This is a genomic window from Streptomyces sp. NPDC102406 (assembly GCF_044765725.1).
Taxonomy (GTDB): domain Bacteria; phylum Actinomycetota; class Actinomycetes; order Streptomycetales; family Streptomycetaceae; genus Streptomyces.
Map to the genome: position 1 here is coordinate 55,308 of NZ_JBIWKP010000015.1, position 55,318 is coordinate 110,625.

The 55,318-nt window shown below is 72.5% G+C and carries 52 protein-coding genes, 2 pseudogenes and 1 riboswitch; of the genes and pseudogenes, 21 read left to right on the forward strand and 33 right to left on the reverse strand.

Annotated elements, in window-relative coordinates; translation table 11 throughout:
• The first annotated feature begins 36 nt into the window (after positions 1–36).
• On the forward strand, positions 37–1,200 hold the full coding sequence (locus ACIRF8_RS34640) for an exonuclease SbcCD subunit D (RefSeq protein WP_404221662.1): 1,164 nt from the start codon (positions 37–39) through the stop codon (positions 1,198–1,200).
• The gene (locus ACIRF8_RS34645; protein WP_404221664.1) at positions 1,197–4,247 is read left to right on the forward strand and encodes an AAA family ATPase; all 3,051 of its coding nucleotides are present in this window, start codon (positions 1,197–1,199) and stop codon (positions 4,245–4,247) included. Before ACIRF8_RS34640 ends, ACIRF8_RS34645 begins: the two co-directional genes overlap by 4 nt.
• A 19-nt stretch (positions 4,248–4,266) precedes the next feature.
• Here ACIRF8_RS34645 and ACIRF8_RS34650 read toward each other — a convergent pair whose 3' ends face one another.
• Positions 4,267–4,734: an Lrp/AsnC family transcriptional regulator gene (locus ACIRF8_RS34650; protein WP_404221666.1), complete on the reverse strand. Its 468-nt coding sequence runs from the start codon at positions 4,732–4,734 to the stop codon at positions 4,267–4,269.
• A gap of 156 nt (positions 4,735–4,890) precedes the next feature.
• Between ACIRF8_RS34650 and ACIRF8_RS34655 the strand changes: the two are divergent.
• Positions 4,891–5,371, forward strand: a pseudogene (locus tag ACIRF8_RS34655) (rhodanese-like domain-containing protein).
• 27 nt (positions 5,372–5,398) lie between these two features.
• Here ACIRF8_RS34655 and ACIRF8_RS34660 read toward each other — a convergent pair.
• Positions 5,399–7,099, reverse strand: a complete 1,701-nt coding sequence (locus tag ACIRF8_RS34660; RefSeq protein WP_404221668.1) for a DUF885 domain-containing protein — start codon at positions 7,097–7,099, stop codon at positions 5,399–5,401.
• 20 nt (positions 7,100–7,119) lie between these two features.
• The gene (locus ACIRF8_RS34665; RefSeq protein ID WP_404221670.1) at positions 7,120–7,608 is read right to left on the reverse strand and encodes an Lrp/AsnC family transcriptional regulator; all 489 of its coding nucleotides are present in this window, start codon (positions 7,606–7,608) and stop codon (positions 7,120–7,122) included.
• A 59-nt stretch (positions 7,609–7,667) separates the two neighbouring features.
• On the opposite strand from ACIRF8_RS34665, the gene ACIRF8_RS34670 reads away from it, so the two are divergent.
• Positions 7,668–8,891, forward strand: coding sequence for a trans-sulfuration enzyme family protein (locus ACIRF8_RS34670; protein WP_404221672.1), 1,224 nt, complete (start codon positions 7,668–7,670; stop codon positions 8,889–8,891).
• Here ACIRF8_RS34670 and ACIRF8_RS34675 read toward each other — a convergent pair.
• The 3 genes from ACIRF8_RS34675 to ACIRF8_RS34685 all read right to left on the reverse strand — a co-directional run bounded on the left by ACIRF8_RS34675 (position 8,824) and on the right by ACIRF8_RS34685 (position 13,326).
• Positions 8,824–10,065 carry a GNAT family N-acetyltransferase gene (locus ACIRF8_RS34675; protein ID WP_404221674.1) on the reverse strand — a complete coding sequence of 414 codons (1,242 nt, stop codon included), beginning with the start codon at positions 10,063–10,065 and terminating at the stop codon, positions 8,824–8,826. The two genes, ACIRF8_RS34670 and ACIRF8_RS34675, sit on opposite strands and share 68 nt — an antisense overlap.
• 83 nt (positions 10,066–10,148) lie before the next feature.
• A complete protein-coding gene (locus ACIRF8_RS34680) occupies positions 10,149–11,732 on the reverse strand; it encodes an alkaline phosphatase D family protein (RefSeq protein ID WP_404221676.1) in 1,584 nt (527 codons plus the stop codon).
• 163 nt (positions 11,733–11,895) lie between these two features.
• The gene (locus ACIRF8_RS34685; RefSeq protein ID WP_404221678.1) at positions 11,896–13,326 is read right to left on the reverse strand and encodes a PLP-dependent aminotransferase family protein; all 1,431 of its coding nucleotides are present in this window, start codon (positions 13,324–13,326) and stop codon (positions 11,896–11,898) included.
• 136 nt (positions 13,327–13,462) lie between these two features.
• Here ACIRF8_RS34685 and ACIRF8_RS34690 point away from each other — a divergent pair.
• Positions 13,463–14,254 (forward strand): annotated as a pseudogene (locus tag ACIRF8_RS34690) (DMT family transporter); the annotation flags it as partial.
• Positions 14,255–14,338: 84 nt separating this feature from the next.
• Here ACIRF8_RS34690 and ACIRF8_RS34695 read toward each other — a convergent pair.
• Positions 14,339–15,169: an alpha/beta fold hydrolase gene (locus tag ACIRF8_RS34695; protein ID WP_404221680.1), complete on the reverse strand. Its 831-nt coding sequence runs from the start codon at positions 15,167–15,169 to the stop codon at positions 14,339–14,341.
• A gap of 188 nt (positions 15,170–15,357) precedes the next feature.
• Between ACIRF8_RS34695 and sigJ the strand changes: the two genes are divergently transcribed.
• Positions 15,358–16,239 (forward strand): RNA polymerase sigma factor SigJ, encoded by an 882-nt coding sequence (sigJ, locus tag ACIRF8_RS34700; RefSeq protein WP_404221682.1) that lies wholly within the window; start codon positions 15,358–15,360, stop codon positions 16,237–16,239.
• A gap of 279 nt (positions 16,240–16,518) precedes the next feature.
• The gene (locus ACIRF8_RS34705) at positions 16,519–17,280 is read left to right on the forward strand and encodes a GntR family transcriptional regulator (protein ID WP_404221684.1); all 762 of its coding nucleotides are present in this window, start codon (positions 16,519–16,521) and stop codon (positions 17,278–17,280) included.
• Positions 17,281–17,885: 605 nt separating this feature from the next.
• Here the strand turns inward: ACIRF8_RS34705 and ACIRF8_RS34710 are convergent.
• Positions 17,886–19,043, reverse strand: a complete 1,158-nt coding sequence (locus ACIRF8_RS34710) for an ROK family transcriptional regulator (protein WP_404221686.1) — start codon at positions 19,041–19,043, stop codon at positions 17,886–17,888.
• 345 nt (positions 19,044–19,388) lie between these two features.
• On the opposite strand from ACIRF8_RS34710, the gene ACIRF8_RS34715 reads away from it, so the two are divergent.
• Positions 19,389–19,808: a hypothetical protein gene (locus ACIRF8_RS34715; RefSeq protein ID WP_404221688.1), complete on the forward strand. Its 420-nt coding sequence runs from the start codon at positions 19,389–19,391 to the stop codon at positions 19,806–19,808.
• Positions 19,809–19,928: 120 nt separating this feature from the next.
• Positions 19,929–20,735 carry an SAM-dependent methyltransferase gene (locus tag ACIRF8_RS34720; protein WP_404221690.1) on the forward strand — a complete coding sequence of 269 codons (807 nt, stop codon included), beginning with the start codon at positions 19,929–19,931 and terminating at the stop codon, positions 20,733–20,735.
• Here ACIRF8_RS34720 and mug read toward each other — a convergent pair whose 3' ends face one another.
• From mug to ACIRF8_RS34735, 3 genes are all read right to left on the reverse strand, one after another.
• Positions 20,736–21,287: a G/U mismatch-specific DNA glycosylase gene (gene mug, locus ACIRF8_RS34725; RefSeq protein ID WP_404221778.1), complete on the reverse strand. Its 552-nt coding sequence runs from the start codon at positions 21,285–21,287 to the stop codon at positions 20,736–20,738.
• 5 nt (positions 21,288–21,292) lie between these two features.
• Positions 21,293–22,741: an adenylosuccinate lyase gene (purB, locus tag ACIRF8_RS34730; protein ID WP_404221692.1), complete on the reverse strand. Its 1,449-nt coding sequence runs from the start codon at positions 22,739–22,741 to the stop codon at positions 21,293–21,295.
• Between the two features lie 113 nt (positions 22,742–22,854).
• Entirely contained in the window at positions 22,855–23,628 is a 774-nt protein-coding gene (locus ACIRF8_RS34735) for an SGNH/GDSL hydrolase family protein (protein WP_404221694.1), read from the reverse strand.
• Between the two features lie 120 nt (positions 23,629–23,748).
• Here ACIRF8_RS34735 and ACIRF8_RS34740 point away from each other — a divergent pair, with 120 nt between their 5' ends.
• Positions 23,749–24,012, forward strand: a complete 264-nt coding sequence (locus ACIRF8_RS34740; protein ID WP_404221696.1) for a holin — start codon at positions 23,749–23,751, stop codon at positions 24,010–24,012.
• 20 nt (positions 24,013–24,032) lie between these two features.
• Here ACIRF8_RS34740 and ACIRF8_RS34745 read toward each other — a convergent pair whose 3' ends face one another.
• The 9 genes from ACIRF8_RS34745 to bioB all read right to left on the reverse strand — a co-directional run bounded on the left by ACIRF8_RS34745 (position 24,033) and on the right by bioB (position 34,796).
• On the reverse strand, positions 24,033–25,046 hold the full coding sequence (locus ACIRF8_RS34745) for a hemolysin family protein (protein ID WP_404221698.1): 1,014 nt from the start codon (positions 25,044–25,046) through the stop codon (positions 24,033–24,035).
• Positions 25,043–26,377: a hemolysin family protein gene (locus ACIRF8_RS34750; protein ID WP_404221700.1), complete on the reverse strand. Its 1,335-nt coding sequence runs from the start codon at positions 26,375–26,377 to the stop codon at positions 25,043–25,045. Before ACIRF8_RS34750 ends, ACIRF8_RS34745 begins: the two co-directional genes overlap by 4 nt.
• A 197-nt stretch (positions 26,378–26,574) precedes the next feature.
• Positions 26,575–27,003, reverse strand: a complete 429-nt coding sequence (locus ACIRF8_RS34755; RefSeq protein WP_404221702.1) for a GNAT family N-acetyltransferase — start codon at positions 27,001–27,003, stop codon at positions 26,575–26,577.
• Between the two features lie 92 nt (positions 27,004–27,095).
• The gene (locus ACIRF8_RS34760) at positions 27,096–29,660 is read right to left on the reverse strand and encodes an ABC transporter permease (RefSeq protein ID WP_404221704.1); all 2,565 of its coding nucleotides are present in this window, start codon (positions 29,658–29,660) and stop codon (positions 27,096–27,098) included.
• 2 nt (positions 29,661–29,662) lie between these two features.
• Positions 29,663–30,451: an ABC transporter ATP-binding protein gene (locus tag ACIRF8_RS34765; RefSeq protein ID WP_404221707.1), complete on the reverse strand. Its 789-nt coding sequence runs from the start codon at positions 30,449–30,451 to the stop codon at positions 29,663–29,665.
• Between the two features lie 133 nt (positions 30,452–30,584).
• Positions 30,585–31,283, reverse strand: a complete 699-nt coding sequence (locus ACIRF8_RS34770) for a class I SAM-dependent methyltransferase (RefSeq protein WP_404221710.1) — start codon at positions 31,281–31,283, stop codon at positions 30,585–30,587.
• Between the two features lie 362 nt (positions 31,284–31,645).
• On the reverse strand, positions 31,646–32,380 hold the full coding sequence (gene bioD, locus ACIRF8_RS34775) for a dethiobiotin synthase (RefSeq protein WP_404221712.1): 735 nt from the start codon (positions 32,378–32,380) through the stop codon (positions 31,646–31,648).
• Positions 32,381–32,386: 6 nt separating this feature from the next.
• Complete coding sequence (locus ACIRF8_RS34780; protein WP_404221714.1) at positions 32,387–33,664, reverse strand: adenosylmethionine--8-amino-7-oxononanoate transaminase; 1,278 nt, start codon at positions 33,662–33,664, stop codon at positions 32,387–32,389.
• Positions 33,657–34,796, reverse strand: a complete 1,140-nt coding sequence (bioB, locus tag ACIRF8_RS34785) for a biotin synthase BioB (protein ID WP_404221716.1) — start codon at positions 34,794–34,796, stop codon at positions 33,657–33,659. The genes ACIRF8_RS34780 and bioB overlap by 8 nt, the downstream gene beginning before the upstream one ends.
• A 143-nt stretch (positions 34,797–34,939) precedes the next feature.
• On the opposite strand from bioB, the gene ACIRF8_RS34790 reads away from it, so the two are divergent.
• Positions 34,940–36,112: an 8-amino-7-oxononanoate synthase gene (locus ACIRF8_RS34790; RefSeq protein WP_404221718.1), complete on the forward strand. Its 1,173-nt coding sequence runs from the start codon at positions 34,940–34,942 to the stop codon at positions 36,110–36,112.
• Here the strand turns inward: ACIRF8_RS34790 and ACIRF8_RS34795 are convergent.
• Together ACIRF8_RS34795 and ACIRF8_RS34800 are read right to left on the reverse strand one after the other, a co-directional pair.
• Positions 36,093–36,326 (reverse strand): DUF397 domain-containing protein, encoded by a 234-nt coding sequence (locus tag ACIRF8_RS34795; RefSeq protein ID WP_404221720.1) that lies wholly within the window; start codon positions 36,324–36,326, stop codon positions 36,093–36,095. The genes ACIRF8_RS34790 and ACIRF8_RS34795 overlap by 20 nt on opposite strands.
• A gap of 59 nt (positions 36,327–36,385) precedes the next feature.
• Positions 36,386–37,237, reverse strand: coding sequence for a helix-turn-helix domain-containing protein (locus tag ACIRF8_RS34800; RefSeq protein ID WP_404221722.1), 852 nt, complete (start codon positions 37,235–37,237; stop codon positions 36,386–36,388).
• Positions 37,238–37,522: 285 nt separating this feature from the next.
• Between ACIRF8_RS34800 and ACIRF8_RS34805 the strand changes: the two genes are divergently transcribed.
• Positions 37,523–37,981, forward strand: coding sequence for an ATP-binding protein (locus ACIRF8_RS34805; protein ID WP_404221724.1), 459 nt, complete (start codon positions 37,523–37,525; stop codon positions 37,979–37,981).
• Between the two features lie 80 nt (positions 37,982–38,061).
• Here the strand turns inward: ACIRF8_RS34805 and ACIRF8_RS34810 are convergent, their stop codons facing one another.
• The 3 genes from ACIRF8_RS34810 to ACIRF8_RS34820 form a co-directional block, all read right to left on the reverse strand.
• A complete protein-coding gene (locus tag ACIRF8_RS34810; RefSeq protein ID WP_404221726.1) occupies positions 38,062–38,535 on the reverse strand; it encodes a C40 family peptidase in 474 nt (157 codons plus the stop codon).
• Positions 38,536–38,538: 3 nt separating this feature from the next.
• Positions 38,539–38,727: riboswitch (cyclic di-AMP (ydaO/yuaA leader) on the reverse strand.
• Positions 38,728–39,065: 338 nt separating this feature from the next.
• Positions 39,066–39,374, reverse strand: coding sequence for a hypothetical protein (locus tag ACIRF8_RS34815; RefSeq protein ID WP_404221728.1), 309 nt, complete (start codon positions 39,372–39,374; stop codon positions 39,066–39,068).
• Between the two features lie 7 nt (positions 39,375–39,381).
• On the reverse strand, positions 39,382–40,017 hold the full coding sequence (locus ACIRF8_RS34820; protein ID WP_404221730.1) for an ATP-dependent Clp protease proteolytic subunit: 636 nt from the start codon (positions 40,015–40,017) through the stop codon (positions 39,382–39,384).
• Between the two features lie 61 nt (positions 40,018–40,078).
• Between ACIRF8_RS34820 and ACIRF8_RS34825 the strand changes: the two genes are divergently transcribed.
• A complete protein-coding gene (locus ACIRF8_RS34825) occupies positions 40,079–40,369 on the forward strand; it encodes a type II toxin-antitoxin system Phd/YefM family antitoxin (RefSeq protein WP_404221732.1) in 291 nt (96 codons plus the stop codon).
• A 30-nt stretch (positions 40,370–40,399) separates the two neighbouring features.
• Here the strand turns inward: ACIRF8_RS34825 and ACIRF8_RS34830 are convergent, their stop codons facing one another.
• Positions 40,400–41,374: an ABC transporter permease gene (locus tag ACIRF8_RS34830; protein ID WP_404221734.1), complete on the reverse strand. Its 975-nt coding sequence runs from the start codon at positions 41,372–41,374 to the stop codon at positions 40,400–40,402.
• A gap of 244 nt (positions 41,375–41,618) precedes the next feature.
• Here ACIRF8_RS34830 and ACIRF8_RS34835 point away from each other — a divergent pair, with 244 nt between their 5' ends.
• From ACIRF8_RS34835 to ACIRF8_RS34870, 8 genes are all read left to right on the forward strand, one after another.
• Entirely contained in the window at positions 41,619–42,239 is a 621-nt protein-coding gene (locus tag ACIRF8_RS34835) for a TetR/AcrR family transcriptional regulator (RefSeq protein WP_404221736.1), read from the forward strand.
• Between the two features lie 198 nt (positions 42,240–42,437).
• Positions 42,438–42,740, forward strand: a complete 303-nt coding sequence (locus ACIRF8_RS34840; protein ID WP_404221780.1) for an urease subunit gamma — start codon at positions 42,438–42,440, stop codon at positions 42,738–42,740.
• A 13-nt stretch (positions 42,741–42,753) separates the two neighbouring features.
• Positions 42,754–43,065: an urease subunit beta gene (locus ACIRF8_RS34845; RefSeq protein WP_404221739.1), complete on the forward strand. Its 312-nt coding sequence runs from the start codon at positions 42,754–42,756 to the stop codon at positions 43,063–43,065.
• A complete protein-coding gene (locus ACIRF8_RS34850) occupies positions 43,058–44,779 on the forward strand; it encodes an urease subunit alpha (RefSeq protein ID WP_404221741.1) in 1,722 nt (573 codons plus the stop codon). The genes ACIRF8_RS34845 and ACIRF8_RS34850 overlap by 8 nt, the downstream gene beginning before the upstream one ends.
• A gap of 11 nt (positions 44,780–44,790) precedes the next feature.
• Positions 44,791–45,465, forward strand: coding sequence for an urease accessory protein UreF (locus ACIRF8_RS34855; RefSeq protein WP_404221743.1), 675 nt, complete (start codon positions 44,791–44,793; stop codon positions 45,463–45,465).
• Positions 45,466–45,525: 60 nt separating this feature from the next.
• Positions 45,526–46,215, forward strand: coding sequence for an urease accessory protein UreG (ureG, locus tag ACIRF8_RS34860; protein WP_404221745.1), 690 nt, complete (start codon positions 45,526–45,528; stop codon positions 46,213–46,215).
• A complete protein-coding gene (locus tag ACIRF8_RS34865; RefSeq protein ID WP_404221747.1) occupies positions 46,203–46,991 on the forward strand; it encodes an urease accessory protein UreD in 789 nt (262 codons plus the stop codon). The genes ureG and ACIRF8_RS34865 overlap by 13 nt, the downstream gene beginning before the upstream one ends.
• Before the next feature lie 148 nt (positions 46,992–47,139).
• Entirely contained in the window at positions 47,140–48,756 is a 1,617-nt protein-coding gene (locus ACIRF8_RS34870; RefSeq protein WP_404221749.1) for an alpha/beta hydrolase, read from the forward strand.
• Positions 48,757–48,831: 75 nt separating this feature from the next.
• Here ACIRF8_RS34870 and ACIRF8_RS34875 read toward each other — a convergent pair whose 3' ends face one another.
• From ACIRF8_RS34875 to ACIRF8_RS34905, 7 genes are all read right to left on the reverse strand, one after another.
• Complete coding sequence (locus ACIRF8_RS34875) at positions 48,832–49,866, reverse strand: NAD-dependent epimerase/dehydratase family protein (protein WP_404221752.1); 1,035 nt, start codon at positions 49,864–49,866, stop codon at positions 48,832–48,834.
• Positions 49,867–49,926: 60 nt separating this feature from the next.
• Positions 49,927–50,643 carry a lysophospholipid acyltransferase family protein gene (locus ACIRF8_RS34880; RefSeq protein ID WP_404221754.1) on the reverse strand — a complete coding sequence of 239 codons (717 nt, stop codon included), beginning with the start codon at positions 50,641–50,643 and terminating at the stop codon, positions 49,927–49,929.
• Between the two features lie 122 nt (positions 50,644–50,765).
• Positions 50,766–50,924: a hypothetical protein gene (locus ACIRF8_RS34885; RefSeq protein WP_404221756.1), complete on the reverse strand. Its 159-nt coding sequence runs from the start codon at positions 50,922–50,924 to the stop codon at positions 50,766–50,768.
• A 97-nt stretch (positions 50,925–51,021) separates the two neighbouring features.
• On the reverse strand, positions 51,022–51,975 hold the full coding sequence (locus tag ACIRF8_RS34890; protein ID WP_404221758.1) for a cytochrome c oxidase assembly protein: 954 nt from the start codon (positions 51,973–51,975) through the stop codon (positions 51,022–51,024).
• 117 nt (positions 51,976–52,092) lie between these two features.
• The gene (locus ACIRF8_RS34895) at positions 52,093–53,118 is read right to left on the reverse strand and encodes a 6-phosphofructokinase (protein WP_404221760.1); all 1,026 of its coding nucleotides are present in this window, start codon (positions 53,116–53,118) and stop codon (positions 52,093–52,095) included.
• Between the two features lie 161 nt (positions 53,119–53,279).
• Positions 53,280–54,011 (reverse strand): type 1 glutamine amidotransferase, encoded by a 732-nt coding sequence (locus ACIRF8_RS34900; RefSeq protein WP_399065632.1) that lies wholly within the window; start codon positions 54,009–54,011, stop codon positions 53,280–53,282.
• A 36-nt stretch (positions 54,012–54,047) separates the two neighbouring features.
• Complete coding sequence (locus tag ACIRF8_RS34905) at positions 54,048–55,286, reverse strand: MurT ligase domain-containing protein (RefSeq protein WP_404221762.1); 1,239 nt, start codon at positions 55,284–55,286, stop codon at positions 54,048–54,050.
• Between the last annotated feature and the right edge of the window lie 32 nt (positions 55,287–55,318).

The window sequence follows — 55,318 nt, forward strand, 5'->3', positions numbered from 1 at the left end:
TGGAGCAGAGGGAAACATGCGGGTCGGAGCGGCATCTTGAGAATTCTGCACACGTCCGACTGGCATCTGGGCCGCGCGTTCCACCGCGTGAGCATGCTCGACGCCCAGGCCGCGTTCATCGGCCACCTCGTCGCCACGGTGCGCGAGCGTGGCGTGGACGCCGTGGTCGTGTCGGGTGACGTGTACGACAGGGCGGTGCCGCCGCTCGCCGCCGTCGAGCTGTACGACGACGCGCTGCACCGCCTCGCCGCGCTCGACGTGCCGACCGTGATGATCTCCGGGAACCACGACTCGGCCCGCCGCCTCGGGGTCGGCGCGGGACTGATCGGGCGCGCCGGCATCCATCTGCGGACGGAGCCGGGCCGCTGCGGCGACCCCGTCGTCCTGCCCGACGCGCACGGTGACGTCGCCTTCTACGGGCTGCCGTACCTCGAACCCGCCCTGGTGAAGGACGAGTTCGGGGTGGTGAAGGCCGGGCACGAACAGGTGCTGGCCGCCGCGATGGAGCGGGTCCGTGCCGACCTCGCCCAGCGCCCCGCGGGCACCCGGTCCGTGGTCCTCGCACACGCCTTCGTCACCGGGGGCGCGCCCAGCGACAGCGAGCGCGACATCACGGTGGGCGGGGTCGCCGCCGTCCCGGCCGGTGTCTTCGACGGCGTCGACTACGTGGCGCTCGGGCATCTGCACGGCAGCCAGGTCCTCTCCGAGCGCGTCCGCTACTCCGGTTCGCCTCTCCCCTACTCCTTCTCCGAGGCCGACCACCGCAAGAGCATGTGGCTCATCGACCTCGACGCGGAGGGTGCCGTCACCGCGGAGCGCGTCGACTGCCCCGTGCCCCGGCCGCTCGCCCGGGTCCGGGGCGACCTCGCCGACCTCCTCGCCGACCCGGACCTCACCGCCCACGAGAACTCCTGGGTGGAGGCCACCCTCACCGACGAGGTGCGGCCCGACGACCCCATGGCCAGGCTCACCGAGCGCTTCCCGCACACCCTCAGCCTGCTCTTCGAGCCGCGCCGCACCGACGCCCGGCCCGAGGCCACCTACGCGGAGCGCCTCAAGGGGCGCGACGACCACGAGATCGCGGAGGACTTCGTGACCCATGTCCGGGGCGCGGGACCCGACGAGGACGAGCGGGCGCTGCTGCGGGCCGTGATCGACACCGTCCGCACCGACGACGTGGTGCGCGAGGTCGCCCGGTGAGACTGCACACCCTGCGCGTCACCGCGTTCGGCCCCTTCGGCGGGGCACAGGAGATCGACTTCGACGCGCTGTCGTCCGCGGGCCTCTTCCTGCTGCACGGGCCGACCGGCGCCGGCAAGACCTCCGTCCTCGACGCGGTCTGCTTCGCCCTGTACGGGTCCGTGCCCGGCGCCCGCCAGAGCGGCGGCCAAGGCCAGAACCTGCGCAGCGACCACGCGGAGCCCGGCGTACGCACCGAGGTCGCCCTCGACCTGACCGTCGCGGGGCGCCGGCTGGAACTCACCCGGCAGCCGCCGCACCTGCGCCCCAAGAAGCGCGGCACCGGTTTCACGACGGAGAAGGCACAGAGCCGGCTGCGCGAGTACGACGCGGTCGCGGGCGCATGGAAGGACCTCAGCCGCTCCCACCAGGAGATCGGCGAGGAGATCACCCAACTGCTCGGCATGAGCAAGGACCAGTTCTGCCAGGTGGTGCTCCTGCCGCAGGGCGACTTCGCCCGGTTCCTGCGGGCCGACGCCGAGGCCCGCGGCAAGCTCCTCGGCCGCCTCTTCGACACCCACCGGTTCGCCGCCGTCGAGCAGCGGCTCGCCGACGACCGGCGCGGCGCCGAGAAGCAGGTGACCGCCGGGGACAGTGAGTTGCTGGCCGACGCGCACCGGATGCAGCAGGCCGCGGGCGGCATCGTGGAGCTGCCCCCGGTCGACGCGGCGCCCGGCGACCCCGGACTCGCGGACACCGTCCTCGCCTGGGCCGCGACCGCTCGCTCCACCGCGCGCGAACACTTCACACACGCCCATCTCGCCCTCGCCGCGGCCGAGTCGGCGCGCACGGCGGCGCAGCACGCACTGTCCGACGTCATCGAGACGGAGCGTCTCCAGCGCCGCTTCGCGGAGGCCCAGGCGCGGGCCGCCGCGCTGGCGGACCGCGCCGAGGAGCACCGCGCCGTCGAGGAGCGGATGGAGCGGGCCCGCAAAGCGGAGACGGTCGCGCCCGCCCTCGCCCTGCGCGAGGCGGCGGAGGAGGAGCACCGGGCGGCGCTGCGCGAGGAGGAGCGGGCGCGGGCCGCGCTGCGGGCGGCCGGTACACGGACCGGGTCCGAAGCCGTCCGCGCCGACGATCCGCCGGCCGACGCGGGACCCGCCGCACTCGCCGAGGCCGCACGGCGTGGCGCCCAGGAGCTCGGAGGGCTCGACTCGGCGCGCCGGGCCGAGCGCCGACTCGCCGAGCTCGCGCGGGAGCGCGCCGGACTCGACCGCGAGGAGCGCGCCGACGCCGACCTCCTCGACGAGGCCGGGGCCTGGCTCGCCGCGTGGGACACCCGCCGCGCCGCCCTCCAGGCCGCTGTCGACGACGCCCAGGAGGCGGCGACCCGCGCCGAACACCTCGCAGGGCAGCTCGACCCCGGGCGCCGGCAGGCCCGCGCCGCCGTCGAACGGGACCGGCTCGCCGCCCACGCGGAAGAGGTACGGGCCGCCGCCGTGCGGGCCCGTGAGGACGCGGTCGCCGCCCACGAGCACTGGCTCGGCCTCAAGGAGCGGCGACTGCGCGATGTCGCCGCCGAACTCGCCGAGCAGCTTGTCGACGGCGCACCCTGCACCGTCTGCGGGGCGACCGAACACCCGGCGCCCATCGCCAGGTCCGAGGGGCACGTCGACCGCGCCGCGGAGGAGAACGCCCTCGCCGCCTACCGCACCGCCGAAGCGCGCCGCACCGACACCGAGGCTGCTCTGAGCGGCGTACGCGAGGAGTTGGCCGCCGCGAAGGCAGCCGCCGGGGACGAGACGGCAAAGCGACTGGCGGACACCGTACGGGACCTGGAGGCGCGGCACGCCGAGGCCCGGGCCGCGGCGTCCGGGCTGCACGCGGCCCGCGAGAGCCTTCTCCGCGCCGAGAGCGAGTACGAGCGACGCCTCGCCGCCCGCCAGGAGGCGGCGACCCGCACCGCCGCCCGGGCCTCCCTGCGCGAGGCGCTGGAGCGTGAACAGGCTGGTCTGGAGGGCGAGTTGGCGCAGGCGCGCGGCGGCGCGGAGAGCGTCGAGGTGCGCGCGGCCCAGCTTGAGCGCCATGTACGCCTGCTCACCGATGCCGCCGACGCCGCCCGCGCCGTCGAGGACACCGCGACCCGCCTCAAGGACGCGGACGCGCGACTCGCCGACGCCGCCTTCCGGGCCGGGTTCGACACACCGCGGGCCGCGGCCGCCGCCCTCGTCGACGACGCCGGGCACCGGGAACTGCAACACCGCCTGGACGCCTGGCAGTCGGAGCGGGCCACGGTGCGTTCCATGCTCGCGGAGGAGGACGCCGCCGAGGCCGCGAGCAGGCCGGCCGCCGATGTCGCCGCCGTCCGCGCCGCGGCCGACGCCGCCGACGCGCGCGTCAGGGCGGCGGGCTCCGCGCGGGACGCGGCGGCCCGCCGCTGCGACGAACTCGACCGGCTCTCCCGGCGCGCCGCCGCCGAGGCGCGCCGCCTCGGGCCGCTGCGCGCCGCGTACAACCGCATCGCCCGGCTCGCCTCCCTCGCCGCCGGTACCTCCGCCGACAACGAGCGCAAGATGCGCCTGGAGTCCTACGTCCTCGCCGCCCGCCTCGAACAGGTGGCGGCGGCGGCGACCGCGCGGCTGCGCCGGATGTCGTCCGGCCGGTACACCCTCGTGCACTCCGACTCCCTCGCGGGGCGCGGCCGTTCGGGGCTCGGGCTGCACGTCGTGGACGCCTGGACGGGCCGGGAGCGCGACACGGCGACCCTGTCGGGCGGCGAGACGTTCTTCGCGTCGCTGGCCCTCGCGCTCGGCCTCGCCGACGTCGTCACGGACGAGGCGGGCGGCGTCCGCCTCGACACCCTCTTCATCGACGAGGGCTTCGGCAGCCTGGACGACCAGACCCTCGACGAGGTCCTCGACGTCCTCGACTCGCTGCGCGAACGGGACCGCAGCGTCGGCATCGTCAGCCACGTCGGCGACCTGCGCCGCCGGGTCCACGCGCAACTGGAGATCGTGAAGGGGCGGGCGGGATCGGTGGTGCGCCAGCGCGGCGTCGACAGCGCGTAGCGCCGGGTCCGCGTGCGGCTCAGTTCCCGATCGCCCGGCGCGGCAACGGCGAGGAGTACACGACGCTCGTCGTCACGGAGCCGAGCGCGCCGATCCTGCCGGAGACCTCCTCCAGGTGGGCCATGGAGCGCGCCGCGACCTTGATGACGAAGCAGTCGTCGCCCGTGACGTGGTGCGCCTCCAGGATCTCCGGTGTCACCTCGACCAGGTCGTGGAACGGCTTGTAGTTGCCGTTCGGGTACCGCAACCGGACGTAGGCCATGATCGACAGGCCCAGCCGTTCCGGTACCACCACCGCCGTGTACCCGGCGATCACTCCCGCCTCCTCCAGTCTGCGGACCCGCTCGGTGACGGCGCTCGCGGACATGGACACGGCGCGGGCCAGCTCGGCGTAGCTCGCCCGGCCGTCGCGCTGGAGGACCTGGAGGATGCGCCAGTCGGTGGCGTCGGGCACGTGGACGGAGGCGGCTGCGGAATCGACGGTCATCGTCGAGAGATACCAGGGAGATCCCCGGCGGAACAAGGGGAAGGCCGGGGATCGTCCCTTCAGGGCGAGGAGCGTCGGCCGTAGATTTCTGGCCGGGGGACAGAACGCAGAGCCGGAAGCCCCCACCGGCACCCGCCCACGGAGGACGCCGCCACCATGACCCACACCACCAGCAACCCGGTCCTGCGCGTGGCTCCCGCCTCGCCGGCCGCCGCTGCCGCCCACTTCGGCGCGAGCCTCGCCTTCCACGCCGACGTGTCCGACGTCGCCGCCGCCCTCACCGCACAGGACGCCGGGCAGGCCGGGTTCGTCGTGCTCGACTGCCGCTCCACCGCCTCCTGGGACCAGGGGCACGTCCCCGGCGCCGTGCACCTGCCCACCGCGCTCATCGCCGAGCAGGCCGAGCGGCTTCTCGACAGGTCCGTGCCCGTCGTCACGTACTGCTGGGGCCCGGCCTGCAACGGCGCCACCCGCGGCCCTCGCCCTCGCCGAACTCGGCTTCCAGGTCAAGGAGATGCTCGGCGGCTTCGAGTACTGGGTCCGCGAAGGCTTCCCGTACGAGACGTGGGAAGGCCTCGCCCGCCGGGACGCGGACCCGCTGACCGCGCCCGCGGACACCGGCGACTGCGGCTGCTGACCACGGCTTCGCGGGCCCCGCCCGGACCTACAACCGCGACAACTCCTCCACCAGGTCGTCCAGGCCGAGCGACCCTTGCGAGAGCGCCGCCATGTGCCACGCCTTCGCGTCGAAGGAGTCCCCGTGCGCCGCCCGCGCGTTGGCCCGGCCCAGCAGCCACGCCCGTTCGCCCAGCTTGTACCCGATGGCCTGGCCGGGGATCGACAGGTACCGGGTCAGCTCGCTCTCCACGTACTCCGCCGGACGGCTGCTGTGCGCCCCGAAGAACTCCTGGGCCAGGTCGGGGGTCCATCGCTCGCCCGGGTGGAACGGCGAGTGGGCCGGGATCTCCAGCTCCAGGTGCATGCCGATGTCGACGATGACGCGGGCGGCGCGCATCATCTGCGCGTCGAGGTACCCGAGCCGCGTCTCGGCGTCGGTGAGGAAGCCCAGCTCGTCCATGAGGCGCTCGGCGTACAGCGCCCAGCCCTCGGCGTTGGCGGAGACCCCGCCGAGCGTGGCCTGGTAGCGGGAGAGGTCGTCCGCGACGTGCGCCCACTGCGCCAGTTGCAGATGGTGGCCGGGGACACCCTCGTGGTACCAGGTGGAGAGCAGGTCGTAGACGGGGAACCGGGTGGCGCCCATCGTGGGCAGCCACGTACGGCCGGGCCGCGAGAAGTCCACCGACGGCGGCGTGTAGTAGGGCGCCGCCGCGCTGCCGGGCGGCGCGATGCAGGACTCCACCTGCTTGACCCGCTCCGCGAGTTCGAAGTGTGTGCCGTCCAGCGCCTGGACGGCCTCGTCCATGACGCCTTGCAGCCACCGCCGCACCTCGTCGACGCCCTCGATGTGGCGCCCGTGCTCGTCGAGGTGGGCGAGCGCCGCCCACGGCGTCTCGGCACCCGGCAGGATCTTCTCCGCCTCGACGCGCATCTCGCCGAGCAGCCGGTGGAACTCGCTCCAGCCGTACGCGTACGCCTCGTCCAGGTCGAGATCCGTACCGTTGTAGTAGCGCGACCAGCGCGCGTACCGTTCGCGGCCCACCACGTCGGGGGAGCCCGCGACCGCGGGCGCGTACACGTCCCGCATCCAGTCGCGCAGTTCGACGGTGGCGGCGTCCGCCGCCCGCGCCGCCTCCGTCAGCTCCTCGCGCAACGCCTCGGGCCCCCCGGCGGCGAAGTCCCCGAACCAGCCGCGCCCCTGCCCCGCCCACTCGGTGAGCTGCTCGACGAAGGTCGCCGTGGGGCGGGGCGAGGCGTGCAGATCGCGTCGCAGGCCGAGCTCCAGCGTCTCGCGGTACCCGGCGAACGCGGCCGGTACCGCCCGCAGCCGCGCGGCGATCGCCGCCCAGTCGTCGTCGGTGTCGGCCGGGGTGACGGTGAAGACCTCGCGCACATGGTGGACCGGCGACCCCAGGTTGGAGACGGCCCGCAGCGGCTCCTGGGCGTCGTGCACGGCGAGTTCGGCGGTCAGCCGCTCGCGCAGCAGCCGCGCGCAACGCCGCTCGACCTCGCTCTCGGCCCCCGGCGCGCGCTCCGCCTCGTCGAGCCGGGCCAGGGTCCCCCGGGCCAGCTCGGCCACGGCCTCGATGCCGGCGGGGGAGAGGTCGGGCAGCCGGCTGTGGGACGCCGGGTCGCCGAGGTACGTACCGTTGACGGGGTCCAGGACGACGAAGGCGTCGACGTAGGAGTCGGCGACCTGCCGGGGCAGCAGGTTCTGGGGGAGCTGATCGCTCGGGGTGGCTGGCATGGCGGACATCCTCGTACGAGTCAGGGGGCCGCGTCACCCTCGGGCGGCAGCAGCGGGCCGCACTCCCACTGCTGGAAGATCAGCCGGGTCTCGACGCGGGCCACCTCGTGCCGTGCGGTGAAGGCGTCGAGGACGAGCCGCTGGAGATCCGCCATGTCGCGCACGGCCACATGCACCAGGTAGTCGTCGGGCCCGGTCAGGTGGAACACCGTGCGCGCCTCCGGCAGGGCGCGGATCCGCTCCACGAACGGGCCGACCAACTCCCTGCGGTGCGGGCGCACCTGCACCGAGAGGAGGGCCTGCAGGCCCCGGCCGAGCCGTGCCGGGTCGAGCCGCAGCGCGTGCCCGAGGATCACCCCGGAGCGGCGCAGTCTGCTCACCCGGTCCAGGCAGGTCGAGGGCGCGACACCGACCTGCGCGGCCAGATCCCGGTACGTGGTGCGGGCATCGTTCTGGAGGAGCCGCAATATCTCCAGGTCGACCGGATCGAGTACGACGGAATCGGCCATCTGCCGAACGTAGCACGGCAGTTGCCCCATGGGCCTCGCCCGTTGTTCAGCCTGGGCGCATGGACGACCACTCCCGCCCCCGGGCCCTGGCCACCGAAGCCGTGCACGCGGGCCGCGACGACCTCGCGGCCCTGGGCCTGCACGCGCCGCCCATCGACCTGTCCACCACCTACCCGTCCGCCGACAGCCGCGCCGAGGCCGCCCGCGTGGACGCGTTCGCCGCGCACGGCGTCCTCGACGACGGCCCACCCGTCTACGGCCGCCTCGGCAACCCGACCGTCGCCCGCTTCGAGACGGCCCTCGCCCGCCTGGAGGGGACGGACGCCGCCGTGGCGTTCGCGAGCGGCATGGCGGCGCTGACCGCGGTCCTCCTCGTACGGCTCTCCGCGGGCCTGCGCCACGTCGTCGCCGTCCGCCCGCTCTACGGGTGCAGCGACCATCTGCTGACGGCGGGCGCGCTCGGCTCGGAGGTCACCTGGGTCGACCCGGCCGGTGTCGCGGACGCCATCCGGCCCGACACCGGCCTGGTGATGGTGGAGTCGCCCGCCAACCCGACCCTCGCCGAGATCGACCTGCGGGCCGTCGCGCACGCCTGCGGCTCCGTGCCGCTCCTCGTCGACAACACCTTCGCGACGCCCGTCCTGCAACGGCCCCTGGACAGCGAGGCACGGCTCGTGCTGCACAGCGCGACCAAGTACCTGGGCGGGCACGGTGACGTGCTGGGCGGGGTGGTGGCCTGCGACGAGCTGTTCGCGCGCGAGCTGCGCAAGGTGCGGTTCGCGACGGGCGGCGTCCTGCATCCCCTCGCCGGATATCTGCTGCTGCGCGGCCTGTCGACCTTGCCGGTACGGGTGCGCGCCGCCTCGGCGAGCGCGGCGGAACTGGCCCGCCGCCTCGCCGCCGACCCGCGCGTCACCCGCGTCCACTACCCGCGGATCGGCGGCGCCATGGTCGCCTTCGAGGTCGCGGGCGACCCGCACGCGGTGATCGCCGGGGTCGGGCTCGTCACCCCCGCCGTCAGCCTCGGCAGCGTCGACTCGCTGATCCAGCACCCGGCCTCGATCAGCCATCGCGTCGTGGCCGCCGACGACCGCAGGGCGGCGGGCGTCAGCGACCGGCTGCTGCGCCTGTCCGTCGGCCTGGAGGACGTCGAGGACCTGTGGGCCGACCTCGACCGGGCGCTCGGCGCCGGGGACCACGGGCGGCGCGATGCCGTCAGTACCGTTCGACCTGCTCGTACGGTGCGGGGGACGCCGCAGGGGACGCGTCGAGCCGCGCGGTGATCACCAGCGTGCCCTCCTCGATCTGGTAGTCCAGCGGCAGATCGAGGCCGCGCATCGCCGCGACCATGCCCGTGTTGGACGCCTGGGTCACCGCGTACACGCTCGCGCAGTCCGCCTCGGCCGCCAGCGCGACCAGGCGGCGCAGCAGTTCGGCGCCGATGCCGCGGCGCTGCCAGTCGTCCTCCACGAGCAGCGCGATCTCCGTCTCGTCACCGTCCCACAGCAGGTGGCCGAGGGCGACGATGCGCCCGGAGGCGGTCCGCGCGGCGAGGGTGCGGCCGAAGCGGGGGCTGAGCAGGTGGTTGAGGTAGCGGTCCGCGTCGCCGACGGGGCCGTGGTAGCGCATGCTCAGCGTCTGCTGCGAGCACCGCTCGTGCATGGCCTTCGCCGCCGCCAGGTCCGTGGCCTGCGCGCGCCGCACCGTGATCTCGTTGCCCTCGGGCAGCGTGAGGACGTCCTGGCTGCGCGGTACCCGCGGGCCGAGGCGCGCGTCCAGCTCCACGAGGGCGCGGGCGCGCGCGAACTCGGTCGGGGTGAACGGCAGGTACGGCCGCTCCACGGTGATGACCCCGCCGTCCGGGGTCCGCAGCCGCATGGCGGTCGCGTCGAAGCCGCCCTCGTCCGGGGCCGTGTCCCGCGCCGCCGACGACGCGGGCAGCGACCGGATGGTGCACCGGCCCAGCAACTGGCGCAGCGCCAGCGGCAGTTCGGCCGCGTCCAGGGCGGTGCGCGTGGCCAGACCCAGAATGCGGGTGGGCGCGTCCACCAGGTCGTGGGCGTCGGCGCGCTCGATCCAGGTGCCGGTGCCGCCGGCCTCCGCGGCGGCCCGGTCAAGATCGGCGGCGGGCAGCTCCTGCGGCGCGCGCAGCAGGAACTCGTCCACGGTGCCGACGGCCAGCGGGTGCGTCTGGAGGCTCAAAATGTCCACCCGGCGCCGGGCCAGCGCCGTGCACAGCGAGGCGAGGGCCCCCGGCTCGTCCCGTACGGTCGTCCGCATCCGCCACAGCACGCTCCCCGTGGGATCCAGGGGGGCGCCGGTGTCCGGTTCGGGTGCCGGAGGCGCGTGGCCGTGGCGGCGTGCCCACCATTGGGTGGCGCGCTCCACCAGGGCCACGCGGTGGCGGGCGGGGCGGTCGTCCTGCACAGGGGTCACATCGGACATGTCTCGACTCATGCGACTACTGTGAAGGAACGGTGTTGCGTGATCACGAACGCTCTGTGACCGATGGGTAAAGAGTGACTATGCCCGTTTTGCTTTCACTGCCCGACGCGCCCCGGTTGCAGCGTCGTGGAGAACAGCACGTCGCCGCCCTCCTGCCGCAGCCGTACGGTCAACTCGCCGCTGTCACCGTCGATGGCGACCTCGCCGAAGTACGGCGGGGTCTCCGCGGGTGAGGTGTTCGCCCGCGCCGGGGCCTTGACGAACACCTGCCGCGGGCCGAACGTCCCGTCCAGCTTCACCGCGGGGAACCCGCCCGCCGTGAGGGGGCCCGAGACGAACTCCCAGAACGGTTCGAAGTCCTGGAACGCGGCGCGCGACGGCTCGTAGTGCTGCGCCGAGGTGTAGTGCACGTCGGCCGTGAGCCACAGCGTGCCCGTGATCCGCCGGTGCTTGATGTGCCGCAGCAGCTCGGCGATCTGGAGCTCCCGGCCGAGCGGCGCGCCCGGGTCGCCCTGCGCCACCGCCTCGAAGTGCGTCGCACCGTCCGGCACCACGAGCCCCAGCGGCATGTCGGACGCGATCACCTTCCACACCGCACGGGAACGCGACAACTCCCGTTTGAGCCACCGCAGTTGCTCGGCGCCGAGAATGCCGGTGGCGTTGTCGGCCTGCCGGTTCGGTGAGTTCGCGTCGCGGTACGTGCGCATGTCCAGGACGAACACGTCGAGCAGCGGACCGTGCCGCAGCACCCGGTACACCCGCCCGTCCGCGTCGCCGGGCGGGAGCGTCGACACGGGGAAGTACTCGCCGAACGCGCGCAGCGACCGGGCCGCCAGGACGTCCGTGCGCTTCTCGGTGTAGCGGGCGTCGTCCAGGATCTGGCCCGGGTACCAGTTGTTGTGCACCTCGTGGTCGTCCCACTGCGTGACGGTGGGGACCTGGGCGTTGAAGCGGCGCGTGTGGTCGTCGAGCAGGTTGTAGCGGAACGCGCCGCGGAACTCCGCCAGCGTCTCGGCGACCTTCGACTTCTCCTCGGTCATCACATTGCGCCACACCCGCCCGTCGGGCAGCGTCACGCTGGGCAGGATCGGCCCGTCCGCGTAGATGGTGTCGCCGCTGCACAGGAAGAAGTCCGGGTCCAGGGCGCGCATGTCCGCATAGACGCGGTTGCCGCCCCGGTCGGGGTTGATGCCCCAGCCCTGGCCCGCGATGTCCCCGGACCACAGGAACCGCACGTCTGCCCGGCGCCCCTCGGGGGCGGTGCGGAACGTGCCGGTGACCGGCTCGCCCGTACGCCGCGGATCGTCCGGGTCGGCGAGCAGCACCCGGTAGTGGATCTGCTCGCCCGGCGGCAGACCGCGCAGCCGGGTCGTGCCCGTGAAGTCGGTGCCCGGGCCGAGGAGCGGGCCGGGCCGGCGGGTCACCCGCCGGAACGACTCGGTGGCCGAGGTCTCCACGATCATCCGCGCGGGCCGGTCGGCACGTACCCACACCAGGCCCGAGTGGGCGGTGACATCACCGGCCTGCACGCCCCAGCCCGCCCGGGGGCGGCCCGACAGGGCGAACGCGGGCGCGACCGCGCCACCGGCCGAGGGCAGCGCCAGCGCCGCCGACGCGGCGAGCGAACCCCGCAGCACTGCGCGGCGGCCGGGCAGACGACTCGGCGGACGGTGTGACATGGGCGCCTCCAGTGACGGTTCCGACGACGGTGCGGTGCCTGCATCCCGCGCGACACCGCCGAGCCACACCCAACTGTCGCGGCACGGCGGGCACACGAACCCCAAGTGAACAACCGCCCCCGGCGCCGGGGGAACCGGGCGCGCCCCGATCGGCGCCTTGTCGTCAGGCTCCCCGCTGCCCGGCGGCGACCGCCAGAAGCCGTACGCCCTCGGTGATGCGGGTCGGCGTCAGATGCCCGTACCCGAGCACCAGCGAGACCCCGTCGCCGTCCGCGACGCCCCGGTAGTGGCTGAGCGCGCGGACCGCCACCCCGGCCGCCGCGAGCCGCGCCAGGAGGACGTCCTCGGGGCCGTGGTCCCCGGGCAGCGTGGCGATGGCGTGCAGGCCCGCGGCGATCCCCGAGACCTCGGTGCCGGGCAGAAACGCGTCCAGGGCGGCCACCAGGGCGTCCCGGCGCTCCTTGTACGCGCGTTGGCAGCGCCGCAGGTGCCGGTCGTGGTCGCCGCGCTCGATGAAACGGGCCAGCACCGCCTGGTCGAGCGCCGGGTTGCCGAGATCCATGTACCGCTTGCGCGCCACGATCTCCTCGGCCAGCGCGTCGGGCACGATCAGCCAGCCGAGCCGGAGCCCCGGGGCCAGCGACTTGCTCACCGAACCCGTGTAGGCGACGTGGTCCGGATCGAGGCCCTGCAAAGCACCCACGGGCGCACGGTCGTAGCGGAAGTCGCCGTCGTAGTCGTCCTCCACGACGAGCCCGCCCGCCTGTCGCGCCCAGTCCAGGAGCTGGGCCCTGCGCGCTGCCGAGTACGCGATCCCCGTGGGGAAGTGGTGCGACGGTGTCGTCACGACGGTACGCACACCGGACGCGCGCAGCGGCCCCAGGGCCAGGCCCTCGTCGTCCAGCGGCAGCCACACCGCCCGCGATCCCGCCGCCGCGAACAGGTCGTCGTACTGCGGGCTGCCGGGACCCTCCACGCCGAAGGCATGCTGCCCGCGCGCGTGGAGCACGGCCGCGAGAAGCGTCACCGCCTGCGTCACCCCGGAGCAGACGATGATCCGTTCCGGGTCCGTCACCACACCGCGACGCCGTGCGAGCAGTTCCGCGAGGGCCGTACGCAGCCGGGGCAGACCGCGCGGATCCGGATAGCCAAGACTCCGGTGCGGCAGCTCGGCGAGGACCCCGCGCTGCGCCGCCGCCCACGCGGACCGGGGGAACAGCGACAGATCAGGGCTGCCCGCCACGAAGTCGGCCCGGACGTCGGGGAAGGGGCGCGGGGCGAGGTCCCGCACCCCCGGGGCGGCGGCCCGTACCGCCTCGCCCACCCACGTCCCGGCGCCCCGGCCGCTGCGCAGGTAGCCCTCCGCCGTCAACTGCTCGTACGCCTCGGTGATCAGCCCGCGCGACACCCCGAGGTCGCCCGCCAGGTCCCGGCTCGACGGCAGCCGCGTCCCCGGCGCGAGCCGCCCCGACCGCACCGCCTCCCGCAGAGCCGACTGCAACGAGCGCCCACGCGCGCGTGACGGAGCGGAGGCGGCCGGCAGCAGCAGTTCCCAGGCGGCGGAGGCGGGGTGCGGCGCGGGTGTCGACATCATGGGCAGGGACCCTAATGCGGTCGCCCCGTTTCCCGCGCGCTGTCTCGCGTGGCCGGGTGCCGCGGGGAATTGGTCCCCGATGACGCCCTCCCGGTGGACCTCGAACGGGGCCACCGCTCCTCCTAGCGTCGGTGCCATGAACACCACGACCCTCAGGGGCTCCCTGCTCGCCGCACTCGCCTGCGTCCTGGTGGGCGGCTCCTTCACCGCCAACAGCGTCCTCGGCGACTACCCGTACGCGGGCGGCCAGTTCCTGCGCTACGCGATCGCCTGCCTGCTCCTCCTGCCGCTGGTCGGCCGCGGTGGCGCGGCCCCTCTGCGGCGCCTGGAGCCACGCCACTGGATGCGGCTCGCACTCCTCGCGGCCGTCGGCATGGTCGGCTTCAACCTCGCCGTCCTGGCCGCCGAACGCACCGCCGAACCCGCCGTACCCGGGGTCCTCGTCGGATGTGCCCCCGTCGTCGTCGCGGTGGCCATGCCCTTGCTGTCCGGGCGGCGCAGGCCACAGGGCGTGGTCCTCCACGGTGCGCTGCTCGTGGCCGCCGGGGCCTTCACCGTCCAGGGGTGGGGACGTACCGACGCCGTCGGCCTCGCCTTCTCCGTCTGCGCACTCGCCGGTGAGGTCGGCTTCGCCGTGCTCGCCGTGCCGGTGCTGCGCCCGCTCGGCCCCCGGCTCCTGTCGTGCGTCGTCTGCGGGCTCGCCGCGCTGGAGGCGGCCGTCGTCGGCCTCCTGGTGGACGGTACGGCCTGGCTCCGGATGCCCGACGGCACGGAGGCGGCGGCTCTGGTGTGGCAGGCCGTGATCGTCACCGTGATCGGCTTCGTCTGCTGGTACATGGGCATGCAGCGGATCGGTGCGGAGCGCGCCACGCTGTTCTCCGGGCTCATCCCGGTCGCCGCCGCCTGCACGGCGCCCCTGGTCGGCTCGGGGGCGTACGGCCTCGCCCAGGGCGTCGGCAGCGCCCTGGTGGGTGCCGGGGTCGCCCTGGGCTCGGGGGTGTTCAGCCGCCGGTCACCGGCTCGTGTCCAGGATGACGCGGGCGACCAGGGCGGGGTCGTCGTTCATCGGCACATGGCCGCAGCCGGGCAGCCTGACCAGGCGCGCCGCGGGAAGGACCCGCTTGGCGCGCACACCCTGCCGGCGTACGAGGATGCGGTCCCGCGTACCCCAGGCGACGGTGACCGGGATCTCGGGAACATCGTCACGGAAGAGCACGTCGCGGCCGGCCTCCAAGGTCTCCCGGAACCCCGTCGCATGGCGCAGCGCGAGCGTCTCGGCGACCACGGCCTCCGGTGAACGGCGCCCGGGCCGCGCGTAGATGGTGCCGGTGAGCGCGGCCCGCCCGGCGGCCGACCGGGCCAGCCGCTCGACCAGCGGCAGCGGCATCGCCTGCGCACCCTTGCGCATCGCGAGGAGCGTCCCGAAGGCGTAGCGGCGCTCGGCCTGACTCCAGAACCCGGCCGGGGACAGCGCCGTCACCGACCGTACGAGCTTCTCGCGGCCCATCGCCAGGGCGAGCAGCCCACCGAGGGAGTTGCCCGCCACATGGGGGCGGTCGACGCCCAGCTCGCGGCAGAACGCGTCCAGGACGGGCACCACGCTCGCCAGGCCGTGGGCGAGACCACCGGGCAGCGCGGGCGACGTGCCGAACCCGGGCAGGTCCACGGCGATCACGTCGCGCTCGGTCGCCAGGATCTGGAGCACCGGCTGCCAGGCCTGCCAGTGATGGCCGATCCCGTGCAGGAGGAGCAGCGGTTCCCCGGCGCCCACGCGCTCGTACGCGAGGGTCGCCGTGTGCGGCCCGCCCGGACCGTCGATGCTGAAGGACGCCTGTGCCGCCATGTCGCTCGCTCCCTGTCCCCGCCCAGCCGCGACGGTTCCTTAGACACCTTGTCAGCAACAATTACCGTCGAGTAGCGTCCAGTTCAAGAGCGAAAGCGAAACCCGGGCCTTCCCGTGCCGATGACCTTGACGTCCGTCCCCCCGAACTCCGCCTGGACAGCGCGTGCTTCGTCGGCTGGGATGGAGGCGTGGCCACCGATGCAGAGATCGACGTCTTCCAAGAACACCGCCCCGTCCTGATGGGCGTGGCCTACCGCATGCTGGGCCGCGTCGCCGACGCCGAGGACGTCGTCCAGGACGCGTGGCTGCGCTGGTCCCAATGCGACCGGGACGACATCCGCGAACCACGCGCCTACCTGGTGCGCGTCACCACCCGCCTCGCCGTCGACCGACTGCGCCAGGCCCGGACCCGCCGCGAGTCCTACGTCGGACCGTGGCTGCCCGAGCCGCTCGTCACCGACTTCGGCCCCACCGTCCCCGACACCGCGGAGCAGGCGGTGCTCGCCGACTCCGTGTCGCTCGCCGTCCTCGTCGTCCTGGAGTCGCTCTCGCCGCTGGAGCGCGCCGTGTTCGTGCTGCGCGAGGCGTTCGGACTGCCCTTCGCGGAGATCGCCACCACGCTGGAGCGCGGCGAGGCCGCGGTGCGCCAACTCGCCGCACGCGCGCGCAAGCACGTCGAGGAACGACGGCCCCGCTTCGACGTCGACCCGGCCCAGCAACGCGACCTCACCGAGCGGTTCCTCGCCGCCGCGACCGAAGGCGACCTCGGCGGCCTCATGTCGCTGCTCGCCCCGGACGTGCGCCTGGTCGGCGACAGCGGCGGCAAGGCGAAGGCCCCGGTACGCGTCATCGAGACGGCCGACAAGGTGGGCCGGTTCCTCGCGGGCGCCGCGGGACAAGGCAACGCCGAGGGGTTCGAGTTCCGCACGGTGGAGATCAACGGCGGCCTCGGGCTGCTCGCCCTCTCCGAAGGGAAGATCGACGCCGTCTTCCAGCTCGGTGTCGCCAACGGCAAGATCCAGTACATCTACATCGTGCGCAACCCGGACAAACTCCAGTCGCTGCTGTAGGTCTCCGGTACTTCAGGGCCCGCCGTCCGCGACCGCGCGGAGGGCGGGCCCTCGCGCGTGCCCGCGTCGTGCTCCGCCCGCCTCCCGCGAACGCCGCGTGAACGGAGTGCGGCCCTCCATGAACGCTTCGCGGCCCGGCCCCCGCGCGGGCGGCAACCGATCGAGGATTGGTCTTGACCAAGTTGGGGGGCGGGCCTACGCTCGCAGAGATAGTGCAGGAACCTTTAATAAACAAGGGCGCTAAAAAGCCGCCGGGGCACGGCTGTTGCGGAGGACAGGGTGGGGACCACGCAGTTGGAAGCGGCACCGGAGCCGAAGTACTGGCACCTGAAGACCGTGCTCAGCGAGGCACTCGACTCCGAGTTCGCCGTGGGGGAGATCCTGCCGAACGAGCGTGACCTCGCGGCCCGCTTCGGCGTCGCCCGCGCCACGCTCCGCCAAGCACTCGAACAGCTCGAACTCGAAGGGCGGCTCCAGCGCCGCCGCGGCGTCGGCACCACGGTCGCGCCGCCCCGGGTGGGCGTCGCCGTCGCCTCCAACGACCACGACTGGCCGGGCGCCAGCGGGGACGCCTGGCAGGCCGTCGACTGCACCCCGGACGTGCCGCCGACCGCGGTCGCCGCCATGCTGGGCACGGCCCCGGGCGAGACCGTGCACGTGCTGCGCCGTACGCGCGTCTCCCACGGCCAGCCGGTCGCCGCCGAACTGCTCTACGTCCCCTCGGCCTCGGTACCGGACCTGACCGCCATAGACGCCCCCTCCGGCGCCGCACGCGCGCGTGCCGTCCTGCGCGAGCTCCAGCGCTTCGGCCTCGACGGCCAGGACCGCGCGGTCGAACTGGGCTCGGCCCGCGCCGACGACGCCAAGGAACTCGACCGGCTCCCCGGCGCACCCGTCCTCGTCGTCACGACCCGCTACTTCAGCGACGGCGTCACGGCGGCGGTCTCCATGGCCACGTACCGGGCCGACACCTGCCGTCTCACCTTCGGCGACACCCCGGACGTGGAGATCCACCACACCCCCGAGTCCCGAGCGTCCTGACCCGCGAGGGGTCGCGGCGCGCGGGTTCATGGGGTGCATGGTCGGTCCCGTCAGGGGCGCGGGGGACGGCGTGTTCGGCCACGGATGGCGGCGGGCCGCAGTGAGTCGGTGCGCCCGCCGCTCCGGGTGCGGCGCGCGGGTTCATGGGGTGCATGGTCGGTCCCGTCAGGGGCGCGGGGAGCGGCGTGTTCGGCCACGGATGGCGGCGGGCCGCAGTGAGTCGGTGCGCCCGCCGTTCCGGGCGTGGCGCGCGGGTTCATGGGGTGCATGGTCGGTCCCGCTAGGGGCGCGGGGAGCGGCGTGTTCGGCCATGGAGGGCGGCGGGCCGCAAGGAGTCGGTGCGCCCGTCGTTCCGGGCGTGGCGCGCGGGTTCATGGGGCTCATGGTCGGTTCCGCCAGGGGCGGGGGAGCGGCGTGCTCGGCCACGGGGGGCGGCGGGCCGCGATGAGTCGGTGCGCCCGTCGTTCCGGGCGTGGCGCGCGGGTTCATGGGGTGCATGGTCGGTCCCGCCAGGGGCGCGGGGAGCGGCGCGCTCAGCCACGCACGACGGTCAGCCGCACAACACGACCACCCGCTCCCCCTGCGAAGGCGCCCCGGGGCACGCCTCATCGCCGCCCCGACACCGTCCCCTCCGTGGCGAACAACTGCGCCTCCACATGATCCAACGCAAGCCGCAGCGCCCCGGTGGCCACAGCCGCCTCCCCGAGCAGCGACAGGGTCACCCGCGGCGGTCGCAGGCAGTACCGTTCCAGTTCGCGCCGCAGCGGATCGAGCACCCCGTCCAGCCCGGCGGCCCACCCGCCGACCACGACGAGCTCCGGATCGAGCGCCAGGACCAGCGCCGCGACATCGTGCACGAGGCGCTGGATGAACCGCTCCATCGCGGCCCCGGCCCGCTCGTCACCCTCCCGCGCCAGCGCGAACACCTTCGCCACGGCCGGCTCGTCCAACGGGTGCAGCGGCTCGTCCGTCGTCGACAGCAGCGCCTCGGGCCGCACCTCACGGCCCAGCAGGTGCAGCGCCCCGATCTCCCCGGCGGCGCCCCCGTACCCCCGGTGCAGCCGTCCGCCGATGAGTGAACCGGCCCCGGGGCTGAGCCCCGCCAGCACGAACACCATGTCGTCCGAATCGACCCCGGCGCCCTTCCAGTGCTCGGCGACGGCCGCCGTGTTGGCGTCGTTCTCCACGATCACCGGGCACTTGAAGGAGCGCCGCAGCCGCTCGCCGAGAGGCAGCCCCGTCCACCCCGGCAGGGCGGTACCGAGCCGCACCGTGCCGTCGGCCTCCACGATGCCAGGACTGCCCACCCCGACCGCCCGCAGCGAACTACGGGCCACCCCGGCGCGCCGCAGCAGATCCGCGACGGTCCCGCGCAGCCGCTCGATGCGCTCCTCCGCGGGCGCGGCCTCGTCGACGTCCTTGGAGGCCGAGCCGAGAATCCTGCCGTCGAGCGCGGAGAGCACCGCGGCGACCCGGTGCGGCCCGATCTCCAGACCGAGCAGATGCCCCGCCTCGGCGCGGAAGCGGAACTTCCGCGCGGGCCGTCCCTGGCGCCGGGCACCCGGTTCCTCGACGGCGGTCTCCACGACGAGCCCGGCCTCGATCAGCCCCTCGACGACGCCTTCCACGGTGGGCCGCGACAACCCGGTCACCTGCGTGATCTCCGTGAGCGTCGCGACATCCGTGGAGCGCAGCGCATGGAGCACGACGGCCGAGTTGATCCGCCTGAGCAGAGAGGGATCCCCGCCGGTGAGCTGCCCCAACGTCCGTCCTCCCAGCAGTTGCGCGTGTTCGCCGGATGGTACTCGGCGAGGCCGACACCGGCGAGAGCCGGGTGCACTTCTGGGGCACCGAGTGCTCACCCGCGCGGCGCTCGAAACGGACGAAACGCCGTTCCGTGCGATGCGCGGCTCCAGCGCGCGGCTGCCCGCCACCGGCGAAGGCCACTGCACCGCGGCGGGCACCATCGCCGCAGCCCGGAATCCCGTCCCCCCGAACTCGCCGGGGGACACGACCCTTTCCGGGCCGCCCCGGTCGACAAGCCGTGCGCGGCCCCGCCCCTGACGGGCAGTCGGCCCGTTGTCAGTGGTGGCCGCTTTACTGGACCCATGAACATCGCGGAGCAACTCGCGACGATCGACCTGCTGTGGACCGGCCCTTTCCCGGACGAGCACGGCAGGTCCGTCGCGGGCTGGGGCGGCCCCGGGTTCCTCACCGCCGAGCTGACCGAGCACCAGGGAGCGCGCGACCTCGCCGAGGCCCAGGCGGACGCCGACCGCGACGGCCTGTCCGCGCTGCTCACGGCCCGCTGGGGGGAGCCGTACCGGCTGAGCCTGTGGAGCGTGCACGTCCGGGCCATGGAGCACGGCGAGGAGATACCCGAGCCCTGGGGCTGGCTCAGCGCCTGCGCCCAGGACCTGCACCTGTGGAGCGTCGGCGAGCGATGGGTGGCCCTCGCCGTGTCCCGGCAGGGCGACGAGCAGCCGTACCAGCTCCTCGCCGTGGTCACGGATGTCGCCCCGCCGTGACCGCCCGCGGCGCGCGACCGGGGAACTCCCGTGCCACTATGGGATCTTGAGCCTGGCTCGACCTTCGACTCGACCCCGACAGGCTCCTCCCCACCTCGGACACGGCATGAAGGAGAGCACATGAGCGACGACAGCGCGCAGCAGCCGGGGGAGCGGATCGCCAGCCACATCGCGCACAACGCCCGTGTGTGGAACTACTGGCTGGGCGGCAAGGACCACTACGAGGTGGACGAGAAGGTGGGGGACATGGTGACGTCCATGTACCCGAGCATCGGCGAAGTCGCCCGCGCCGACCGCGCCTTCCTCGGCCGCGCCGTGCGCTTCCTCGCGCAAGAGGCGGGCATCCGCCAGTTCCTCGACATCGGCACGGGCCTGCCGACCGTGGACAACACGCACGAGGTCGCCCAGCGCATCGCGCCCGACGCCCGCATCGTCTACGTCGACAACGACCCGATCGTCCTCACCCATGCCCGCGCCCTGCTGACCAGCTCCGAGCAGGGTGCCACGCACTACGTGGACGCCGACGCCCACGACCCGTGCGCCATCGTCGAGGCCGCGTCACAGACCCTCGACTTCGAGCGGCCCGTCGCGGTGATGCTCCTCGGCATCCTGAACTTCGTCCTCGACACCGACGAGGCGACCGCGATCGTGCGCCGCCTCGTCGACGCGATCCCCTCGGGCAGCTACGTCGTCCTGACCCACCCGACCCTGGAGCTGGGCGGGGAGGGCAACGAGGCGGCGATGACGTTCTGGAACGAGAACGCGACGCCCCCCATCACCGCCCGCACCGGCGCCGAGGTCATGGCGTTCCTCGACGGCCTGGAGCTCGTCGAGCCCGGGCTCGTCTCCTGCGCCCGCTGGCGCACCGAAGGCACCGAGGAGGGCCCGCTGGTCGCCCAGTACGGGGTGGTGGCCCGCAAGCCGTAGCTACGCGGGCAGGTCGGGGGAGGACGCGGCGGCGCGCAGCCGGGCGAACTCCTCCGCCATCGTCGCCGTCGTCCAATGCGCGTTCAGGCCGCTGGGGTTGGGCAACGCCCACACCCGGGCTCCGCCGATCGTCCGCTCCTGCGGCCCGATACGCGCCTTGGGCTCCCGGAACGCCGAGCGGTACGCGGTCACGCCCACCACCGCGAGCCACCGGGGCCGCAGCCGCGCGACCTTCTCCTCCAGGATCCGGCCGCCCTCCACGTACTCCTCGGCGCTCAACTCGTCGGCCCGCGCCGTGGCCCGCGCGACCACGTTCGTGATGCCGAGCCCGTACGACAGCAACTCCTGCTGCTCCGCGGGCAGAAGCCGCCGGGGTGTGAACCCGGACAGATGCAGCACGGGCCAGAAACGGTTGCCGGGCCGCGCGAAGTGCTGCCCGGTCGCCGCCGACGTCAGCCCCGGATTGATCCCGCAGAACAGCACGGAGAGGCCGCTCGCGACGACGTCCGGCACAAGACGGTCGCGAGCGGCCTCCAGGTCCGCGGGGGTCAGGCGGGTCAGAGGATCGCCCCGGGCGTGTAACCCGCGGCCTGCGGGTGCTGCTTCACGATCTCCTCGACACGGCTCACGACCTGCTCCACCTGACCGGCGGCGGCGCCCGTGAACGACAGCTTGTCCGCCATCAGGTCGTCGAGCTGCGCCCGGTCCAGCGGGATACGGGTGTCGGCGGCCAGCTTGTCGAGCAGTTCATTGCGCTCGGCGCCCTGCTCACGCATGGCGAGGGCGGCGGCGACCGCGTTCTCCTTGATGGCCTCGTGGGCCTCCTCGCGGCCCACGCCCGCGCGCACCGACGCCATCAGCACCTTCGTCGTGGCGAGGAACGGCAGGTAGCGGTCCAACTCACGGGCGACGACGGCGGGGAACGCGCCGAACTCGTCGAGCACCGTCAGGAACGTCTCCAGCAGACCGTCGAGCGCGAAGAACGCGTCGGGCAGCGCCACCCGGCGCACCACCGAGCAGGACACGTCGCCCTCGTTCCACTGGTCGCCCGCCAGCTCCCCGGTCATCGACGCGTAACCGCGCAGAATCACCATCAGGCCGTTGACGCGCTCGCAGGAGCGGGTGTTCATCTTGTGGGGCATCGCCGACGAGCCGACCTGGCCCGGCTTGAAGCCCTCGGTGACCAGCTCGTGCCCGGCCATCAGCCGGATCGTCTTGGCCGTCGAGGAGGGCGCCGCCGCGAGCTGCACGAGAGCGGTGACGACCTCGTAGTCGAGCGAGCGCGGGTAGACCTGGCCGACCGACGTGAAGGCCTGGGAGAAGCCGAGGTGGGCGGCGATCCGCTGCTCCAGGTCCGCGAGCTTGTCCGTGCCTTCCGCGGAACCGCCGAGCAGGTCGAGCATGTCCTGCGCGGTGCCGACGGGGCCCTTGATGCCGCGCAGCGGGTAGCGGGCCAGCAGCTCCTCGACCCGGCCGTACGCGACGAGCAGCTCGTCGGTGGCGGTCGCGAAGCGCTTGCCGAGCGTGGTGGCCTGCGCCGCGACGTTGTGCGAGCGGCCCGCCATGACCAGCTCGCTGTACTCACCGGCCAGCTTGGCCAGACGCGCGAGGACGGCCACGCCGCGGTCGCGCACCAGCTCGAGGGAGAGCCGGATCTGCAACTGCTCCACGTTCTCCGTCAGGTCGCGGGAGGTCATGCCCTTGTGGACCTGCTCGTGCCCGGCGAGCGCGTTGAACTCCTCGATCCGCGCCTTCACGTCGTGCCGGGTGACCTTCTCGCGCTCGGCGATCGAGGCCAGGTCGACCTGGTCGAGCACCCGCTCGTAGTCGGCGATCGCCGCGTCCGGCACCTCGATCCCGAGGTCCTTCTGGGCCTTCAGCACGGCGAGCCAGAGCCGGCGCTCCAGCTTCACCTTCTCCTCGGGCGACCAGAGGGTGGCGAGCTCGGCGGAGGCATAGCGTCCGGCGAGAACGTTCGGGATACGGGGCTTGGCAGGCGCAGTCACGTGTACGGAGTTTACCGGGCGTCCCTACAGGCTCCGCACCACCCGTCTGCTGGAGGAACCTACAGGTCAACGGGGTCGGGCCCGCGGGTTTCGCGCGGGCCCGACCCCGTCGCTCAGTCTTGTGTCCAGGGCAGCAGTTCGGGCCGCTTGGGCGGGCGGCCGTCGCCCGATGAGCGGCCCGTCAGCCTGCGGCCGATCCACGGCACCAGATGCTGCCGGGCGAAGCGGGCGTCGGCCACGCGGCGGGACAGCCAGCCCGCGGGCAGCGCGGCCTCCAGCGGGGTGCGCCAGTCCTCCTCCGCCTCGTGGCCGAGGGCCTGCCACACCGCCTCGGCGATCCGCCGATGGCCCTCCGCCGTCGGATGCAGCCGGTCCACGTCCCACATCCGCTGGTCCCCGAGCACGGGCACCCCGTACAGATCGACGACGACGGCGCCGTGCCGGGCGGCGAGGTCGTCGACGCAGGCGTACAGCTCCTCCATCCGCGGGCGGAAACGCTCCATCACCGGGCCGTTGCGCCCGGGGCTGCGCATCAGGACGAGCTGCCGGCACGAGGGGGCGAGCTTCTCGACCGCCTCCGTGAGCAGATCCCGCACCCGCACCATGTCGCACTTGGGGCGCAAGGTGTCATTGAGACCGCCGACGAGCGTCACCACGTCGGCGTTCATGGCGGCGGCCACGTCGACCTGCTCGTCGACGATCTGCTGGATGAGCTTGCCGCGCACGGCGAGGTTCGCGTACCGGAAACCGGGGGTGCGCGCCGCCATGCGGGCGGCCAGCAGGTCGGCCCAACCGCGGTAGGAACCATCGGGGAGCAGGTCCGACATGCCCTCGGTGAAGGAGTCGCCGACCGCGACGAGACTGGTGTATTCGGCATTCATCTGCATGGCGGCAGAAATCGTATCCCGGCCGCCGAGGGGCGCGTACGCGGCAGGTATGGGCAGCGGCCCCGGACGGCGGTATGCCGGGAACACACACCGCAGCACCACGTCACGGGGGAGTGCACCATGTGGGACCGATCCTTCTGGAAAGCCACCGCGGAACGCGCCGTACGGACCTTCGCCCAGGCCCTGGCCGCCGTCCTCGTCGCCGGGGCGACCAACCTGTTCGACGTCGACTGGGCCGGGGCGCTCGGCACCGCCGCCCTCGCCACCGTCCTCGCCGTCCTCACCGCCGTCGGCGCCGCGGGCGTCGGCGCGCGGGGACCGGGCGTCCTGGAGACCCCCACCGAGGGTGGAACGCACTCCCACGGCGGACCCGCTCCCCGCTGATCGCCAAGCCCCCTACCGCCTCACACGGGCTGCCCGAACAGCTCGCGCAGCACATCCTCCATGGTCACCATGCCGGCGAGCCGGCCGTCCGCGCCGAGGACCGCCGCCACATGCGTACGGCTGCCGCGCATGGCCGTGAGCACGTCGTCCAGCGGCGTGCTCTCCCGCACGCGCGCGATGGACCGCATGTCCGGCACCCGGAACGGCAGATCGCGGGGCATGGCGTCCAGCGCGTCCTTCACATGCAGATAGCCGACGATGCGCCGCCCCTCGTCCACCACGGGGAACCGCGAGAAACCGGACCGCGCCGACAGCTCCTCCAACTGCTCGGGCGTGACGCCCACGCGCGCGTAGACCACCTTCTCCAGCGGAAGGACGACGTCCTTGATGGGGCGGCGGCCCAGTTCGAGGGCGTCGTGCAGGCGCTCCTGCGCCCGGTCGTCGATCAGGCCGGCCTCGGAGGAGTCCTTGACCATGCGGGCCAGCTCGGCGTCCGAGAACGTCGCCGTGACCTCGTCCTTGACCTCCACGCGCAACAGCTTCAGGAGCCCGTTCGCGAACGCGTTCACCGTGAAGATGACCGGGCGCAGCGTCCGCGCCAGGGTCACGAGCGGCGGGCCGAGCAGCAGCGCCGAGCGCACCGGCTCGGCGAGCGCGATGTTCTTCGGCACCATCTCGCCGAGCAGCATGTGCAGATACGTGGCCACGGTCAGCGCGATCACGAACGAGATCGGGTGGACCAGGCCGTGCGGCACGCCGACGGCGTCGAACAGCGGCTCCAGGAGGTGCGCTATGGCCGGTTCGGCGACGATGCCGAGCACCAGCGTGCACAGGGTGATGCCGAGCTGTGCCGCGGCGAGCAGCGCCGACACGTGCTGGAGCCCCCACAGGACGCTGCGCGCCCGCCGGTCGCCGTCCTCGGCGTACGGCTCGATCTGGCTGCGCCGCACGGAGATCAGGGCGAACTCCGCGCCGACGAAGAAGGCGTTGACGACGAGCGTCGCCAGACCGATCAGCAACTGGATCGCGGTCATCGCGCCTCCTCCTGCGGTGTGGTGTCGGTGAGCGGGGCGTGCAGCAGGACGCGGGCGGCGCGGTGGCCGCGCGCGTCCACGACGTCGAGCCGCCAGCCGGTGACCTCGACGCTGTCGCCGACGTCGGGGATGCGGCCCAGCTCGGCGGCGACGAGGCCGGCCAGCGTCTCGTACGGCCCGTCCGGCACCCGCAGCCCCACGCGCGCGAGCTGGTCGGTGCGGGCGGCGCCGTCGGCCGAGTACAGCGTGCGGCCCTCCTCGTCGGTGCCCGCGGCGGCGATGTCGGGGGTCTCGTGCGGGTCGTGCTCGTCGCGGACCTCGCCGACGACCTCCTCGACGATGTCCTCCAGGGTGGCGACACCGGCGGTGCCGCCGTACTCGTCGATGACGACGGCCATGGTCCGCTTGCCGGACAGCCGGTCGAGCAGCCGGTCCACGGTCAGCGACTCGGGGACGAGCAGCGGCTCGCGCAGCAGCTCGGACACGCGCTTGCGGGGCCGCTGCTCGGCGGGGACCGCCAGCACGTCCTTGATGTGCGCGACGCCCACGACGGAGTCGAGGTTGCCGCGGTAGACGGGGAAGCGGGACAACCCCGTCGCCCGCGTCGCGTTCGCCACGTCCTCACAGGTGGCCTGGAGATCGAGGGCCATGACCTGGACACGGGGCGTCATCACGTTCTCGGCGGTCAGGTCGGCCAGGTTGAGCGTGCGGACGAACAGCTCCGCGGTGTCCGCCTCCAGCGCGCCCTCCTTCGCGGAGTGCCGGGCGAGCGCCATCAGCTCCTGCGGTCCGCGCGCGGAGGCCAGCTCCTCGGTGGGCTCGATGCCGAAGCGGCGCACCATGCGGTTCGCGGTGTTGTTGAGATGCGTGATGAACGGGCGGAACGCCGCGCTGAACCAGCGCTGCGGCGTCGCCACCCGCTTGGCGACGGCCAGCGGCGAGGAGATCGCCCAGTTCTTCGGCACCAGCTCGCCCACGACCATGAGGAACACGGTCGACAGGGCGGTACCGAGTACCAGGGCGACCGAGGTCGACGCCGAGCCCGGGACGCCGATCGCCTCGAGCGGACCGGCGATGAGCTTGGCGATGGACGGCTCGGCGAGCATGCCGACGACCAGATTGGTGACGGTGATGCCGAGCTGTGCGCCGGAGAGCTGGAAGGTCAGGTTCCGGGCGGCCTTGAGGGCGCCGGACGCGCCGCGCTCACCGCGCTCGACGGCGCGTTCCAGGTCGCCGCGCTGGACGGTGGTGAGCGAGAACTCCGCCGCGACGAAGGCGCCGCAGGCCAGTGACAGCAGCACGGCGACGGCGAGCAGGAGGACTTCGGTCATCGGGTCACCTCCGTCCCATAATCGGCCAGGGGCGGACGTGATGCGCGCTCGCGTGGACCGCGCAGGGGGATGGACCGGGTACTGGGGGGCTCGCCCATGGGCGGACGCTCACACCTTTCGCTGAAGTTCGGATGACCCCTCCATGGTAAAGGATCGGCAAAGCGGGGTCGGTGTCAGGTACGAGGAGCCCGCCGGGGTCACTGCGCGGCCAACGGCTTGACCCAGCGGGACCACTGCGGCTCGGGCGCGTACCCGGCGGCCCGCCACGCGGAGTGCGCCCGCTCGTTGCGGTCCAGGACCATCGCGTCGCCGCGCCGCCCGCCGAGCGCCACGAACCGTTCCTCCGCCGCGGCCAGCAGCGCCGACCCGATGCCCTGCCGACGGGCGTCCGGGCGCACCGCGAGCCGGTACAGGTGGCACCGCCAGCCGTCGAACCCGGCGATCACCGTGCCCACGAGATCCCCGCCGCGCTCCGCGAGCAGCAGGGCTTGCGGGTCCCGGGCGACCAGGCGCTCCACGCCCGCTCGGTCGTCGCTGATGCTGGTGCCCTCGGCGGCCGTCCTCCAGAACGCCAGCACGGCATCGAGATCGGTGGGGGACGCGGACCGGATACGAAGATCGTTCATGGTCCGATCCCAGCACCGGCCGGCCCCGGCGCGCCGCCCTTTCCACATGGCGGACGCCCCGTCGGCCCCGCGCGGCACGCGTGTCCCTCCGGTCACTCGTGCGCGATCGCCGCCAGTACGTTCATCCGGGACGCCCGCAACGCGGGCAGCAGCGCCGCCGCGAGCCCCACGAGCACCGAACCGACCACCACGGCGGCGATCGTCCCCCAGGGGATCGCCAGCGCCTCCATGCCCTCCAGCGCGAGAACCTGGTGGGCGGCCACGCCCCACACCAGGCCGAGCGCCAGCCCGAGGACCGCGCCGAACACCGCGATCACCACCGACTCAAGGCGGATCATGCGCCGCAACTGCCGCCGCGCGAGACCGATCGCCCGCAGCAGCCCGATCTCCCGGGTGCGCTCCACCACCGACAGGGCCAGCGTGTTGACCACGCCGAGCACCGCGATGACGATGGCGAGGCCGAGCAGCGCGTACACGAGGTACAGCAGCACCGCGATCTGGTCGTGGACGAGCTTCTTGTAGTCGGCCAGGTCTCGCACCTGTACCTGCGGATACGGGTCGAGTGTCTTCTCCAGGCGTGCGCGCAGCGTGTCGGGCGAGGTGCCGGGCGCCGCGTTGACGTACACCGCCGAGTCCTGGCCGCCCGGCACGTACCGCTCCAGCGTGGCGAGCCCCATGAAGAAGCCGCCCTGCATGCCGAAGCCGCCGCCCTCCTGGTCGGTGAGGGCGCCCACCGTGAAGTCGGCGCGCCGCCCGCCGGGCAGCTCCACGGGCAGCACACTGCCCACCCGCGCCCCGTGGTCGTCCGCGAACTCCTTCTGCAACGCGAGATGCCGGGGGGCCAGCGCCACCGCCGTACCCCCGCGCGCATACGGCACGTGCGCGACGTCGTCGAGCCGCCGCTCGTACCCCGCCGCGGTCGTCTCGACGCGCTTGCCGTCCGGCATACGGACCGCGAGCGGTGTGAAGCGCTGCCGTACGACGACGCCGACACCGTCGGTGGACTCGATCTTCCGGGTCACTTCCCGCGGGAACGGCAGGAAATTGGCGTTCTGCACGGTGAAGTCGGAGCCGAGCGTCTTGTCGATCTGCTCGTCGAACGACTTGCTCATCGAGGCGCTCGCCACCGACATGCCCGCCACCAGCGCGAGCCCCACCATCAACGCACCCGCCGTGGCGCCCGTGCGCCGCGGATTGCGCAGGGCGTTGCGCTGGCTCATCCGCCCGACCGAACCGAACACGGCGGGGAACGCGGCGCCGAGCACCCGGATCACGGGACGCACGAGCAGCGGCCCCGCGATCACCGTCGCGAGCAGCGTCAGCACGATCCCGAGCGCCAGCAGCGAACCGGCCGTGCCGGTCCTCGTCGCGGTCGCGCACCCGACGAGCGCGGCCACGCCCGCCGCGCCGACCGCCAGACCCACGATCGTACGTACCCGCAACGGCCGGCCCGTCCCGGCGATCTCGGCGTCGGCGAGCGCCGCCATGGGGGAGACGCGGGCCGCCCGCCGTGAGGGCAGGTACGCGGCCACGAAGGTGACGCCGACCCCGACCACGAACGCGGCGACCGGCGTACCCCAACCCACCACCATCTCAGTGGACTTGAGGTTCATCCCGAAGACGCCCATGAGTTTGATGAGACCCGCGGCGAGCGCGACCCCGACCCCGAGCCCGACGGCGGAGCCGACGAGGCCGAGCAGTACCGCCTCCGTCAGCACCGACCGCCGCACCTGCCGCCGGTCGGCGCCGAGCGCCCGCAACAGCCCCAACTCCCGTGTCCGCTGGGCGATCAGCATCGAGAACGTATTGACGATCAGGAACACACCGACCAGGACGGCGATCCCCGCGAAACCCAGCATGACGTACTTGATGATGTCGAGGAACCCGCCCAGATCCTCCACCGCCGACTTCGCGTCCTCATCGGCTGTCTTCAACTCGTAGGAGGTGCCGAGCCGTTGGGCGATGTTCTGCTTGAGGCGCGCGTCGCTCACGCCGTCCGCCGCGTCGACCGAGATGCTCGTCGCCCGACCGGTCCCGCCGAGCAGACGGCGCTGCGCGGTGCGCGTGTCGAGGAACACCAGGGCCGCGCCCGGGTTGGTGGTGCGGTACGTCGCGATCCCGACGACCCGGACCTCGAACGAGCCCGGCCGCGCCATGACGGTGAGCGTGTCCCCGATGTCCACGTGCTTCTTGTCGGCGGTGTCCGCGTCGAGCAGCGCCTCACCGTCACGGCGCGGCGCGTGGCCCGACGTCAGCCGGACCGGGCTGCGCTCGGTCGGCTCCCAGTTGGTGGCGATGGTCGGGGCGCCACTGGTCGACCCGACCGACTTGTGGCGCCGGTCCACTACCGTGATGTTCTCGACCCCGGCGTCCACATGGGTCGCGGCGACCCCCTCGACCGTCCTGATCCGGGCGGCGAGCGACGCGGGCACGGTACGCACCTCGCCGGACGGCACCGCCTCGCTGAGGTCGTCCTCCTTCGGGCTCACCCGCACGTCCGCCGAGGTCGAGGCGAACAGCCGGTCGAAGGTACGGGCCACCGTGTCCGAGAAGATCAGACTGCCCGCGACGAACGCCACGGACAGCACCACCGCGAGCGCCGACAGCACCAGGCGCCCCTTGTGCGCGAGGAAGCTGCGCAACGTCGCCCGCAGCACGACTAACGCTCCGGGTCGTGCCGGTCGTGCCGGTCGTCCCGCGCGCCCCGGGCGGCGGCGACGTCGAACCGCTTCATCCGCTCCAGGACCGCCTCCGGCGTCGGTGCGCGCATCTCGTCCACCAGCCGCCCGTCACCGAGGAAGAGCACCAGGTCGGCGTGGGCCGCCGCACCCGGGTCGTGCGTCACCATCACCACGCTCTGCCCGAGCCCGTCGACCGCCTCGCGCAGGAACCCGAGCACCTCGAGACCCGCCCGCGAGTCCAGGTTCCCCGTCGGCTCGTCCGCGAAGATCAGCTCGGGCCGGGCCGCGAGGGCCCGCGCGCACGCCACCCGCTGCTGCTGCCCGCCGGACAACTGCGCCGGCCGGTGCTTCAGCCGGTCCCGGAGCCCCAGCGTGTCGATGACCTGGTCCAGCCACTTCGCGTCCGGTGACTTGCCCGCGATGTCCATGGGCAGCGTGATGTTCTCCGCCGCGTTCAGCGTGGGGATGAGGTTGAAGGACTGGAACATGAACCCGATGCGGTCGCGCCGCAACCGGGTCAGCTCACGGTCCTTGAGCCCCGTGATCTCCGTGTCGCCCAGCCACACCTGTCCCGCGGAGACGGTGTCCAGGCCCGCCAGGCAGTGCATCAGCGTGGACTTGCCGGAGCCCGAAGGGCCCATCACCGCCGTGAAGCGGCCCCGCGCGATGTCCACGTCCACCGCGTCCAGCGCGAGCACCTGGGTCTCACCGGAGCCGTACGCCTTGGTCAGACCCCTGGCCCGCGCCGCGACCACATCCGTGACCACACCCGCATCCCCCACCCCAACTCCCTTACATCGTAAGTCAGTTGTGCTGCGTGTCGGGTACGAGGATAGCCCGCGGCGACGCGTCCCGAGGGTTCTGGGCGGCACGTGTCGGATCGCCCGACCGCGTCCCTCGCTACACCTCGCTCAGCTCCGGCCGGCGCGCCACCCCGAGCACGCAGTACGACGTGGGCAGCCGGGGCCCCCGCTCCGGCATCGTCAGCGCCCGGTACGAGCCCACGTCGAACCCGGCGTCCCGCAACGCGCCCACCGTGTCCCGCCCCACATGACAGCCCCCGAAAAGCCGTGGCCACACCGTGCGGTCCAGCACCGCCTGCACGCCCCGCATGCCGCGCCCCGGCGCCCGTACGTGCTCGAAGAACCGCACCTCACCGCCCGGCCGCACCACCCTGCGCACCTCGGCCAGCGTCCGGGCCACGTCGCGCACGCTGCACAGCACGATCGACAGCACGACCGCGTCGTACCCCTCGCTCTTCACCGGCAGCGCCTCCGCCGCCCCCGGCACGACGTCCACCGGAACCTCCGCGCGCTGCGCCGCCTCGACCGCCAACTGCCGCAGCACCCGCTCCGGTTCGATGGCGACGACCTCGGAGACGGCGCGCGGGTAGTACGCGAAGTTCAACCCGTTGCCCGCACCGACCTCGATGACCCGCCCCGAAAGACCGCGCAGCAACTCGCCGCGCACCGGGGCCATCGACGGCTCGGCCCGTTCGCTGAACCGGGCGTAGTACCGGGCGAACAGGGGATGACTCACCACGTCGTACGACGCGCGCCGCGCCGATTTCTTCCCCCGGGACGGATGCCGGTCCACCATGGGACCCTCCTAGGCCGTTTCGAAGATCCTGCCTGCCCTTCGGGCGGTCGACGGACCTTCGAGGCCCGCCCCGGACCGCTCCGACCGGTCACGCCGATTCTTCCCCCGTGCGACCGCCCTGAACGGAACGCGCGGGCCGGACCCGCACGCCCAGGGGTGTTGCGAACGTCCTGTCGTCCGCCCGAAGGGCGTGCCTCGCGGCGTCCGGTGCGTGCGATCGCAAGGCGCCGGGGCGTCCTCATGGCGGAGCTGCGCGGGCGATCCGGCAACGCCGCTGGGGGTCCCCCTGCTCGAAGAGCTTGGGGGAGTGCGTGCCAGGCGCCGCGCGGCGGGCAGGACTTGCGCAACACGCCCCAGCCCCGTCACCCGGCCCGCCGCGCGAACTCCTCCCCGTCCCAGGACCCGCCCAGCTCGGCGCCGAGCCACTGGGCGGCCCGCGCCCGGAACGCGGCGGCAGGCAGCGCCCCGGCCCCTGCCGGAACCGCCCCGACCAGCGGCGCCCCCGCCACCCGGGGCAGATCCCCGACGTTGCAGCGCTCCGCGAGCCCCGGCTCCCGAGGCCAACTGCCGATGACGACACCCGCCTGCGCAAGGCCCCGGGCCCGCAGCGCCTCGGCCGTCAGTTGGACGGAGTTCAACGTGCCGAGGCCCGCCTGCGCGACCACCAGGACGGGCGCCCCGAGCAGCCGCGCCGCGTCGGCCAGCGACGCCCCCTCCGCGTCGAAGTGGACCAGAAGACCGCCCGCGCCCTCGACCAGCACCAGATCGTGCGAGGCCGCCAACTCGAGCGCCGCCTCGGCGACCTCGGCGGGCCGCACCGGCGCGAGTCCGGCCCGTGCCGCGGCCGTCCCCGGCGCCAGTGGCTCCGGGTAACGGGCCAGCTCGACCGGTGTCACCGCCCCGCCCGCGAGCCGCGCCACCTCGTCGGCGTCCCCCGGCTCACCCGGCGCCAGACCGGTCTGCGCGGGCTTGAGCACCGCCACCGACCGCCCGGCCCGCACCGCGACCGCGGCGACCGCGGCCGTCGTCACCGTCTTGCCGATCTCGGTCCCGGTCCCCGTCACCACCAGCACCTTCGCGTCCGGCACACCCGGCATACCCACTCATCCCTCCCGCGCGGCGGCACACACCGCGCGCCCGATCCGTGCCAGGTCCTCGTCCCCGGTGACGTACGGCGGCATCGTGTAGACGAGGTCCCGGAACGGCCGCAGCCAGACCCCTTCGGCGACCGCCGCCCGTGTCGCCGCCGCCATGTCCACCTCATGGTCCAACTGGACCACCCCGATGGCACCGAAGACCCGTACCTCGCGAACCCCCGGCAGCTCCGCGGCCTCTGCCAGGGCGTCATGCAGCCCGTTCTCGATCCGCTTGACCTCCGCCCGCCAGTCCTGGCCGAGCAACAGGTCGATCGACGCGCAGGCCACCGCCGCTGCCAGCGGATTGCCCATGAACGTCGGCCCGTGCGCGAGCACCGGCACCTCGCCCCGCGAGATCCCCTCGGCCACCCGCGTCGTGCAGAGCGTCGCCGCCAGCGTCAGATAACCGCCGGTCAGCGCCTTGCCCACGCACATCACATCCGGCGTCACCGCGGCGTGCCCGGCCGCGAACAGCGCGCCCGTCCGCCCGAACCCAGTGGCGATCTCGTCGAACACGAGCAGCACGTCGTGCGCGTCGCACGCCTCGCGCAGCACCCGCAGATACGCGGGGGAGTGGAACCGCATCCCGCCCGCCCCCTGCACCACCGGCTCCACGACGACCGCCGCCAGCTCGTGAGCGTGCCGCCCGATCAGCTCCCGCAGATGCTCCGCGTACGACTCCTCGTACGCGCTCGGCGGCGCGTCCGCGAAGACCTGCCGCGGGAGCACCCCGGACCACAGCCCGTGCATCCCGCCCTCCGGGTCGCACACGGACATCGGCTGCCAGGTGTCCCCGTGGTAGCCGCCGCGCCAGGTGAGCATCCGCCGCTTCTCGGGCCGGCCGAGCGAGCGCCAGTACTGGAGGCACATCTTGAGCGCGACCTCCACCGACACCGAGCCCGAGTCGGCGAGGAACACATGCTCCAAGCCCTCGGGTGACATGTCGACAAGGCGCTTCGTGAGCCGGACGGCGGGCTCGTGCGTGAGCCCGCCGAACATCACATGGCTCATCCGCTCCAACTGGCCGCGGGCCGCCTCGTTCAGCACCGGGTGGTTGTAGCCGTGGATCGCCGACCACCACGACGACATGCCGTCGACCAGCTCCCCGTGCCCGGCGATCCGCAGCCGCACCCCGGCCGCCGACTCGACGACCAGGGGCTGCTGCCGACCCGGCATGGGGCCGTACGGGTGCCAGACGTGCTGCCGGTCCAGGGCCAGCAGCTCGTCCACGTGCGCGTCAGGCATTGGGCGCGACATCCGTCCCCGCGCCCCGGCGACGTACGGCCACGAGGTCGGTACGCGCCTGCGACGCCTCCGGTACCTCCGCCGCGTCCTTGGCCGGCCCCTCGGCGCAGACCGCGCCGCACCCGCCGCCCCGGTGCTCGGGCAGCGTCACCTCGTCGGCGCCCTCCACCTCGAACCCGGCGTCCGCGATCATCTCCAGGTCCGCCCGGCCCGCCTGCCCCTCACTCGTCAGGTAGTCGCCCAGGAAGATGGAGTTGGCGATGTGCAGGGCCAGCGGCTGCATCGAGCGCAGATGCACCTCGCGCCCGCCCGCGATCCGCACCTCCACGTCCGGGCAGACGAAGCGGACCATGGCCAGAATCCGCAGACAGCGCTGCGGCGTCAGGTTCCACTCCTTGGCCAGCGGAGTCCCCTCGAAGGGGATCAGGAAGTTGACCGGAACCGAGTCCGGGTCCAGCGCACGCAGCCCGAACACCACGTCGACCAGGTCCTCGTCGCTCTCGCCCATGCCCGCGATCAGCCCGGAACAGGCCGACAGACCGGCCGCGTGCGCCTTTCGTACGGTGTCGACCCGGTCCGCGTAGGTGTGCGTCGTCGTGATGTCGCCGTACGTGGCCTCGGACGTGTTCAGGTTGTGGTTGTACGCGTCGGCGCCCGCCCCGCGCAGCCGCTCGGCCTGCCCGTCGGAGAGCAGGCCGAGACAGGCGCACACCTCGACGTCCGCGTTCTCGGACTTGATCGCGTCGATCGTCCGCGCGACGCGGTCCACGTCCTTGTCGGTCGGACCGCGCCCGCTCGCCACCAGACAGACCCGCTTGGCGCCGCCCGCGACCCCCGCGGCAGCCGCCCTGGACGCCTCGTCGGGCTTGAGCCAGGTGTACTTGAGGATCTCCGCCTTCGAGCCGAGGCGCTGCGAACAGTACGAGCAGTCCTCCGGGCAGAGCCCCGACTTCAGGTTCACCAGATAGTTGAGCTTGACCCGGCGCCCGAACCAGGTGCGGCGCACCTTGCCGGCCGCCGCCACCACGTCGAGCAGGTCGTCGTCCGACGTCGCCAGCACGGCGAGCGCCTCTTCACGGCTCGGCAGCTCGCGCCGAAGCCCCTTGTCCACCAGCGTGTTCAGCAGGTCCATGGCGTCAGATCCTTGCCTATCGGGCCGCTCCCGCGAAAGGAGACTTCGTACAAAGGACCGTGTTCGACGTGTGGGTATTACCACACCCTGACCTGGTGGCGGCCCGACTAGGGTCTGTGCGTTACCTACAAACAGAGGGAGTCATGGCCACAGCCCCCACCCGCGCCTTCGGCTGGCTCGACGAGCAGCGCCGCACCCGCGAGGCCGCCGGACTCGTCCGCACCCTGCGCCCCCGCCCGGCCGACTCCCCGCTGCTCGACCTCGCCGGCAACGACTACCTGGGTCTGACCCGCCACCCCGAGGTCGTCGAGGGCGCCGCGGAGGCCGCGCGCCGCTGGGGAGGCGGGGCGACCGGCTCCCGTCTGGTGACCGGCACCACCGAACTGCACACCTGCCTGGAACGCGAACTGGCGGAGTTTTGCGGCTTCGAGGCCGCGCTCGTACTGTCCTCCGGCTACGCGGCGAACCTGGCGGCCGTCACCGCGCTGGCCCCGCACGGCACGCTGATCGTCTCCGACGCGGCCAACCACGCCTCCCTCATCGACGGTTGCCGCCTGGCCCGCGGCACCACCCAGGTCGTGCCGCACGCCGACCCCGCCGCCGTGCGCAAGACGCTCGACGCCCACGAGGGGCCTGCCGTCGTCGTCTCGGACACCGTCTTCTCCGTCGACGGCGACCAGGCTCCCCTGCGGGAACTCGCTTTCGCCTCCCGGGAGTTCGGGGCCGGACTGATCGTCGACGACGCGCACGGCCTGGGCGTGCTCGGCGCGGGCGGTCGCGGCACCCCGCACGCGGCGGGTCTGGCCGGCGCACCCGACACCGTCGCCACCGTCACGCTCTCCAAGTCCCTGGGCAGTCAGGGCGGCGCCGTCCTCGGCCCGGCCCACGTCATCGACCATCTCGTCAACGCGGCCCGCCCGTTCATCTTCGACACCGGGCTCGCCCCGGCCGCGGTCGGTGCCGCGCTGGCCGCTCTGCGTCTGCTGCGCCGCGAACCCGGGCGCGCGGAGCGGACCCGCGACGTGGCGACGACCCTGCATCGACTGCTCACGGCGCAGGGCATGGTGGCCGCGCGGCCGGACGCGGCGGTGGTCTCCGTGCGGGCACCCTCGCCCGACGAGGCGGTGCGCTGGGCCGCGGACTGTCGCGCGGCGGGCATCGCGGTGGGCTGCTTCCGCCCGCCGTCCGTGCCGGACGGCATCTCACGGCTGCGGCTGACCGCCCGCGCCGACCTCACCGACGCGCAACTCGGCGAGGCCGTGCGGGTGATCGGCGCAGCGGCTCCCGACGAAGCGTTCAGCGCAGCGAGTCGATGAACTCCCTCCAGGCGTCGGGTGCGAAGAGCAGGGCGGGCCCCGAAGTGTTCTTCGAGTCACGGACGCCCATCAGTCCGGTCGTGGGCCCCGAGGTCAGGGGGGCTGTCTCGACGCAGTTGTTGGCGCCGGTGCTGCGGCTGCTGCGCCGCCACCGGGCGCCGCTCAGCGACAGACTTGAGGGAACGGAAGGAACGTACCGAGGCAGTGCATTCATGGTGCCCCCTTACGCGGTGCCGGGCCCGGGGCGAGGTGTCGGCGTCCTCGTCCACTGGGCTATCCGGCGATCTGTCCGATGAATTCCAACGAGTCCTCGGGTGACAAAGCGCGGAGGAGAAGAGCATCGAAGGCGTCCGTGTACGCCTCCAGGTCTTCTTTCCGCTCGAGGTAGAGGCTACTCGTCAAATGGTCGAGAACAACCACATCCAGATCAGATGTGTTCGGAAATGAGAACACTACGAAAGGGCCGGTGAGGCCGATGTGGCCACCTGTCGAAAAAGGGAGCACCTGAATTTGGACATGGGGCATCTGCGCCGCCTCGGCCAGATGTGCCAACTGTCGCCGCAGGATGCCGGATCCGCCCACTTCGCGCCGGAGCACCCCTTCGTCGAGCACCGCGCTCAGACGCAGCGGCGGCCGCGCCCGCAGCACGTCCTGCCGTGCGAGCCGCACCTCCACCAGCGCCTCGATGTGCTCCTCCGGCATCCCGGTCAGCACGGAACGCGTCACCGCCCGCGCGTACTCGGGCGTCTGCAAAAGCCCCGGTACCACGCTCGTCTCCAGCGTCCGGATACGACACGCCTGCGACTCCAGGCTGATGAAATCCCGGTAGGACGGCGGCAGCAATCCCCGATAGGCGTGCCACCAGTGCTGCCCGGAGGAGTCCTCCGCGCCCGCCAACGCGACCACGAGTTCACGCTGTCGCGGATTGCGTGTCTCGAACGCGTCGAGCAACCGCAGCACGTCCGACGGCTTCACGCCACTGCGACCTGTCTCGATCCGGCTCACCTTCGACTGGTGCCAGCCGACCAGACGGGCGGCCTCACCACTGGTCAACCCGGCCTGCACGCGCAGCGAACGCAGCTCCGCACCGAGTTTGCGACGGCGCACCGCGGGACCGTACTTCATGCCGACTCCTCCACGCTCCTCGGGCCTCACGGCCGGGCTCCTCCCAGGCCCGTGCCACATGGCCTCTGAGCAGACGGTAGAGGAACCGGCGAGCGCTCGCCCAAATACGGTCTACCGTCGCAGAGTTCACCGCTTCGAGCGACAGATATATGCATATCTTGAGGGATCCGCACCACGGGAGGGCAACCAAGTGGCAGTCTGCTGCGAAGCAGAAGTCGGAGGCCGCACGCCAGCGAACCGCCAGAGTCGCAGGCGCGGCCCCGGTGGGAAAGGGACGACGTCGCCATGGCAGACCACCAGGAAGCATCCGTCACGCTGCCGAGCGATCCCGCCTCGGTCTCCGCGGCCCGCAGGTATGTGAGCAAGGTCCTGGCGGACTGGGGGATGCCGCGGGACAGCGACGCCGCCGACACGGTCCGCCTGATCGTCTCGGAGCTCGCGACCAACGCCGTGCAGCACACCCTCGGCCAGTCGCCCACCTTCACCGTCGACGTGGAACTCGAACGCGACGAACAGCTCCGCATCGGCGTCACCGACAGCCACCCGCGCTACCCCAGGCGACTGCCCGCCGCCGTCCAGCAGGACAACGGACGCGGCATGGTGATCATCCGCTGTCTCACCGCCGAGTGCGGCGGACGGCTCTCGGTCTCGCCCACCCCGGAGGGCGGCAAGACCGTGTGGATCTCGCTGCCCTGGATCATCGGCATGAACGGGGGCGACGCCCAGCCGCTCCCCGCCTGTTGACGCGCCCCCGGCTCCTCACCGGCAGCACCCGGGTACGGGCCCGGCGCCCGGCCCGCCCCGAGATCACTGTGCGGCGCGCCTCAGCGCACCCGGCCGTACCAGACGCTCCGCGTCCAGATCTTCTGTAGACGCACTACGTCCCCGGTCTTCGGGGAGTGCCAGATCCGTCCCTTCCCGGCGTAGATGCCGACGTGGTAGACGCTCCGGCCCGAGTGGAAGAAGACCAGGTCACCCGTCTTGCGGTGGGACGGGGCGACATGGCGGGTCTTGTTGTACTGCTGAGCGGCGGTGCGCGGCAGCTTCTTGCCCGCCCGCTTGAACGAGTAGAGCGTCAGGCCCGAGCAGTCGAACCGGTGCGGCCCCGTGGCGCCCCACTTGTACGGCGCTCCCTTCTTGGAGGCCGCGACCTTCAATGCCTTGGTCGAGACCGCCGCCGCCGACGCCTCGGACGCGGCGCCCGGCACCATGATTCCGGCACCGGCGACGGCGAGCGTCAGCGCCGACGCGGTACCCGCCCGGGTCAGCAGCGAGGGAACACGATTGAGCGCAGTCATGCGCAACCCTTCGTCAGCCGCCTGTGAAGGATGACCTGTCGGGTTCGGACAGGCGAAGATGCCCGGCCGCTCACGCGGCTTCACCCCAAGGGCCACTCGGGCACCCTCTCCGTCGAGAGGGGCCGGCGACCCGTCGTGCCTGGGTCCTCCACTCCTGCCGATGCACTTCTGTCGACCTGGCATCCGTGCGGCGGCAGGACTCGGCGTCCGCACGGACCGCCCCGCCGCGGCGGCGGGGGCTTGTCGTCGGAAGGGATCTTCACGCACATGAGGCGCGGAAGCCGAGTCGAACCGGCGGTAAGTGAGGCTCCTCACGCTTGACCCGTTCAGGTGGACAGTGCGGCTTTCGGACCCCTGCCGCGACCCCTGACCACCCTCGTACCAGCGGCGGAACATCTCGTTCCGGTCGCCGCGTACCGCCGGTGCGCAACTCCGACCAGCCCGAATATGGAGCAATGTCTACGCCGATCGGTGGTACCCCATCTGGGTCGTTTGGGCCTGCAAGCAGACAGTGCGCCCGAGCCGTGACTTCAACTGACCGTTTCTGGTGGCAAAGCGACCCTCTGTGTTCGCCTTTCACCGTCGAGGACGCGTAGGGCCCGGGCCAGGGTTGCCGCGTGCACCTCGCTCTCACCGCGCCGGTGCATCAACTCCAGGGCGTCCCGGAGCGCCGCGGCCCGGCTGACGAGCGCCTGCGCCGCACGCAGCCCCCGGTAGGTGTCGTCGCCGCGTGCCGGATTGATGCGCGCCACCAGGTCGACCACCGCCAGATAGCCGTCCACCAGGTCACCCTCGGCCCGGGTCAGCGCGGGCAGCGGCGGCAGTTCGGAGGGGTGCACCAGCACATCACCTCCCGTCCCGCGCGCCGAGCGCGGCCTTGCGGCTCCGCACCACCCCGTCCACCAGGCCGTACTCCAGGGCCTGCCGCGCGTCCAGCACCGTCTCCCGCTCGATGTCCCGGCCCACCTGCTCCTTGTCCCGGCCCGAGTGCCGGGCGAGCAAGTCCTCCACCTGGTCGCGCATGCGCACCATCTCGCGCGCCTGGATCTCCAGGTCGCTGGGTTGTCCCCGGGTCGGCTCGGGCAGCGCCGGCTGGTCGAGCACGACGCGGGCGCCGGGGAGCATCATCCGCTTCCCCGGCGCCCCGGCGGCGAGCAGCACCGCGGCGACGGACGCGGCCTGCCCCAGGCAGGTCGTCTCCACCTCGCACCTGACGTACCGCATCGTGTCGTAGATCGCCGTCATCGCGCTGAACGAGCCGCCGGGGGAGTTGATGTACAGCGAGATGTCCTGGTCGGGCGCCGCGTGCTCCAGGTGCATGAACTGCGCCATCACATCGTTGGCGGACGTGTCGTCGATCGGCGTCCCGAGAAAGACGACGCGCTCCTCCAGGAGCTTGGAGTACGGATCGAGCGTGCGGTGGCCCGCGGTCGTGCGCTCCGTGAACTCGGGCAGGACATGGCGGCCGGACGGACTGGTCATGCGTTCGCCTCCTGTGCGCTGTAAAAAATGTACAGGACGTACGTCACGTACGATGGGGAGCATGGCCTACGAGATTCCGGTGACGCAAGCCAGGGCTGAACTCGCCGACCTGATCAACCGCGTCGTCTACGGCGCGGAGCGCGTCGTCGTCACCCGGCACGGCAAGCCGCTCGTCGCCCTCGTCTCCGCCGCTGACCTGGAACGACTCGAAGCGCTCGGCGAACCCGCAGCCGAGCCGGAGCAGGCCCCGACGGTCACCTCGGTCTCCCGCCTGGGCTCCGCCCCGTCCGCTCCGGGCGAACGGCAGAGGTTCGGCATCACGGCGGAACACCGCGGACCGGAGGTCCGTTAGGGACTGTCTGGCCGTCCCCGCCAGGGTCTCTCACCCGACAGGCAACGCTGCCTGCTTCGCCGAGGCCGACTCGGTCGCCGCCGCGTCCTGCCGTCGCCCGCGAAGCGCTCCGAGCAGTACGGCCGTCAGCCCGAGCAGGGCCCACACGGCGAGCGTCAGCGCCGGTGCCGCCGCCCTCGCCCCGTCGAAGTAGGCCACGGAGCGCAGTAGCGTCCCCCCGGCGCCGGGCGGCAGCAACTGGCCGAGCGCGCCGACCGGTTCGGGCAGCAACTGCGGCGCCGAGGCCACACCGGAGAACGGGTTGCCGAGGAGCACCATCGTCAGCGCGCCCACACCGATGCCCGCCGGGCCCAGCAGCGCCGCGCACCCGGCCACCGTCGCCGCCACCGCGAGCGAGGACAGGGCCAACACCCCGGCCTCCGCCCACCAGTCACCCGTCAGGACACCGAGCCAGGTGTGCGTCAGCGCGGCGGCCACGACGCCCACCACGGCCGCCGCCACCAACAGGGTGACGACCGCGCGCACCCCGCGCAGCCGCAGCGCCGTCACGATCGCGCCTCCCGCGACCCCGGCCAGGGCCAGCGGCAGCACGCTCGAACTCAGCGCGGCACCACGAGGATCGCCCGCGGGCGCAGGCACCACGTCGACCGTCGTCACCTTCGCGCGCTCGGGCGCCCGCTCCGCCACGGCCTGCCGCAACAACTGCGCCACGACCGGGCTCGCCGCCGACGCCGTCAACAACCGCAGCCCGTCGGGTGCGGCCACCACCGCCCCGTATACGACCCGGCCCTCGATCGCCGCACGGGCGGCCCTCTCGTCGGCGTACCGGTGTACGTCGAAAGCCCCTTCCCGGGCCCGCAGTTGCTCGGCCAGAGGGGTCGTCGCGGCGACGGGTCCCGCGACGCCGATCGGGAGCTCACGCGGCGCGGTCCGCGCCGCCGGCCAGGCGAACGCCCACAGAGCCAGCGCCGCGATCAGCGGCACGAGCACCGCCACGGCAAGCATCGTGCGGCCGTGCGGAGGGGCAGGGGAGGAGGAGGGGTTTGAGGGGAGTGAGAGGGAGGGTGGAGTGGGTGTGGACATGGGGTCTCCAGCGGTGGGACGGGGTGGATAGGGGCTGGTATCGACTGGGGCCTGGAGGGGCGGCTGGGGGACGTCGGAGAATGAGCGTTCGTTTTACGCTCCGTCCTCACCTTCTTGGCCGGGTGGCGACTTGTCAAGAAGGAATGTTCGTTCTACGTTGAAGGCCATGGCCCGCGTATCCCAGGAACACCTTGACGCCCGCCGCCGCCAGATCATGGACGGCGCCGCGCTCTGCTTCGCACGCAACGGATTCCACGCCACGTCGATGCAGGACGTCCTGAAGGAGGTGGACCTCTCGGCGGGCGCTGTCTACCGCTACTTCCGCGGCAAGGACGAACTGATCCACGCCATCGTCACGGAGGTGCTGGAGGACGTGCGGCTCGCGTTCGAGGCGACCGGCGGACAGACGCCGCCCCCGCCGCCGTACGAACTCATCGGCACCGTCATGGCCCAGATGCTGCGGGAGCGGCCGGGGCTGCGGGTCGACGGAGTGTCCTACTTCCCGCGCCTCTTGGTGCAGGTATGGACGGAGACCCTGCGCAACGATGAGCTTTCCGCCGTCATCCAGGACGGCTACGGCAAGGTGCGCGCGGTCTGGGTCACGATCGTCAAGGGGTATCAGGAAGCCGGGACGATGCGTGCCGACGCCGACCCGGACGCCGTCGCGCGCACGCTGATCGCCGCGGCGCAGGGATTCCTCGCCCAGCAGGCGCTCTTCGGGGAGACGCCGGTCGAGACGCTCCAGATCGGCCTGCGGGGCCTGATGAGTATGGGCGAGGTCAGTTGAGGGCAATGCGGCGGTCAAGCGATGGTTAACCTCGTTGAAACTCCGCCCAACTAGCCTGCGCCGCACGTCACCAGGGGTTTTGGTAACCGGGGTGCGCAAGATCGTGCGCACTTCTTGTGTGTTACATCTATACCCGTCGCGGTGGCCGCGGCAGCCGGGCCCCGCACGGTCCGGAGCGAAGGACTTGAGGTGGGACGCGTGCAACTGACCCCGCACGAGCAGGAAAGACTGCTCATCCATGTGGCCGCCGACGTGGCCGACAAACGCCGGGCCCGGGGTCTGAAGCTCAATCACCCCGAGGCGATCGCCCTGATCACCTCGCACGTCCTCGAAGGCGCCCGCGACGGCCGCACCGTCGCCGAACTCATGTCCTCCGGGCGCACGGTGCTCACCCGGGACGACGTCATGGAGGGCATCCCCGAAATGATCCACGACGTCCAGGTCGAGGCGACCTTCCCGGACGGCACCAAACTCGTCACCGTCCACGAGCCCATCGTCTGACGGGGCCGCAACCATGATTCCCGGAGAGATCCTCTTCGCCGACGAGCCGGTCGCCTACAACGAGGGCCGCGACGTCATACGTATGACGGTGCTCAACGCCGCCGACCGGCCCATCCAGGTCGGCTCCCACTACCACTTCGTCGAGGCCAACCCCGGTCTCGACTTCGACCGCGCCGCCACCCGCGGCCGACGGCTCAACATCCCCGCCGGAACGGCCGTTCGTTTCGAACCCGGCATTCCCGTCGAGGTCGAACTCGTACCCCTCGCGGGCCACCGGATCGTCCCCGGCCTGCGCGGCGAGACCCGAGGTGCCCTCGATGCCTGAGCTGTCCCGCGCCGCCTACGCCGACCTGTTCGGCCCCACCACCGGCGATCGCGTCCGCCTCGCCGACACCGACCTCTTCGTCGAGATCGAGGAGGACCGCTCGGGCGGCCCCGGCCGCTCCGGCGACGAATCCGTCTTCGGCGGCGGCAAGGTCATCCGCGAATCCATGGGCCAGTCACGCGCCACGCGCGCGGAGGGCACCCCCGACACCGTCATCACCGGCGCCCTGATCATCGACCACTGGGGGATCGTCAAGGCGGACATCGGCATCCGCGGCGGCCGGATCACCGGCATCGGCAAGTCCGGCAACCCCGACACCATGGACGGCGTCCACCCGGACCTCGTCATCGGCCCGGAGACCGAGATCCTCGCGGGCAACGGGAAGATCGTCACCGCGGGCGGCATCGACACCCACATCCACTTCATCTCGCCGACCATCGTCGACGAGGCACTCGCCTCGGGCGTGACGACGCTCGTCGGCGGCGGCACGGGGCCGGCCGAGGGGTCCAAGGCCACCACCATCACCCCCGGCTCCTGGCACCTCGCCCGGATGTTCGCGGCGATGGAGCACAGCCCCGTCAACATCGGCTTCCTCGGCAAGGGCAACACCATGTCGAAGGAGTCCATGCGCGACCAACTGCGCGCGGGTGTCCTGGGCTTCAAGATCCACGAGGACTGGGGCGCCACCCCGGCCGTGATCTCCGCCTGCCTCGACGTGTGCGAGGAGTCCGGTGCCCAACTCGCCGTCCACTCCGACACGTTGAACGAAGCCGGTTTCGTCCAGGACACCTTCGACGCCGTCGGCGGACGGACCCTGCACGCCTTCCACGTGGAGGGCGCGGGCGGCGGACACGCGCCGGACATGATCACCGCCGTGCAGTTGCCCAACATGCTGCCCAGCTCCACCAACCCGACCCGGCCGCACACCGTCAACACCGTCGAGGAACACCTCGACATGCTGATGGTCTGCCACCACCTCAACCCCGCGGTCCCCGAGGACCTCGCCTTCGCCGAGTCCCGGATCCGGCCCACCACCATCGCGGCCGAGGACATCCTGCACGACATGGGCGCCATCTCGATCATGTCCTCGGACTCGCAGGCCATGGGCCGCGTCGGCGAGGTCATCATGCGTACCTGGCAGACCGCCCACGTCATGAAGCGCCGCCGCGGCTTCCTGCCCGGAGACCTCCGCGCCGACAACCAGCGGGCCCGTCGCTACGTCGCCAAGTACACGATCAACGCGGCGATCGCGCAGGGCATCGAGCACGAGGTCGGTTCCGTCGAGACCGGCAAGCTCGCCGACCTGGTGCTCTGGGACCCCCGGTTCTTCGGTGTGAAACCGCAGGCCGTCCTCAAGGGCGGGCAGATCGCCTACGCTCAGATGGGCGACGCCAACGCCTCCATCCCGACCCCCCAGCCGGTGCTGCCGCGCCCCATGTTCGGCGCCTACGGCAGCGCGCCCGCGGCCAACTCGTTCAACTTCACCAGCGAATGGGCCCTGGAGGACGGCCTCCCGGACCGCCTCGGCCTGGGACGAACGTTCGTTCCGATCCGCTCGACCCGGGGCCGCACCAAGGCCGACATGCGCAACAACGACGCCCTCCCGCGAGTGGAGGTCGCCCCGGACTCGTTCGCCGTGACCATCGACGGTGAACTCGTCGAACCCGCCCCCGCCGCCGAACTGCCGCTCGCCCAGCGGTACTTCCTGTTCTGAGCAGCCACGTCATGACACGCGCGACCCTGCTCGTCCTCGCCGACGGCCGCTTCCCCGCCGGTGGGCATGCCCACTCCGGCGGCGCGGAGGCCGCGGTCAAGGCCGGCCGCGTCACCGACGCGGCGAGCCTGGAGGAGTTCTGCCGCGGACGACTGCACACCAGCGGCGTCGTGGCCGCCGCCCTCGCGGCCGCCGCGACGCTCGGCGTCGACCCCCTCGCCCTCGACACGGCGGCCGACGCCCGCACACCGTCCGCCGCCCTGCGCGTCACCGCGCGCAGGCTCGGCCGCCAGTTGATGCGCGCCGCCCGCGCCACCTGGCCGCACCCCGAACTCGACGCCCTGGCACGCGCCTTCCCCAAGGGCGCGCACCAGCCGGTCGTCCTCGGCCTCACCGCCCGCGCGGCCGGACTCGGCCCACAGGACGCCGCGTACTGCTCCGCGTACGAGGGGATCAGCGGGCCCGCGACCGCCGTCGTACGCCTGCTGAGCCTCGACCCCTTCGACGCGACGGGTGTCCTCGCGCGGCTCGCGCCCGAACTGGACCTCGCCGTGCGCGACGCCGTGGACGCGGCGAGACGCGCCGTCGACGCCGGGATCGACGCGCTGCCCGCCGGGTCCGCGCCGCTGCTGGAGATCGGCGCGGAGGCGCACGCCGCCTGGCCGGTCCGGCTGTTCGCGTCATAGGGCGCTCCTGTCCCCGAGCCTTTCCGGCTCACCCCGCTCATGAATCCGGAGCCGTAGACCATGCACCTCGACCACTCCCACGACGGCCCCGCCGCCGTCTCCGCCGACGCCCACCGCCCCGACGGCACCCGCCGCGCCCTGCGCATCGGGCTCGGCGGGCCCGTCGGGTCCGGCAAGACCGCCACCGTCGCCGCGCTGTGCCGCGCCCTGCGCGACGAGCTCTCCCTCGCCGTCGTCACCAACGACATCTACACGCGCGAGGACGCCGAGTTCCTGCTGCGGGAGGCCGTGCTGCCGCCCGAACGGATCACCGCCGTCGAGACCGGCGCCTGCCCCCACACCGCTATCCGCGACGACATCTCCGCCAACCTGGAGGCCGTCGAGGACCTGGAGAGCGAGCTGTCCACCAGCGCAGGGCCGCTCGACCTCGTCCTCGTCGAGTCCGGCGGCGACAACCTCACCGCGACCTTCTCCAAGGGCCTCGTCGACGCCCAGATCTTCGTCATCGACGTCGCGGGCGGCGACGACATCCCGCGCAAGGGCGGCCCCGGCGTCACCACGGCCGACCTGCTCGTCATCAACAAGACGGACCTCGCCCCCTACGTCGGGTCCGACCTGGCGAGGATGGCCGCCGACGCCAAGGAGGCCCGCGGCGAACTCCCCGTGGTGCTCCAGTCACTGCGCTCCGAGAGCGGGGTCGGCGAGGTCGCGGCCTGGGTGCGGGCGCGGTTCACCGCATGGACCGCGTGACCGTGCACGGCGAGGCGCGAGCGGGCGTTCGTTCCACCGCCCGCGTCACCGCGCGCGACGACGGACGCGGCGGCACCGCACTGCCCGTCCTGGAGAGCGAGGGTTCGTTCGCACTCCGCCGCGTCCGGGCCCCCGGCTCCGCGGCCGGTGTCATGCTCGTCGGCGCCATGAGCGGCCCCCTCGGCGGCGATCACTTCACCGTCGGGGCCGACGTCGAGGCAGGAGCCCATCTGCGCATCGGCTCGGTCGCGGCCACCCTCGCCCTGCCCGGTCAGGCCAAGGGCGAGGCGCGCTACGACGTCCGGCTCACCGTCGCCGACGGTGCCCGACTCGACTGGCTACCGGAACAGTTGATCTCGGTGGACGGCAGCGATCTACGGGTCACCACCCGCGCCGATCTCGCTCCCGGAGCCCGCCTCGTCCTGCGCGAGGAACAGGTCCTCGGCCGTGTCGGGGAGCAGCCGGGCCGGCTCACCAGCCGTCTGACGCTGTACCGCGCGGGGCGCCCCCTGCTCGACCAGGAACTCGCCTGCGGGCCGGGCGCACCCGGCGGCTGGGACGGCCCCGCCGCTCTGGCCGGTCACCGGGCTCTGGGTCAACTCGTCGTCGTACGGCCGGAGTTCGAGACCGATCGGCCGTCCGCCGCGGTGCTCGACGCGGACGGCACCGCCGCGCTCATGCCGCTCGCGGGCCCCGCCGTGCTGGTCACCGCGGTCGCATCCGACGCTCTGCGCCTGCGCCGGACGCTGGACGCGGCCCTGGCCGACCTGGTCTGACCGCTGACCGGGACAAGTCATACCGTTTATCGGATTGGTAAAGAACGACCGCCCTCTCTGTTGTCAGGCACCCCTCACGCGACAGGATCCGCGTACCGATCGGCAACACGATCGACGTACCGTCCGAACCCATGTGCGGAGGCCTCACGTGAGACAGACTCGACAGACGAGTCGCGGCAGCCGGAAGGTGGTGATCGGCTCCGCCGGTGCGTTCGCAGCGGCGGCGCTGATAGCGGGTGCGGTCAGCGCCCCCGCCGCCAGCGCCGAGCAGCGCACGACCGGCAGCCACAGCCAGGACCGTGAGGCGAAGGGCGCCGCCGTCGCCGCGGCCCGGGCCGAGAAGAAGGGCATCGACTGGCAGGACTGCCCCGCCGACTGGGGCTTCGCCAAGCCCATCCAGTGCGGCTGGGTCACCGTGCCGCTCGACTACGCCAAGCCCTACGGCAAGCAGATCAAGCTCGCTGTCGACCGCGCCGTCTCCACGGGCACCGCCGGTGAGCGACAGGGCTCCCTCGTCTACAACCCCGGCGGCCCCGGCGGCTCGGGCATGCGCTTCCCGGCCCGCGTCACCACCAAGAACCCGCTGTGGGAGAAGACCTCGAAGGCGTACGACTTCGTCGGCTTCGACCCGCGCGGCGTGGGCCACTCGACGCCGATCTCCTGCATCGACCCGCAGGAGTACGTCAAGGCTCCCAAGGCCGACCCGGTCCCCGACGACGAGGCGGACAAGCGCGCCCAGCGCAAGCTCGCCAAGGAGTACGCGGACGGCTGCTACGAGCGCAGCGGCGAGATGCTGCCGCACATGACGACGCCGAACACCGCGCGCGACCTCGACGTCATCCGCGCCGCCCTCGGCGACAAGAAGCTCAACTACCTGGGCGTCTCCTACGGCACCTACCTGGGCGCCGTCTACGGCACGCTCTTCCCTGGCCACGTCCGCCGCATGATCGTGGACAGCGTCGTCGACCCGGCCAAGGACAACATCTGGTACCAGGCCAACCTCAACCAGGACATCGCCTTCGAGGGGCGCTGGAAGGACTGGCAGGACTGGGTCGCCAAGAACGACGCCACGTTCCACCTCGGCGACACGCGCGCCAAGGTGCAGCAGCAGTGGCTCACCTTGCGCGCCGCCGCGAAGAAGAGCCCCCTCGGCGGGATCGTCGGCCCGGCCGAACTCATCACCTTCTTCCAGAGCGCCCCGTACTACGACTCCTCGTGGGCGCCCGTCGCCAAGACGTGGAGCAAGTACGTCGCCGGTGACACACAGGCACTGATCGACGCCATCGCCCCCGACATGTCCGACACCGCGGGCAACGCGGCCTCGGAGAACAGCAACGCGGTCTACACCGCCGTCGAGTGCGCCGACGCCAAGTGGCCCACGAGCTGGCAGAAGTGGGACAGGGACAACACGCGGCTCCACAAGGACTACCCGTTCATGACGTGGGCCAACGCGTGGATGAACCTGCCCTGCGCCACCTGGAGGACCAAGCAGCAGACGCCGATCGACGTCAAGACCGGCAAGGGTCTGCCGTCGGTCCTCATCGTGCAGTCCACGCGTGACGCCGCCACCCCGTACGAGGGCGCCGTCGAGCTGCACAAGCGCTTCAAGGGCTCCCGCCTGATCACCGAGAAGGACGCGGGCTCCCACGGTGTCACCGGTCTGAGCAACCCCTGCATCAACGACCGTGTCGACACCTACCTGCTCACCGGCAAGACCGACAGCAAGGACGTGACGTGCGCCCCGCACGCCACCCCCAAGCCGTGACGTCCGCCTGAGCGAACGCGCCACCTGGTCCGGCCCCCGCCGTCGCGGGGGCCGGACCTGTGCAAAGACAGGCTCTCAGCCCCGCGCCGCCAGCCACGCGTCCTCGGCCGCGTAGTCGAAGAGCCCCGTCGTGTAGTTCGCGACCATCTGGGGGAAGCCGTCCACCCAGTCCTGCTGCCGCAGCCGCTCGGCCAGCCAGTGCACCGTCTCGGGAAGCGCGTCGGCGTACGTCGTGACGGGCCGGTAGCCCAACTCCCGCTCCGCCGCGGACATGTCGAAGACGAACGGGTACGGCAGCGACCACGGTGTGTCCCCGACCGTCGGCGCCGGGGGCGGGCCGTCGACCAGCACCGTCTGCGTCTCGGCACCCATCACCGTGTCGATCATGGCGCCGATCTCGGCGACCGTGGGACTGTCGGGGTCCGCGCCGTTGAGCACTCGCGATCCCGGCCGGGCCGCCGCGAGCCGCACCAGCTCCGCCAGGTTCCTGACGCTCACCGGATGGAAGCGGCTCTGCCCGCCGTACCCGAGCACGCGCGTGCGCCGCCCGTCGATGTTCCGCTTCACGAAGTACAGCTCCCGCGGCGTGCGGCAATGCGGGCCGTACACCGCACTCGCCCGCAGCAGCGTCGTCGGCAGCTTGTCGCCGAGCGCCAGCAGTTCCCGTTCGAGCTGTATCTTCCGCGTCCCGTACGTCGCGTCGCCCGCCGGGACCGTCCGCCACGTCTCCGGGACCGGAACCGGGAAGCGAGGCTTGCCGTCCGGCTCCTCCTGCGTGTCGAAGCTGCGCCCCCGCTCGTCCTCGTACACGGCGCCGCTCGAGATCACGACCGCCGAACCGATCCGGTCGGCGAACCGCGCGAGCTGCCGCCCGTGCCGTCCGGCGAACGCCACCAGATCCACGACCAGGTCGACACCGTCCCCGAGCAGCTCCGCCACGGCCGCGTCGTCGTCCCGCTCCAGCCGCACCGAGCGCACCTCGTCCGGCCACGACGCGTCCCGGTCGCCGCGCCGCGAGGCCGCCGTCACCGCCCAGCCGTCCTGTGCGAGCGCCCGTACCGAAGGGCGCCCGATCTGCCCTGTTCCACCGATCACCAAAGCCGTCTTCATGCACGGACCGTACGTCCCGGCACGCGGCGGGCCCGCCGGATTCTGCTCAGCGCAGAGCGGTCAGCTCAGCGGCATCCTCGGGAACTTCCGCGCCTTCGCCTTCTCGGCCTCGGCCTTGACGAGCGCCGCGTACGCGTCGACGTACTCCTGCCCGGACAGGTCGAGGATCGCGTACATGATCTCGTCGGTGACGGCCCGCAGGATCGCCTTCTCGCCGTCCATGCCCGCGTACCGCGAGAAATCCAGCGGCTTGCCGAACCGGATCGTCACCCGCCGCATGTTCGGGATCTTCTGACCGGGAGGCTGCGCCTCGAACGTGCCGATCATCGCGCACGGGACCACCGGGACCTGCGCCTTCAGGGCCATCGCGGCGACACCCACCTTGCCCTTGTAGAGCCGCCCGTCGTGCGAGCGCGTGCCCTCCGGATAGATGCCCAGCAGCTCGCCGCGGCCGAGCACCCCGAGCCCTTCGCGGATCGCGGCCTGCCCCGCCTCCTTGCCCGAGCGGTCGACCGGGATCTGCCCCGCGCTGCGGAAGAAGGCGGCGGTCAGCCGGCCCTTGATCCCCGGGCCCGTGAAGTACTCGGCCTTCGCCAGGAAGGTGATCCGCCGCTTGATGATCGCCGGCATCAGGAAGTGATCGGAGAACGACAGATGATTGCCCGCGACGATCGCCGCGCCCTCGTCCGGGATGTGCTCCAGGCCCTCGATCCGGGGCCGGAACATCAGCCGCAGCAGCGGCCCGAGGATCACGTACTTCAGCAGTCGGTAGAACATGCCGGTCGCCTTCCCCCATGCCGCGCCGTCCGAAGCGCGCGGAGCCTGTGAGCAGCGCCGATGCGCTGCGTGCGCACAGTAGTCAATCGGCGTCCCGCGCGCGAGAGGCCGATCAAGCCGCGTCAGGCGCCGCGCGAGGCCACCATCGCCACCGTGATCAGCCCGAGCACCACCCAGCCGAACCACAGCCAGCCGTTGCTACCGAGCGCCACCGTGTAGGCGGTGACGGCCACCAGGCCGCCGACGGTGAACACACCCATCGTCTTCGTGGAACCGGGCATCACACACGCTCCTCCCGGCAGCCGGACGGCGTACAGCCATGTGCGGCGCCCGAACCGCGACCGAAAGGCCATAGTCACCCGTGAGGGGCCGGTGGCGCTACTGTCCGCGCGCGTTCAACGAGGCCAGGTAGGCGTTGTACGCCGCCAGCTCCTTGTCGCCGTCCCGGTCCGCCGCGCGGTCCGTGCGGCGCGCCTGGCGGTCCTCGGACTTCTTCCACTGGAAGAGCAGCGCGAGCAGCACCAGGACCGACGGCACCTCACTGAACGCCCACGCGATACCGCCCGCCGCCGTCTGGTCGGACAGCGGATCGACGCCCAGGGAGGCGGGCGGGTTGTCGAAGGTGCTGACCATGGAGGTGCTGGCCATCATCAGCGCGATCCCGAAGAAGGCGTGGAACGGCATGCCCGCGAACAGCTCCAGCATCCGCATGACGTAACCGGGCCGGTGCGGTCCCGGGTCCACTCCCATGATCGGCCAGAAGAAGACCACGCCCACGGCCAGGAAGTGCACCATCATCGCGATGTGCCCGACCTTCGACCCCATGAGGAAGTCGAACAGGGGCGTGAAGTAGAGCGCGTACAGGCTCGCGATGAACAGGGGGATCGTGAACGCGGGGTGCGTGATGATCCGCATGTACCGACTGTGCAGCAGCATCAGCAGCAGTTCGCGCGGCCCCTTGTCGCCACGCTGCGCCGACACCGGGAGCGCCCGCAGCGCGAGCGTGATGGGGGCGCCCATGAGCAGCAGGATCGGCGACAGCATGCTGATGACCATGTGCTGCACCATGTGCACGCTGAACATGACCATCCCGTAGTCGTTCAGCTTGGTGCACATCACCAGGCCCACGGTCAGCACACCCACCACGAACGCGACGGTACGCGTCACCGGCCAGGAGTCACCGCGCCGTGCGAGCCGCACGACGCCCCACCCGTAGAGCGCGAGCGCGAGGAGGCAGCCGATCAGGAAGAAGGGGTCGGCGGACCATGCGAGACCGCGCCCCAGCGTGAACGGCGGCAGATCCATGTTCATGCCGTGCCCGCTGTGATCCATCCGCCCGCTCCTGTTGCTCGTTTCGTACGGATTGTGCGCACCCAGACTAGAGCTGCCCCCGGCCGAGGTGTCGGCCGGGGGCAGCTCCGGGTGTGAAGCACGCGGAAGAAGCAGTACTTACAGGACGCACTCCGCCTCGGCGTAGCGCTCCGGCGGCACCGTCTTCAACGTCTCGACGGCCTCCGCGAGCGACACCATCACGATGTCGGTGCCGCGCAATGCGGTCATCTTGCCGAACTCGCCCCGGTGCACGGCCTCCACGGCGTGCCAGCCGAACCGCGTCGCCAGCACCCGGTCGTACGCCGTCGGGGTGCCACCGCGCTGCACATGGCCGAGGATCACCGGGCGCGCCTCCTTGCCGAGGCGCTGCTCCAGCTCGATGGAGAGCTGCCGAGCGATACCCGCGAAGCGCTCGTGCCCGTAGATGTCCTTGCCGCCCTCGTCGTACTCCATCGAACCGGCCCGGGGCTTGGCGCCCTCGGCGACGACGACGATGGCGAACTTCTTCCCCGCCTCGAACCGCTCGCCGACCTTCTTGGTCAGCTCGTCGATGTCGAAGGGGCGCTCGGGCACGACGACCGCGTGCGCGCCCGCCGCCATGCCGGAGTGCAGCGCGATCCAGCCGGTGTGCCGCCCCATGACCTCGACGATCAGCACCCGCTGGTGCGACTCGGCGGTCGTCTTCAGCCGGTCGAGGGCCTCGGTGGCGACCCCGACGGCCGTGTCGAAGCCGAACGTCACATCGGTGACGGCGATGTCGTTGTCGATGGTCTTCGGTACGCCGACGATCGGCAGGCCCGCGTCGGACAGCAGCCGGGCCGCCTTGAGGGTGCCCTCACCGCCGATCGGGATGATCGCGTCGAGACCGAGATCGGCGACATGCCCCTTGGCCCGCTCGACGCCGTCCCGCAGATGCGCGGGCTGCACCCGGGAGGAGCCGAGGATGGTGCCGCCCCGGGCGAGGATGCCGCCCACCGCGTCCAGGTCCAGCTTGCGGTAGTCGCACTCGAGCAGGCCCTTCCACCCGTCGCGGAAGCCGATGACCTCGTCGCCGTGATCGACGACGGCACGGTGCACGACCGAACGGATCACGGCGTTCAGACCGGGACAGTCGCCGCCGGAGGTGAGGACACCAATACGCATAAGCCCGGAATACCTTTGCAAACGTGGGCCGGTGGCCGGACCACGCCGTCCGGCTGAATTGCCCGTACCTTATCGGCGCCCGGGGGGCTCACCGTAAGGGCCGTCCGCCAGGTGGACAGCCCCGCTCACATGGGCGCGAGAGCGCCCGAAAGGGACGGACGCTAGGCCGGCTGAGCGGTCGCGGCAGCAATGCGCTCGTTGCGGAGCGCCTCGTACCACCGGTCGTCCACCGGGGGCAGCGCGTTCACGTCGAGAGCCAGCTTCAGCAGCAGATCGGCGATCAGCGGGTTGCGGGCAAGCACGGGGCCGTGCATGTACGTACCGAACACGGTGTCGTTGAAGGCGCCTTCGGTGCCGTCCCCCGTGCCGTTGCCCTTGCCGATCCGGGTGCGGGCGAACGGCCGCGCCGACGGACCGAGATGCGTGACGCCCTGGTGGTTCTCGAACCCGGTCAGCGGCGGAAGCCCCAACTGCGGGTCGATGTCGCCCAGGACGTCACCGACGCACCGCTCGCCCTCACCACGGGTCGAGACGACATCGAGCAGCCCGAGACCGGGCTCGCGCTCACCGAGGTCGTTGATGAACTCGTGGCCGAGGATCTGGTAACCGGCGCACACCGAGAACACGATCGCGCCGTTGCCCACGGCACGCTGGAGACCGCCGTCACGGCGCAGCCGCTCGGCCGCGAGACGCTGCGGCCGGTCCTCGCCCCCACCGATCAGGTAGATGTCGCCCGAGGTGGGCACCGGCTGGTCGCTGCGCACGTCGTAGCGCTCGACCTGGAGGCGGCGCTGGCGGGCACGGCGCTCCACCACGAGGGCGTTGCCCTGGTCGCCGTAGGTGCTCAGCAGGTCGGGGTAGACCCACACCAGACGCAGGCTGTTGTCACTCATGCTCATGATCCTTAGCTGGTCCTCGTGTGAATCCGGTCAGTTGCCCACGCGGCGGCGGACGTCCTGGAACGCGGTGTAGTTGGCGATGAGCTCGATCCGCCCGGGCGGGGACATCTGCACCGCCTCGTCGAGCGTCTCGCAGACCCGGAAGTCCAGGTTGGCGACCTCCAGGCGGACCGCGAGGTCGAGCTTGCGGTCACCGATGACACAGATCGGGTGCCCGGCGAGCCGCGTGTAGTCGACGTCCCACAGCCAGGAGGTGTCGGTGCCGTCGGCGCCTCGCGCGTTCACGGAGAGGATCACCGGGGTGGGCGGCGGGTCGATCAGGGTAAACGTTTCGAGCCAGCCCGCCGGGTTCTTCGCGAGCAGCAGCCGCAGGTCCCGGTTCTGGAACTGCACGACGTCGTAGCGGCCCGCCACGGCCTGCACCTGGTACATGCGCTCCAGGGCGACCTGCGGCGGTACGCCGAAGCAGGCGGCGACGGCCGCCGACGAGGCCGCGTTCGCCTTGTTGGCGCGGCCTGGGAGTTGCAGGTGGATCGGCCACGCGGAGCCGTGCGGGTCCAGGACGTAGTCGCCCTGCAGCGCCCAGCTCGCGGTGGGGCGCCGGAAGCCGCACTCGCCGCAGAACCAGTCGTCGCCGGGGCGCTGCATCACGCCGCCGCACGCCGGGCAGGACCAGGCGTCGTCCTTCCACTCCTGGCCCGCGGCGACCCACACCACGTTCGGCGAGGAGGAGGCGGCCCACACCACCAGCGGGTCGTCCGCGTTGGCGATCACGATGGCCTTCGACCCCGCGAGCCCCTCGCGCCACGTCTCGGCGAGCATGCGGGTCTCGGCGGCGCGGTCGAGCTGGTCGCGCGACAGGTTGAGCAGGGCGATCGCCTTGGGAGCGGTGTCGCGGGCGACCCCGGCCAGGTACTTCTCGTCGACCTCGATCACGCCGAACTTGGCGTCGGAGCCCGCGGCCAGGGCGGAGGTGATGCCCGCCGGCATGTTCGCCCCCAGCGCGTTCGAGACGACCGGACCGCTGGCCCGCAGGGCCTCGGCGATCAGCCGGGTCGTCGTCGTCTTGCCGTTCGTGGCCGAGACGAGCACCACGTCGAGGTGCTGGGCGAGCCGTCCGAGCAGCTCGGGGTCGAACTTGAGCGCGACCTTGCCGCCGATCACCGATCCGCTGCCGCGGCCCGCGGCCCGCGACACCGCGGCCGCGGCCTTCCCGGCCGTCACGGCCAGCTTGGCCCGCGGAGTCATCGACTCCGAGTTGCCTGACATTGTTGGGTCCTCCTTGCGTACGGCGCCGCGCC

What these genes read in the sequence shown, in the direction of transcription:
- ACIRF8_RS34650 (WP_404221666.1), bottom strand. Translation starts at nt 4,734, where the DNA reads ATGACCGTCGATTCCGCAGCCGCCTCCGTCCACGTGCCCGACGCCACC.
- ACIRF8_RS34660 (WP_404221668.1), bottom strand. Translation starts at nt 7,099, where the DNA reads ATGCCAGCCACCCCGAGCGATCAGCTCCCCCAGAACCTGCTGCCCCGG.
- ACIRF8_RS34665 (WP_404221670.1), bottom strand. Translation starts at nt 7,608, where the DNA reads ATGGCCGATTCCGTCGTACTCGATCCGGTCGACCTGGAGATATTGCGG.
- ACIRF8_RS34670 (WP_404221672.1), top strand. Translation starts at nt 7,668, where the DNA reads ATGGACGACCACTCCCGCCCCCGGGCCCTGGCCACCGAAGCCGTGCAC.
- ACIRF8_RS34675 (WP_404221674.1), bottom strand. Translation starts at nt 10,065, where the DNA reads ATGAGTCGAGACATGTCCGATGTGACCCCTGTGCAGGACGACCGCCCC.
- ACIRF8_RS34680 (WP_404221676.1), bottom strand. Translation starts at nt 11,732, where the DNA reads ATGTCACACCGTCCGCCGAGTCGTCTGCCCGGCCGCCGCGCAGTGCTG.
- ACIRF8_RS34685 (WP_404221678.1), bottom strand. Translation starts at nt 13,326, where the DNA reads ATGATGTCGACACCCGCGCCGCACCCCGCCTCCGCCGCCTGGGAACTG.
- ACIRF8_RS34695 (WP_404221680.1), bottom strand. Translation starts at nt 15,169, where the DNA reads ATGGCGGCACAGGCGTCCTTCAGCATCGACGGTCCGGGCGGGCCGCAC.
- ACIRF8_RS34715 (WP_404221688.1), top strand. Translation starts at nt 19,389, where the DNA reads ATGAACATCGCGGAGCAACTCGCGACGATCGACCTGCTGTGGACCGGC.
- ACIRF8_RS34720 (WP_404221690.1), top strand. Translation starts at nt 19,929, where the DNA reads ATGAGCGACGACAGCGCGCAGCAGCCGGGGGAGCGGATCGCCAGCCAC.
- ACIRF8_RS34735 (WP_404221694.1), bottom strand. Translation starts at nt 23,628, where the DNA reads ATGCAGATGAATGCCGAATACACCAGTCTCGTCGCGGTCGGCGACTCC.
- ACIRF8_RS34740 (WP_404221696.1), top strand. Translation starts at nt 23,749, where the DNA reads ATGTGGGACCGATCCTTCTGGAAAGCCACCGCGGAACGCGCCGTACGG.
- ACIRF8_RS34745 (WP_404221698.1), bottom strand. Translation starts at nt 25,046, where the DNA reads ATGACCGCGATCCAGTTGCTGATCGGTCTGGCGACGCTCGTCGTCAAC.
- ACIRF8_RS34750 (WP_404221700.1), bottom strand. Translation starts at nt 26,377, where the DNA reads ATGACCGAAGTCCTCCTGCTCGCCGTCGCCGTGCTGCTGTCACTGGCC.
- ACIRF8_RS34755 (WP_404221702.1), bottom strand. Translation starts at nt 27,003, where the DNA reads ATGAACGATCTTCGTATCCGGTCCGCGTCCCCCACCGATCTCGATGCC.
- ACIRF8_RS34770 (WP_404221710.1), bottom strand. Translation starts at nt 31,283, where the DNA reads ATGGTGGACCGGCATCCGTCCCGGGGGAAGAAATCGGCGCGGCGCGCG.
- bioD (WP_404221712.1), bottom strand. Translation starts at nt 32,380, where the DNA reads ATGCCGGGTGTGCCGGACGCGAAGGTGCTGGTGGTGACGGGGACCGGG.
- ACIRF8_RS34780 (WP_404221714.1), bottom strand. Translation starts at nt 33,664, where the DNA reads ATGCCTGACGCGCACGTGGACGAGCTGCTGGCCCTGGACCGGCAGCAC.
- bioB (WP_404221716.1), bottom strand. Translation starts at nt 34,796, where the DNA reads ATGGACCTGCTGAACACGCTGGTGGACAAGGGGCTTCGGCGCGAGCTG.
- ACIRF8_RS34790 (WP_404221718.1), top strand. Translation starts at nt 34,940, where the DNA reads ATGGCCACAGCCCCCACCCGCGCCTTCGGCTGGCTCGACGAGCAGCGC.
- ACIRF8_RS34795 (WP_404221720.1), bottom strand. Translation starts at nt 36,326, where the DNA reads ATGAATGCACTGCCTCGGTACGTTCCTTCCGTTCCCTCAAGTCTGTCG.
- ACIRF8_RS34800 (WP_404221722.1), bottom strand. Translation starts at nt 37,237, where the DNA reads ATGAAGTACGGTCCCGCGGTGCGCCGTCGCAAACTCGGTGCGGAGCTG.
- ACIRF8_RS34805 (WP_404221724.1), top strand. Translation starts at nt 37,523, where the DNA reads ATGGCAGACCACCAGGAAGCATCCGTCACGCTGCCGAGCGATCCCGCC.
- ACIRF8_RS34810 (WP_404221726.1), bottom strand. Translation starts at nt 38,535, where the DNA reads ATGACTGCGCTCAATCGTGTTCCCTCGCTGCTGACCCGGGCGGGTACC.
- ACIRF8_RS34820 (WP_404221730.1), bottom strand. Translation starts at nt 40,017, where the DNA reads ATGACCAGTCCGTCCGGCCGCCATGTCCTGCCCGAGTTCACGGAGCGC.
- ACIRF8_RS34825 (WP_404221732.1), top strand. Translation starts at nt 40,079, where the DNA reads ATGGCCTACGAGATTCCGGTGACGCAAGCCAGGGCTGAACTCGCCGAC.
- ACIRF8_RS34830 (WP_404221734.1), bottom strand. Translation starts at nt 41,374, where the DNA reads ATGCTTGCCGTGGCGGTGCTCGTGCCGCTGATCGCGGCGCTGGCTCTG.
- ACIRF8_RS34835 (WP_404221736.1), top strand. Translation starts at nt 41,619, where the DNA reads ATGGCCCGCGTATCCCAGGAACACCTTGACGCCCGCCGCCGCCAGATC.
- ACIRF8_RS34845 (WP_404221739.1), top strand. Translation starts at nt 42,754, where the DNA reads ATGATTCCCGGAGAGATCCTCTTCGCCGACGAGCCGGTCGCCTACAAC.
- ACIRF8_RS34850 (WP_404221741.1), top strand. Translation starts at nt 43,058, where the DNA reads ATGCCTGAGCTGTCCCGCGCCGCCTACGCCGACCTGTTCGGCCCCACC.
- ACIRF8_RS34855 (WP_404221743.1), top strand. Translation starts at nt 44,791, where the DNA reads ATGACACGCGCGACCCTGCTCGTCCTCGCCGACGGCCGCTTCCCCGCC.
- ureG (WP_404221745.1), top strand. Translation starts at nt 45,526, where the DNA reads ATGCACCTCGACCACTCCCACGACGGCCCCGCCGCCGTCTCCGCCGAC.
- ACIRF8_RS34865 (WP_404221747.1), top strand. Translation starts at nt 46,203, where the DNA reads ATGGACCGCGTGACCGTGCACGGCGAGGCGCGAGCGGGCGTTCGTTCC.
- ACIRF8_RS34875 (WP_404221752.1), bottom strand. Translation starts at nt 49,866, where the DNA reads ATGAAGACGGCTTTGGTGATCGGTGGAACAGGGCAGATCGGGCGCCCT.
- ACIRF8_RS34880 (WP_404221754.1), bottom strand. Translation starts at nt 50,643, where the DNA reads ATGTTCTACCGACTGCTGAAGTACGTGATCCTCGGGCCGCTGCTGCGG.
- ACIRF8_RS34885 (WP_404221756.1), bottom strand. Translation starts at nt 50,924, where the DNA reads ATGCCCGGTTCCACGAAGACGATGGGTGTGTTCACCGTCGGCGGCCTG.
- ACIRF8_RS34890 (WP_404221758.1), bottom strand. Translation starts at nt 51,975, where the DNA reads ATGGATCACAGCGGGCACGGCATGAACATGGATCTGCCGCCGTTCACG.
- ACIRF8_RS34895 (WP_404221760.1), bottom strand. Translation starts at nt 53,118, where the DNA reads ATGCGTATTGGTGTCCTCACCTCCGGCGGCGACTGTCCCGGTCTGAAC.
- ACIRF8_RS34900 (WP_399065632.1), bottom strand. Translation starts at nt 54,011, where the DNA reads ATGAGTGACAACAGCCTGCGTCTGGTGTGGGTCTACCCCGACCTGCTG.
- ACIRF8_RS34905 (WP_404221762.1), bottom strand. Translation starts at nt 55,286, where the DNA reads ATGTCAGGCAACTCGGAGTCGATGACTCCGCGGGCCAAGCTGGCCGTG.